We start from the raw sequence: 42,045 nt of genomic DNA on the forward strand, positions 1-42,045 counted from the left end.
AAGTCCGCTAGTTTAAAAAATAAAACATAACAAATTTATTATAGCATAAAAGGTCTATCTGTAAAATATAAAATTTATCTTTAGATAATAAAACATAAATATAGAGAAGTTTAATAAAATATTATATATATAAATAAAAATTATAGTATAATTAAAGGGTGGATAAATTTTATGGGAAAAGGAAGATATTAAAATGAAAATGGGGATATTAGATATTTGTAACAATGTTATGGATAAGTACAAAGAAATACGTGATGAATTAAGATTTGATGGAGAATATATAAATCATTTTGCATCATTAATCTTTGGTGGAGTAGATAAAAAACCTGATATAGATAAAATTAAAAAAATAAGAAAAGAGATTAAAAAAGAGACAAGCCAGTTATCAAGCTTTAGAGGAGATATATTATATATATTATCAATTCTTATAAGTAAAGAAGATAATTATAAGGTTTTTTCTGAAAACTTAATAAGAATAAATGAAGATATGCAGGATATGGGATTTAAAGAATCAGATTGTTTAGCCTTAGCATCATATGCTATTTGTAAGCATGGTGAAAAGGAAAATTATCCTAAAATATTTAATAATACAAAGCTTATATATGACTTGTTAAGAAAAGAATTTAAAGATATAACAGATGAAAATGATTACTTAATCTGTGCCCTTTTAGGAATAAAATGTGCAAAAGAAAATGAAGATATAAAAGAAACAGGTGAGTTTGTTGAATATATGTTTAATTATTTGCTAAACCTTAAAGAGTATTCAAGAAATCATCTTCAGCTTTTAGCTACAAGTGCTCTTTTGAATGAAAATATAAATGCACAGGTAAAAGTAAAAGAACTTATAAATTCCTTTAGAGAAAAAGATATGATAGTTGGAGAAGAATTTTTAGGAATTATTGGAATTGCTAATAAAGAAGAAAGTATATCTGATTATATTGAAAAAGTGAAAATAGCTATTGAATATCTTTATGAAGAAGATGGAACATATTCTTTTTATATGGATAAAACCTTTAGGGTAATGATTGGGATTATAATAGTGGAATACTATAATCTAAATAAAAATAAAAGTAACAATGAATATTTAGAAGAACTTTTAGCTTTTTCAATTGTTTCATTTTTAGGTAAAAAGAAACAAAGCATGTTAATAAGAAAAGAAGAAGAGAAAGTTTATATCTAAGCTTAAGGAGTAATATGGAAAAGGTTATTTTACATGTAGATATGGATGCTTTTTTTGCATCAGTAGAGCAAGTAGATAATAAAAGTTTAAGAGGGAAACCAGTAATTGTAGGTGGTGTTAGTGAGAGAGGTGTTGTTTCAACCTGCTCTTATGAAGCAAGAAAATATGGTGTTTCTTCAGCAATGCCAGCTTTTATAGCAAGGCAAAAATGTCCAAATGGAATATTTGTACCTGTGAGATATGGAAGGTATAAGGAAGTTTCAGAAAAGATTTTTAAGATTTTTAGAGAAGTAACTAATTTAATAGAACCTTTATCTATAGATGAGGCATATTTAGATGTAACAGAAACTTCTTTTAAAACAGGAATGGAAGCTGGATTATATATAAAGAGACGTGTATATAATGAACTTGGATTAACTTTATCAATAGGAATTTCATATAATAAATTTTTAGCAAAGCTTGCATCAGACTGGAATAAACCAAGCGGAATAAAAGAAATAAAAAAAGAAATGATTCCACAAATTTTATTCGATTTAAATATAAAAAGAATATATGGACTTGGGAAAAAATCTTGTGAAAAATTAAATAATATGGGAATATTTAAAATAAAAGATTTGTATGAAATGGAAAAAGAATTTTATGTAGACTATTTAGGAAAGCAAGGGTTAGAAATATATGATAGAATACGTGGCATTGATAAAAGAGAAGTAAAGGTAAGCCGTGATAGAAAATCTGTAGGGAAAGAAAGAACTCTAAAAAATAATACTAAAGATATTGAAGAACTTAAAACATATATTAGAAGCTTTTCAAAAGATATAAGTGAAATATTAAAATTGAAAAATAAAAAAGGAAGAACTATTACTTTAAAGTATAAAACAGGGGAATTTCAAAATCATACTAAAAGTAAAACTTTAGCTAAGTATATAAATGAAGAAAAGGAAATTTATGATATAGCATTAGAGCTACTTTTAGAAAAAGAAATAATGGAAGATTTAAGGCTTATAGGTCTTAGCATATCTTCATTTAATGAAGAAAAAGAAGTTCAAATGAAGCTTTTTTAAAACTAGATAAAAATTTATCTAGTTTTTTTCTTTTTCTAAGATAAAAGTATCCCTAAAACAAAGCATTAGAATATTAATATAATATAGAAAATTTTTAAGGAGGAAGGACTAAGAGTCTGAAAAAAAATATGAAAAATAAATTAAATTCTAATGAAATAATATTTTCTTTAAATTCAAATGAGAATGAGAGTGATAAGAATATTGATTTAATGGATATAGAAGAATTTAAAACTCCTTATAATAAAATAAAGCGAATTTTAAAAATAAAAAAAGAAAATTATAATCTTTATCTTGTTGATTCTTTTCTAAAGGAAAAAGTAGATATGTTAGTTTCTACTATAGAAAAAGAATATGAAAATTTAGAACCACCAAGTGATATTTGTTATGTGAGCATAGGAGGAAGAGAAAAGCCATTTCCAATTATGATAAGTAATGGAAGAGGAAATGGATTAAAAGAAGATATTAAAACATTAAAAGAAAGCTATAAAAATGCTATCTTAGACTTTAACAATGTAGAATATTCAGAAGAGAAAGATGGGCTTTTAGAAGACTTAAAAACTAATAGAAGCAAATATTTAAATCGATTAATTTCTTTAGCATCTGATGAAGGCTTTGAAATGAAGGCAACAGGAGAGGGATTTGTATTTATTCCTTTATCAGAAGGGAAAGAGATGGATGAAGAAACTTATGATAATTTAGAAGAAGAAGTAAAGGAAGAATTAGGTGAAAAAGCAGATAAGTTAAAAGAGGAATCAGAGGGAATTTTAGAGGCTTTAAAGGAAATTGAAATAAAAGCCTTAGATAAGCTTAAAGATATTTTAGTAGAATATTTTGATTTTTCATTAAAAGATTTAAAAGAAGATTTATTGCTTGAGTATATCCTAGATGATGATGTTTATAATTATTTAGAAAAATTTTACAAGAAAATTGAAGATGCATTAATAAATATCTATACTGTGGATATTGAAGAAAATGAAAAGGATATAGATAAGATATTAGAAGAATATGAAATTGAAGTTATAGTAGACAATTCAGAATATAATCATCCACGAGTAATATTTGAGGAAGACCCAAGTATAGGAAAGCTTTTAGGAACTATAGAATATGAAAGTCAAAATGGAAATTATACAACAGATCTTTCTTTAATAAATGCAGGGTCACTTTTAGAAGCAAATGAAGGTTGTATTATAGTTAGAATGAAGGATATTATAGTAAATAATTCATATCATTATTTAAAGAAAGCACTTCTAAGTAAAAAAATTTCTTTTGATTCAAATAAAAACTATCTAGAGGTTTTATCAATTAATGGATTAAAATTAGAACCAACATTTATAAATGTAAAAGTTATAATTATAGGAGACTATGAAAGCTTTAATATTTTATATAATAATGATGAAGATTTTAAAATATTATTTCCAGTTAAGGTTGAATTTAAAGAAGATATAAATTTAAATTGTAGAGAAGAATTTATACAAAGCTATATAAAAGAAGTGGGAGTAAACAAGTGTGAATTAGGAATATCAAAAAGTGCTATAAAAGCTATAGCTAAGTATTTAGTTAGAAAGGCAGAGAAAAGAGATAAAATAAATTTAAATTTAAAAGAAATAGAAAATATATTAGTTTTAGCAGAGCAAGAAGCTGTAGAAGAATCAAAAGAGATTATTAGTAAAGAAGATATTAATAAGATTATATATGAAAAAGACACTATAGAAGAAGAGTATATAGGTATGTATAAAGAAAACAAGATGCTTATAAAGCTTAAAGATAGATTAGTTGGTAATATAAATGGACTTGCAGTATTAGATACAGGAACTCACACCTTTGGAAAACCTATGAGAATAACTTGTAATATATTTAAAGGCGAAGGAAGCATAGTCGATATTCATAAGGATGCAAAGTTAAGTGGAAGAATTCATGAAAAATCTATAAGTATCTTAAAGAGTCTTTTATGGAGTAAACTAAATAGAAAAGAAAAAATGCCGATAAACATGCATGTAAGCTTTGAACAAAGTTATGGATTAATAGAAGGTGATAGTGCATCTATAGCTGAAATGATAAGTATTTTATCTGCAATAACAGAAAAAGGAGTAAAACAAAATATTGCTGTAACAGGCTCTTTAAATCAATTTGGTGAAGTTCAACCAATTGGTGGAGTAAATGAAAAAATTGAAGGATTTTTTAGAGTATGTAAGGACTTAAACTCCTTAGAAGGTGCAGGAGTTATAATACCAGATATAAATAAAAATGAACTTGTACTAAAAGATGAAGTTGAAGCTGAAATAAAGAAAGATAACTTTTCAATATATGCAGTTAAAAATATAGAAGAAGCTATTGAAATTCTACTATTAGAAGAAGATGAAAATATAGAAGAATTTTATGAACTTTTAAATAAGAAAGTTGAAGAATATAGAAAATAATAAAAAGCAATTTATCTAGTTATTAAAATAGATAGATTGCTTTAAAATGTAAAAAAATAACAAATAACTTGACCTTAGATAAAAATATATGTTAAAATATGGAAGAAAAGAAGGGTTAGGGAGGTGACAGACTCTAAAAATAGAGTTTATAGATATGTATATTAAATTTAATAATTACGATAATATATTAGAAGCTTCTTTAATAGGGGAATTAGACCATCATAATGCAAAAGAAGCTAGAGTTAAAATTGATGATAGAATTGAAAAAGAAAGAGTAAAAAAATTAGTTCTTAACTTTAATTCAGTAACATTTATGGATAGTTCAGGAATTGGAGTAGTTGTTGGAAGACAGAAAAAAATTAAAAAAAATGGCGGAGAACTTTACATAGTAGGAGTTAATAGAAGTATTAGTAGAGTTTTTGAGTTATCTGGACTATTCAAAATAATGAAAAATTATGAAACAATAGAAGAGGCGCTAAAGTATATTTAAATTGGAGGGGTTTAGATTGTACGATAATAAAATAAGTATAGAATTTTTAAGTAAATCACAAAATGAAGCATTTGCAAGGGTATCAATTTCAGCTTTTGTAGCACAACTTGATCCAACTATCGAAGAGATTACTGATATAAAAACAGCAGTATCTGAGGCAGTAACAAATGCAATAATACATGGATATGAAAATAGAGAAGATGGTAGAGTTAGAATTGATGCAGCACTTATAGAAAATGAAATAGAAATAATAATAAGTGACTTTGGTGTAGGAATAGAAAATATTGAAGAGGCAAGGGAAGCCTTATATACTTCAAGACCAGATTTAGAGCGTTCAGGAATGGGATTTACAGTTATGGAAAGCTTTATGGATTCTTTAGAGGTATACAGTGAAAAAAATAAAGGGACTAGGGTGGTTATAAGAAAAAAAATAGATGTAATAGGTCAGGTATAAAAAATGAGTATTGAGAATTATAATAGAGAGGAATATGATTACAATAATAATTCTAAATTATTGCCCTTAGCTAAAGCTGGTGATGAAAAAGCATTAGAAAAATTAATTGAAATGAATTTACCCCTAGTATCCTCAATTAGTAAGAAATTTTTAAATAGGGGATATGAATATGAAGATATTTATCAAATAGGTTCTATTGGACTTGTTAAAGCTATTAAAAACTTTGATGATTCTTTTAAGGTTAAGTTTTCAACTTATGCAGTACCTATGATAATAGGGGAAATAAAAAGATTTTTAAGAGATGATGGAATCATAAAGGTAAGTAGAAATGTAAAAACCTTAGGACGAAAAATTCATTACTATAAAGAAGAACTTGTGAAAGAGCTTCATAGAGAGCCGACTATTGATGAAATAGCAAAGCATTCAGATATACCAAAGGAAGAAATTCTAATGGCAATGGAGGCTTCAACAAGTCTACAATATCTATATGATACAATCCATCAAGATGATGGTTCACCAGTATTACTTATTGATAAATTAAGTGAAAAAGGTGAAGAGGATGCAAATTTTATAGATAGACTTGCATTAAAAGAAGCCATTCATTCTTTAGATAATAAATCGAGACAAATAATAATGCTTAGGTATTTTAAAGATAAAACACAGGTTCAAGTAGCTAAGTTGCTTGGAATAAGCCAAGTTCAGGTATCTAGGATTGAAAAAAAAGTATTAAAAAAAATGAAAGAAAAGTTAGAAGAGTAGCTTAAAATTTTAGGCTACTTTTTTTTATGTCTAGGAAAGTCTAAAATTTTATCTTCTATAAAAGCCTAGAGTTAGTGATTTTATTAAGATTTTTAAAATTTAAAAAAGCGATTTGTTTCGTGGAGTCTCTAGCCTCACTTTTTTCAGGTTTAATAATAAAAATAGGCTAACTTTGAAATAATAGAAATATAAAGGAAGTGTTAAAAATGAGGTTTAATAAAAAAGAAAAGAAAATAAGAAAAAAATTTAAAGTTCTAGCAAAGGAAAGTAAACCAGAATCTAAACTTTTAAGAAATTCAGTAAGAGCATTTTTTATTGGTGGTTTAATTTGCTTAATAGGTGAAATAATTGGAGACATAGTAATTTTAGTAGGTGGAAAGGAAGTGAATAAAGGAACTATTGTATCAATAATAATGATATTTTTAGGAGCACTTTTAACAGGGCTTGGAATTTATGATAAGTTAGCAAGCTTTGCAGGTGCAGGAACAGTAGTACCTATAACAGGATTTGCAAATGCAGTTGTTGCACCAGCAATTGAATATAAAAAAGAAGGCTTCGTATTTGGTGTAGCTGCTAAAATTTTTACAATAGCAGGGCCAGTTCTTGTTTATGGAATAGGAATTTCAGTAGTTATAGGAATAATACATTATATAACATTAATTATATAGAAGGGAGAAGTTATGAGCAGAAAAATAGGAGAAAGAACAGTAATATTAGAAAATGAGCCTAGAATTATAAATGCCTTTGCAACAGTTGGGCCAAGGGAAGGCGATGGACCTCTTTCAAAATATTTTGACCATATATTAAAAGATGAAATGTATGGAATGGAAAGTTATGAAAAAGCAGAAAGTGAGATGTTATACAAAACAATAAAGGCTGTAATAAAAAGGGCAGACTTAAAAGAAGATGAAATAGATTATTTATTTTCAGGAGATTTATTAAATCAAATAATAGCATCTTCCTTTGCAGCACGAGAACTTCAAATACCCTTCTTTGGTCTTTATGGAGCTTGTTCCACTATGACAGAGGGATTAAGCCTTGGAAGTATCTTAATTGATAGTCATATAGGAGATTACATAGTTTGTAGCACATCATCCCATTTTTGCGCAGCAGAAAGACAGTTTAGATTTCCTTTGGAGTATGGGAGTCAAAGAAGTAGAACGTCTCAATGGACTGTAACAGGCGCTGGAGCAGTTGTTTTAGGAAAAGAAGGGGATTATCCTAAGATAACGGCTATAACTACAGGAGTGGTAAAGGATTATGGAATAAAAGATGCAAATAATATGGGGGCGGCTATGGCACCAGCTGCAGTAGATACCTTATATAATCATTTTAAAGATACTAAAAGAAATCCAGAATATTATGATGTAATAGTAACAGGAGATTTGGGAAAAGTTGGTAAAAAAATAGTAGAAGAATTACTTTTAGAGTATGGGTATGATATAAGAAAAAATTATAAAGATTGTGGCGAAATGATTTTTAGTGATGAATATCAAAAAACAGAATCAGGAGGAAGTGGCTGTGGTTGTTCAGCTGTTGTATTTTCAGGGTATTTTTATAAAAAGTTAAAGAAAAAAGAAATAAAAAAGATGCTAATGATTTCAACAGGGGCATTAATGAGTCCTACATCATCTCTTCAAGGAGAAAGCATACCAGGAATTGCACATGCAGTAAGTATAGAAAGGTAGTGAGAATATGGATTACATAAAAACATTTATAGTAGGAGGAGGAATATGTGTAATTGCACAAATTTTAATGGAAAAAACAAAATTAACTCCAGGAAGAATACTTGTTTTATTTGTTATAACAGGAGCTATTTTAGGTTTTTTTGGAGTTTATGATAAATTAATCGATTTTGCAGGAGCAGGAGCAACTATACCTCTTCCAGGCTTTGGGAATGTTCTGTCTAAGTCAGTTGTAGAAGAAGTAAATAAGGTAGGGCTTTTAGGGGCTTTTACAGGAGGAATGAAAGGTGGAGCAGGTGGAATAACAGCAGCTATTGTTTTTGGATACTTAATGGCAGTAATATTTAATCCTAAAAGTAAATAGTAAAACTTTCAAGAATTTGTAAAATGTATTATAATATATGAAAATGGGTAAAGACAATAGGGGGAGAAAGTTTGGTAAGACCACATAATAATACAGGAATAGACGTAGTAAAGGAATTTCAGTCATCAAAGGAAAAGGGACTGACATTTATAGAAAGTGAAAAACGAAAAAAGAGATATGGAAGCAATAATATAAGCTTTGAAAAAGAAAACTTTAGAATACTAAAAAAAATAATTAAAAAAGAAAATATATTTATATTAATAAACTTAATTATAGGGATAACTTTATTTTATTATAAATGGTATCTAGAAGGAATAATTGTAGAAATAGTATTTTTAGTGAATATAGGTATTGAGTTATTAGAAATATATAAATACAATAAAAGGCTTAAATATATAGAAAAAATCAATGAAGCAAAGGTTAGCATAATAAGGGATGGAAAAGAAGTAATAGTTCAAAGTAGAGAAATTGTTATTGGTGATATAGTAAATTTTAAAAAGGGCTCACTTATTCCAGCAGATATAAGAATATTAGAGTGTGAAAATCTTAAAGTGTCTGAAAAAAATGTTACTGGAGAAGAGTTTATAAAAGAAAAATTTGACTATAAGCTAGATTCTAATACATTAACAATTGGAGAAATTAGCAACATGCTTTTTAAAGGAAGTATTGTTAAGGAAGGCTTTGGAATTGGAATAGTAGTTAAAACTGGAGATAAAACTTATTTAGGAAGTATATTAAACTCTTTTTATCAGCAAAAAGAAGAAAAAAGCTTTGTAGATGAATATGGAGGTATAGTATCTAAGTGGAGTTTATTAGCTTTTAGTATAAATCTAATAGTTTATATGTTCTTAGGTGAAAAGGAAATATTTTTAGTAAATAATTTTTTAGTTGGAGGTCTTAGTACCTTAAGCTTTATATATTTAAAGCTAAGACTTTTTAAAAGTTTCTTTGAAAAGAAAAATATTAAAATAAATAATATTGATATAGTAAAAAAGATAAAAGATATAGAAATTATATTTTTAGAGAAAAATGGTGGAATAACTAAAGAAGAAGTAAAGATAAAAAAGATATTTACAAATTTTAAAGTGTTAAAAAAAGAAGAAGTTAATTATAAAGAGTGGAATTTAAAGAAAATTATTGATATAGGAGTAATAGCTAACAAAGGTTATATAAATGAAAAAGAAATAAAAGGAACTGCAATAGAAAAAGAATACTTACGATTTGCTAAAGGGTTTGGAGTAGAAAAAGAAAGCTTTAAAAATAGAGAAATTTTCAATTTGGAAATGGAATCAGATAAAAGATTTTTTAGTGTATTAAGTAAAGGGAAAAAAGGTTATAGATTAACTAGTCGTGGAAACACAGACCATATATTAGATAGATGTACTCATATTTTAATAGAAGGAACAGTAAAAGAGTTAAATAATGAAAACAAAGAAATGATAAAGAAATATAACTATAATTTCTTTACAGAAGGTTTAGTAACAGAAGGAATAGCTTACAGAACTTTTAATTATAAGCCAAGTGAAAGAGAGAATGTAGAAAGTAATTTGATTTTTGTTGGAATTGTAGGATTTTTAAATGAATTATATGAAGATAGCAAAGAAAGAATTGAATTTTTAAAGAGTAATAATATAGTACCAATTTTATTTACTGAAGATACTAAAATTTCATCAACATTTTCAGGTATTAAAACAGGAATTATAAAAAGCAAGGATGAAGTTATAACAGGAGCTGAAATAGAAAGTTTAGATGAAGAGGAATTTATAAAGGTCTTAAAAAAAATCAAGGTATTTTCAAGGATATCATTAGTAAGTAAAAGAAGAATAATAGAAATGTTTAAAAAGGAAAATTATAAGATTATAAGTATAGGAGAAACTATTGGAGATGCAGGTATATTAAAGCTTTCTGATATAGGAATAGCAAAATCAAATGAAATGAAGCTAATAGAAGAAATATCAGATATCTCTATAGAAGAAAATTACTTAGAAGGATTTATTTCTTTTATGAAAATATCAAAAGAAGAAAAAGAAAAATTAGATAAAGGATTAAAAGATATAATAAAATACAGTAGTATGATTTTAGTTTTTTTATCAATAGTAATATTTGTATTTAACTTAGAAATTCACATTCTACTTAAAATAGGTATACTCATTTTTATGTATATAGGAGAATATTTCAAATATAGATATTAATATAAATATTAATTTATAAAAAATGTTATTAAGATTTATAAATTGGTTAAACTCTAGGATAGAGAGGTGCCCAAAATGAATTTTAGTAAATTAGAAAAGGTTAGATATCCAATTATATATATGAGTATTGGATTTATAATAAGTAGTATATTTTTTACATACTATGATTATAATTTTGGGCTAGTGGCTTTATTCACTAGTCTTTTTTTTATAGTAGTTACGTGTAGGGAAGGAAGAGAGTTTTTATTAATTATAGTTTTAATATTTTTAATAGGGTTAATAGTGAATAAAAGCTTTTATGAATATACTCCTAAATTAGAAAATGTACGTATTATAAAAAATTATGGGAATTATGCAATTGGAGAAGAAAAGGGAAGAGAATTTGAAATCTATGGTGAATTATCAAAAATAATAGAAGGAAGTAAAGTGTCTTTAAAAGGTGATTTTAAAAGAAAAATAAATAAGGAAAGAGGAAGAATTGGAAGTGTAAATAGCAGGGAATATAAAATAATTGAAAAAAGCATATTTACAAAGCTTGCAAATTTAAAAAATGATTATAAAAATATATTGAAAGAAAATATAGGTGTGAAAAATAGTTCCTTAGTTTCATCAATTTTATTTGGAAGAGATGAAAATCTAGATAAATATGATGAAAAGGATATGAGAGAGCTTGGGATAATTCATGCAATTAGTGTATCAGGACTTCATATAGGTCTTATATTTATACTTATTCAAAGGGTGAGTAACAAAAAGATAAGCTTAATTTTTACTTTTTTATATGTTGTTTTAAGTGGACTAAGCTTCTCAAGTTTAAGAGCATTTATAGGAATATTTTTTCTGCAAATAAGTTTTTTCTTTAAACGAACTCCAATGCCTTTAAGTGGGCTATTTGTAAGTATGATAATATTATTTTTTTGGAAGCCTTATTTTATATTTAGTGTAGGATTTCAACTTTCTTATGGTGCAACTATAGGAATAATTTTATTTAATAGGAAAATAGAAGATTTGTTATATAAAGTAAAAAATCCTTATAGAAGTGTAATTAGCTTATCTCTTTCAGCACAAATTTTAACTTTCCCTTTATTAGTAATATATTTTAATACAGCATCAATTTCATTTATATTAGGGAACTTGATAATAGTACCAATAATAAATGTGATTTTAGTACTAGGGCTTATAGGATTTGCAACATATAAAATAAGCTTTATATTCGGCTTTATAGTTTTTCTGCTTGAATATATTGTAGATTTCTTTTTCTCTCTTTTGAGAGGAATAGACTCATTAGGTTTTAGAGAGGTTTATTTAGGGGAGCAGGTTGGATATTTTTATATTTTTACTGGCGGATGTTTTTATATGTATAAGAAAGGCTTAAATTATATAAAATATGCACCTATTATATATATGGGATTTTTATTTATATTAAATTATAGCATCTTTCCAACTATAGAATACAGAAGAGAAGGAGCTATAGTTATTTCTTATAAAGGAGAAAAAGCTATAATGACAAATAGTAAAAATATAGATTTAAAGGAAGTTAAAAAGAAAACTGATAGTAAGTTTATAAATGAAGAGATTATTATAGGTGAAAATATAAAAATAGAAAGCTTTGGAAAGGACTATCTTTTAAATGTAGATGATAAAAAATACTTATTAAAAATGACAAAAGAAGAACTAGACTTTTTAGATTATGATATAATAAACTTTAAAGAAGGAAGAGGAAAAAAGCTAAAACTTATAGATGATAAAGTTTTAATTATAGAATAAAAGGTGATTTAATTTGGTAAATTTAGATTTTATATTAAAAGAATTAAAAAGTGGAAAAGAAAAAAATTCATATATTTTATGTGGACCTGATGAAGAATTAATAAAAGAAGGTATAGATAAAATAACAAAAAGATATGTGCAAACAGAAGAAGACTTGAATTTTACAAAATTTGATGGAAATAAATGCGAATTTGATGAAGTTAAAAATGCTTGTGAAACATTTCCTTTTATGGCTGAAAAAAAGGTAGTTGTAATTTATAGATGCACATTTTTAAAAGAAAAAACAGACTCTAACAGAAAAAGTTTTTATAAAGAAATGAAAGAATATTTAAAAGATGTACCGAGTACAACTATACTTCTTATGTATTATGTATTCAATGATAAAAGAGAAACAGTAAAGAAAAATAAAAATATTATGGGGCTTGATAAAATTACAACTGTTGTTCAGGTTGATAAGCTTAAAAGAGATGGTTTTTACAAAAGATTACAGGGGCTTTTTAAAGAGTATGGTGGAGAAATAAGCACAATAAATTTAAAATATTATGCAGAGAAAATTCCAATGAATATGGAAATAGCCAAAAAAGAAGTTTGTAAAATTGTAGATTATACAAATGGAAGAGAAATAAAAAGAGAAGATATAGATAAAATGGTTCTTAATAATAATGATGATGATGTATTTGATTTAGTAGATTTTATAGGCCAAAAGAAAACAGAAAAGGCTATAAAAATAGTAAATGAACTTTTATTTAAAGCAGATCAACATATGTTAATATTAATATCAATTCAAAATCAAATAAAAAAATTATATGATTATAAGCTTCTTTTAAAAGAAGGAAAGTCTGTTGAAAATATACAGGCATTAAATAGAATGCCAATGTTTGTTGTGGAAAAGATGGTAAATCAAAGTAAAAAGTTTTCATTTAATCAATTAAAAGAAAGTATGAAGCTTTGTGTAGAAACGGAAAAAATATTAAAAAGTACAAGTAAAGATAAAAAAATGGAATTAGAGCTTTTAATTTTAAATATGGCTTTAATTAAAAAATAAAAAAAACCTGCAAAAAATTGCAGGTTTTCTTATGTAACAAGAATATTGTTAAAAGTAAATAACCGACCAAAGGTCGGTTTATATACTATGCCATAGCATTTAACTTTGCAGCTAATCTTGACTTCTTTCTAGCAGTCATGTTTTTGTGAAGAACTCCTTTAGAAGCAGCCATATCTAAAGATTTAGTAGCAGCTACAAATAAAGTTTTAGCTTCTTCAGCGTTATTAGCTTCAACAGCAGCTTCAAACTTCTTTATAGCAGTTTTTAAAGCTGATTTAACCATTCTATTTCTTAAAGTCTTAGTTTCAGTAACTTTAATTCTTTTCTTTGCTGATTTAATGTTTGCCATTCATTTCACCCCCTTGAGATTTTATAGGGCATCGACGAAATTACATAGAATTTCTATCGAGGTTATATTAACAAACCATATTATAGCATTGAAGTATTAGATATTCAAGTATTAAATTTAAAAGAATAGGAAAAATAAGAATAAATACGTTAAATGAAAGGTGGTAAAAGTATGTTGAATATAAGGACAGACTTAGCTTTAGAGGGAAATGAAAATTATAAAAAAATAAATAAAAAAGAAGTGGATGGTGTAATTTTAGAGGAAAAAGAGATAGAAAACATAAAAATTACAAGAATAAAAATACTAAATGAAGAAGGAAGTATAAAAATAGGAAAGCCTATAGGAACCTATATAACTTTAGAAATTTCAGAAAATACTATTTATGATGGAGAGCTTATAGAGAATGCGAGTATAATAACAGGAAAAATTTTAAGAAAGCTTATAGGTGAAGACGAAGAACATATAGCCTTAGTAGTAGGCCTTGGGAATTGGAAAATAACTCCGGATTCATTAGGGCCAAAGGTTACAGAAAAAATAATGGTAACAAGGCATTTAAAAAAATTAATGCCAGAAGAATTTGATGAAGAAATAAATTCAGTATGTGCAATAGCACCAGGTGTTCTTGGTCTTACAGGAATAGAAAGTGTTGAGATAATAAAGGGGCTTGTGCAAAAGATAAAACCAACAGTAGTAATATGTGTAGATTCTTTAGCATCAAGAAAGATTGAAAGGATAAATAGAACGATTCAAATAAGTGATACAGGGATTTCGCCAGGGGCTGGAGTAAATAATAAAAGAATGAGAATAGATGAAGAAAGCCTTGGAGTAAAAGTTATTTCTATAGGAGTGCCAACTGTAGTAGATGCAGCCACTATTGTAAATGATAGTATGGACTTGATTATAGAAGAGCTTTCAAATGTTTCAGAAAGAGATAGTGATTTTTTTAATATGCTTTCATCAATAGATAAAGAAGAAAAAAGTAATCTTATAAAATCATTACTAAACCCTTACTTAGGAGAGCTTATAGTAACACCAAAAGAAGTAGATTTAGTTATAGATGGATTCTCAAAGGTAATATCAAAGGCTATAAATATAGGAATCCAACCTAATTTAGATTTAGAAGAAATAAAAAGGTTTATAAATTAAGATAAAAAGTATAATAATTATGTTAATCCTCTCATATATTTAAAAAGAGAACTAGGAGGGGATTAAAATGAACACAGAAACTGTAGGAGTAAAAAGAGATAATAAAAGAAAATTAAATATTGATTTTAGTCTTTTAGGTTTGTTAGTTATTATTATAATATTTTTTGGAAGATGCTTTAATATAATGACTAATAGCTTTGATAGGGGCGCACATCCTTATGTCCAAATGCTTAACTTTGGTTTGCCAGTGGTGGAAGATTTAGTATATGATGAGGATGATTTTGCAGAAAGTACTATGTCACTAGGTGCAGTAGCACTAGAAGCTATAGGAATAAGTGATGTAGGACCACATACAATAATGACTTCAGAGCTTCCGTATGTAAAGATGAATATGTTAGCAGATGGGAAAATAGAAGGATATGAAGATTTTAAGCTAGGAGATGATGCAGTAGCCAAGTATACAGAAGAAGAGTTTAAAGCTTATGATAAAGAGCTTAAAGAAGCATTGAAAGGAAAGAAGACTAAAATACTTATGGTAAACACTCATGGAACAGAAAATTATTCTGAATCAAAAGGATTTACTACAAATGAAAATCATAGTGTAAAAGGTGTAGCTGAAGTTATCAAAAAAGATTTAAAGGAAAAGTATGGAATAGAAATTGTTTATGATAAAACAGTACATGATGTATCTTACGATGATGCATATCTAAGAACACAAGAAACTTATAAAAAATATATTGATAAGTATGGAAATAACTTTGACTTAATAATAGATATTCATAGAGATGGAGTAAAAGGAACTAATAAAGCACCTTTTTATACAAAGGTAAATGGTGAGGGAGCAGCTAAAATAATGTTTGTAAACAGTGGAACCTCACCATATTTTAAAGAAAATGATAAAGTTGCAAGAGAATTTATAAAAATAACTGATGAACTGTATCCAACATTAAACAGAAAAAAAGAACCATTAACTTATTATCCAGGAAAGCATGGTTTAGCACAGCAAATAGGGAAAAATTCAATTTTAATTGAAGTTGGTGCAAATACAAATACCTCAAAAGAAGCTCAAAAGACAGGAGAGTGTATAGCAAGAGTTATAGCAGAGTATGTAAAAAATAAAAAATAAAATGAATTAAAATATGTGAATATGTCAATTCTTTTAAATAAGAGAATTTAGGAGGATTGACATATGAAAAAATATAAAAATTTAATCTTAAGTATTTATATAGGATTAGTAATTTGTGTAGGAGTTATAGGCTTAGTAGCTATAAATATAAAAAATACAAAAACATTGTCTCCAGTTGGAGTATCGGTAGAAGATAATTTTGAAATGGTAAGTGAAGAGTTTGGAAAAGAATTTGAAAAATTTATTCAAGATAAAGCAGCGGTGAAAATTTATAAAGAAGATGATGGAACTTTAATAAAAGTAAATGACGTAAACTTTAAAATAAAAAATGAGTCAGAAATGTTAAATGAGATAAAAGAAAAAGGTTTAGAAATAATTAACGGAATAAGTGAATTTTTTTAGAGAAAAAGCGAAAAATATAAAGAGCAGTTTAAGTTTAATATAAAATACTCACACTTTTTTAAAAAATTATGTTATAATTTAGCTTGATTTTAGAAAAAACGGGGGTGGAAAGAACTGCTTAGTACATAAAGAAGGGCAGTTTTAATATATATGAAAAATGATAGACAAAAATTTATAAGAAATTTTTCGATTGTAGCACATATAGATCATGGTAAATCAACCCTAGCTGATAGGCTATTAGAGATAACGGGAACTCTAACAAAAAGAGAAATGGAAGAACAAGTTTTAGATAATATGGAGATTGAAAGAGAGAGAGGAATAACAATAAAGTCACAAGCGGCTAGACTTATATATAGACGTGAAAATGGTGAAGAATATATTCTAAATCTTATAGATACTCCAGGGCATGTAGACTTTACATATGAAGTTTCAAGAAGCTTAGCTGCCTGTGAAGGAGCAGTTTTAGTAGTTGATGCAACACAAGGAATACAAGCACAAACTTTAGCAAACTGTTATTTAGCATTAGACAATGATTTAGAAATAACACCAGTTATAAATAAAGTGGATTTACCATCTTCAAGAGCAGAAGAGGTAAAAGAAGAAATTGAAGATGTAATAGGAATTATAGCAGAAGATGCACCTATGATATCTGCAAAAACTGGATTAAATGTAGAGCAAGTTTTAGAAGCTGTAATACGTGATATACCAGCACCAACTGGTGATGAAGAAGCACCGCTTAAAGCTTTAGTATTTGATTCATACTATGATACATACAAAGGTGTTGTTTCATATGTAAGAGTTAAAGACGGAGTTGTAAAGCAAGGAACAAAAATAAAGTTTATGTCAAACGGTAAAGTTTATGATGTAACAGAAGTTGGTGTGTTTACTCCAGGATTATTCCCAACAACTGAATTAAGAGCAGGTGATGTTGGATATATAACAGCATCTGTTAAAAATGTAAAAGATGCAAGGGTTGGAGATACTATAACTGAAAAAGGAAGAGAAACAGAAGAAGCACTTCCAGGATATAAGCCAGCTATACCAATGGTGTATTCAGGAATATATCCAGTTGATGGAGCAAAGTATGAAGAGCTTAAAGAAGCATTAGAAAAGCTTCAGATAAATGATGCTGCATTAAACTTTGAACCAGAAACATCAGTTGCATTAGGGTTTGGATTTAGATGTGGATTCTTAGGACTTTTACACATGGAAATTATTCAAGAAAGAGTTGAAAGAGAATTCAATCTTGATATAATTACAACAGCACCATCAGTTATATACAAAATTAAAAAGACTAATGGAGAAGAACTTGATATTACAAATCCAACAAATCTTCCACCTATGACAGAAATTGAATATATGGAGGAGCCAATAGTAAAAGCAGCTATAATAACACCAACAGAATATGTAGGGTCTGTCATGGAGTTCTGTCAAGAAAGAAGAGGAACTTATATAGATATGACATATATGGAGGAAACAAGAGCTGTAATAAATTATGAAATACCATTAAATGAAATAGTTTATGATTTCTTCGATACTTTAAAATCAAAAACTAGAGGATATGCTTCATTAGATTATGAATTTAAAGGTTATGTAAGAGCAAAACTTGTTAAACTTGATATATTATTAAATGGAGATGTAGTAGATGCACTTTCTATGATAGTTCCAGAAGAAAGAAGTTACCATAAAGGTCGTGGAATCGCTGAAAAGCTTAAAGAAATAATTCCAAGACAAATGTTTGAAGTTCCAATACAAGCAGCAGTAGGTTCAAAAATTATTGCAAGAGAAACGGTAAAAGCAATGAGAAAAGACGTACTTGCTAAATGTTATGGTGGAGATATTTCAAGAAAAAGAAAACTTTTAGAAAAGCAAAAAGAAGGAAAGAAGAGAATGAGACAGGTAGGTACAGTAGAAGTACCTCAAGAAGCATTCATGTCAATTTTAAAAGTAGATTAATATATTTTAAGAAAGTCTTTAAAAGACTTTCTTATTTTTTATAGAAATATTAAAAAAAACAAAAATGTTACAAATATTGTAGGAAAGTATGTTAAAATAAAAAAGTAGTATAAGCACGAAAGAGAGGATATTTTATGTTTTTAAAAGAATTTAATAGTGATGAAAAGAGAGCTTTTGCAAATTTAATTTATAGTTTAGCAAAAATTGATAAGGTTATAGCAAGAAATGAAAAAAAGTTAATTAGAGAGTATTTAAAAGAACTAGAAGTGAAAGAAGAGAATATAAATAAAATGTCATATACAGAAATGATGTTTGTTCTTAAAAAATCAACTGATAGAATAAAGAAAATTACTTATTTTGAACTTTTAGGTCTAGCACTTGTAGATGGTAATTATGAAGAAAAAGAAATTGATTACTTAGATAAAATTGCAGAAGAGTTAAATATAACTAGAGACAAGAAAATAGCATTTGCAAATTTCTTCTATAAATTTAAAAATAAACATAACGTTCCAATCATAAAAACAGAAGGAAAAGAAATAAATTTAGAACAAGAAGTTGAAAAATTATTTTAATATATAAAAAGGCGAATAGAGTTTCTATTTGCCTTTTTTTTATATAAGAAAGTATAAATTATATTTATTGAGGATACAATTTTAGAAAAGAGGCGATAATATGAAAAAAGAAAAATTATTATATATACATATTCCATTTTGCAAACAAAAGTGTTTTTATTGCGATTTTCCATCATTTTCACATATTGACCATTTAAGAAAAGAATATTTAGAAATGTTAAAAAAAGAAAGTGAAATAAGATGTGATGGTGAATATAAATCTTTATTTATAGGTGGTGGAACTCCTAGTTATTTAAATGTTGAAGAGTTAGATATTTTAGGAGGAATTTTAAAGAAGATTAAATTTAGTAAAGATGCAGAAAAAACAATGGAATGTAATCCAGGAACTATTGATAAAGAAAAGCTAGAAAAAATAAAAGAGATTGGAATAAATAGGATAAGCTTTGGTTTACAAACAACAAATAATAGCTTATTAAAAGAAATAGGTCGTATTCATACAATAGAAGAGTTCAAAGAAAACTTCAATTTAGCTAGAGAAGTTGGATTTGAAAATATAAATATAGATTTAATGTTTGGACTTCCAAATCAAAAGGTTAATGATGTTTGTGAAACTTTAAAAGAAATTATAAGCTTAAATCCAGAGCACATATCTTTTTATAGTTTAATAATAGAAGAAGATACTGCATTTTATAAAATGTATGATAAAGGAGTGTTAAACTTACCTAGTGAAGAAGAAGAAAGAGAAATGTACTCTAAAGGGAAAAAACTTCTAGAAGAGAATGGGTACAATCAATATGAATTTTCTAACTACAGTAAAGAAGGATTCAGGTGTTTTCATAATGTAGGTTATTGGAAACTAAAAGAGTATCTTGGGATAGGTTCTTCAGCAAGTTCATTTTTAGAGGATAAAAGAATAAAAAATAAGTCTAATGTGAAAGAGTATATAGAGAATATGAAGAATAGAGGAGATGCTATAGAAGAAATAATAGAAAATGAGAAAAAAGAAAATATTGAAGAATATGTATTTTTAGGATTAAGAATGCTAGAGGGAATAGATAAAGAGGAATTTAAAGAAAAGTTTGGTATTGATATAAAAGATGTTTATAAAGAAGAAATAATTTCTAACATAAAAAAAGAATTACTGAGAGAAACTAAGGACAAGATATTTCTAACAGAAGAAGGAGTAGAGGTATCAAATTATGTATTAAGTGATTTTATAAAATAGAGAAAAAGTTAGTAAAAGATAGAAAATAAGAGATAATTTAAATTAATGAATATTAAAGGGCATAAAAGAAAGTTAAAAGTATTGACAAAAAACTCAAACAGGAATATATTTTAAATATAGTCATTAGCACTCGAAGTTAATGAGTGCTAACAAAAGAGGTGATGTTATGATTATTGATGATAGGAAGATAAAAATATTAGAAGCTATTATCAGTGATTACATTAATACAGGAGAACCTGTTGGCTCAAGAACAATCGCTAAAAAATACGACTTAGGAGTTGGTCCTGCTACAATTAGAAATGAAATGTCTGATTTAGAAGAAATGGGATTATTAGAACAGCCACATACTTCAGCAGGGAGGATACCTTCTAGCAAAGGATACAGAATGTATGTAGATAGCTTGATGGGTAACTCAATTTTAAGTAAGGAAGAAGAACTTAGAATAAAGGAGTATGTAATTGATTCGGCAATGCTAGAGGTTAGTAAAGTAGTTAAAAATGCAAGCGCGTTGCTTTCAGAATTAACGAATTTAACATGTGTTGTAAAAACTCCATCAATGAATATGAGTAGAGTAAAATCTATAAAATTAATGAGTGTTGATGAAGAAAATTTACTTTTTGTAGTCATTACTAATAGTGAAATAATAAAAAATCATTTGATTAAGGTTAATAAAATGCCAACAAATGGTGATATAGAAGTTTTTACAAGACTTTTAAATGAAAGGCTTAGAGGACTTACTATTGAAGAAATAAACTTAGAGGTAATAAATAATTTGAAGAATGATCTAAAAGAACATGAAGAATTATTTAATGCAATATTACAAGCGTTATATGCTTGCCTGAAAGAAGAGTCAAAAGAAGTATTCATGGAAGGAACAACTAATTTGTTTAATTATCCTGAGTACAATGATATTCAAAAGGTTAAAGAAATAATATCACTTCTTCATGATGAAGAATGTGTTCTTGAACTTATTGAACCGCAAAGCGATATAACTATAAAAATTGGTGAAGAGAATTTTATTCCAGAAGCTAAGGAATGTAGTATTATATCAGCTGAGTATTCATTTGGGGATGGAGCAAAAGGAACTATAGGTCTTATAGGTCCGAGAAGAATTAACTATTCAAAAGTTGTTGCCATTATGGCACAAGTTATGAAAGAGTTAAATAAAACATTGCGAGGACATTTAGATAAATAGAAAAAGAGGTGTTAGTACGTAAATGAGTAAAGAAAAAGATAAGTTAGAGAAAGATTCAGTAGAAGAAATCAATGAAGAAGTAGTTGAAGAAGAAGTTTCTTCAGAGGCTTCAGAAGAAAGTGAAAGTGATGAACTTTCTTTAGTAAAAAAATATAAAGAAGAAAATGAAAAGTTATCTAATGAATTAGAAACTTTAAAAGAACGTCTTTTAAGAATAACTGCTGAATATGAAAATTACAGAAAAAGAACAGCAAAAGAAAAAGAAGGAATATATGCAGATGCATATGTAGATGTCTTAAAGGAAATAGTGCCTAGCATAGATAATATTGAAAGAGCACTAGCATCAGAAGGTGATTTAGAAGCATTAAAGCAAGGTGTTGAAATGACATTAAAAGGATTTACTACATCTTTAGAAAAATTAGGTGTAACAGAAATTGATACAGCTAATGGCTTTGATCCAAACTTTCATAATGCAATAATGCATGTAGAAGATCCAGAATTTGGACCTAATGCAGTTGCAGAGGTGTTTATGAAGGGTTACCAAAAAGGTGATAAAATAATAAGACATTCAATGGTAAAAACAGCAAACTAAAATAAATTTAAAAAGAATATACAAAACAGAAATTCTGTTTTTGAGGAGGAATATATTATGGCTAAAATTATAGGAATTGACTTAGGAACAACAAATTCATGTGTTGCAGTAATGGAAGGTGGAGAACCAGTAGTTATAACTAACTCAGAAGGAGCTAGAACTACACCATCAGTAGTATCTTTCCAAGCAAATGGAGAAAGATTAGTTGGGCAAGTTGCTAAAAGACAAGCAATTACAAACCCAGATAAAACAATAATCTCAATTAAAAGACATATGGGAACTGACTACAAAGTTAAAATAGATGATAAAGATTATACACCACAAGAAATATCAGCAATGGTACTTCAAAAATTAAAAGCAGATGCAGAAAGTTATTTAGGAGAAACTGTAACTCAAGCAGTTATAACAGTTCCAGCTTACTTTAATGATGCTGAAAGACAAGCAACTAAAGATGCAGGAAGAATAGCAGGATTAGAAGTTTTAAGAATAATAAATGAACCAACAGCAGCATCACTTGCTTATGGATTAGACAAAACAGAACAAGATGAAAAAGTTTTAGTTTATGACTTAGGTGGAGGAACATTTGACGTATCTATCTTAGAACTTGGAGATGGCGTATTCGAAGTATTATCAACAAACGGAGATACTAAACTTGGAGGAGATGACTTTGATAATAAAGTTATGGACTTCATAGCAGATACATTCAAGGCTGAAAATGGAATAGACTTAAGAAATGATAAAATGGCTCTTCAAAGATTAAAAGAAGCAGCAGAAAAAGCTAAAATTGAGTTATCATCATCAACTCAAACAAACATCAACTTACCATTTATTACAGCTGATGCTACAGGACCAAAACATATTGACTTAAACTTAACAAGAGCTAAATTTAACGAATTAACTCATGACTTAGTTCAAAGATCAATTGAGCCAATGAAAAAAGCATTAAGTGATGCAGGACTTTCAATAAATGAAGTTGATAAAGTAATATTAGTTGGTGGATCTACAAGAATACCAGCAGTACAAGAAGCAGTTAAGAGCTTTACAGGACAAGAGCCTTCAAAAGGAGTTAATCCAGATGAGTGTGTTGCAATCGGAGCAGCAGTTCAAGCAGGAGTTTTAACAGGAGAAGTTAAAGATGTACTATTATTAGATGTTACTCCTTTAACACTTGGAATTGAAACTTTAGGTGGAGTTGCAACAGCTTTAATAGAAAGAAATACAACAATCCCAGCTAAAAAAAGTCAAACATTCTCAACAGCAGCAGATAACCAAACTTCAGTTGAAATTCACATAGTTCAAGGTGAAAGACAAATGGCAGCTGACAATAAAACATTAGGAAGATTTACTCTTTCAGGAATAGCACCAGCACCAAGAGGAATTCCTCAAATTGAAGTAACTTTTGATATAGATGCTAACGGAATAGTAAAAGTATCAGCTATGGATAAAGGAACTGGAAAAGAAGCTAATGTAACTATTACAGCATCAACTAACTTAAGTGATGATGAAATAGATAAGGCTGTAAAAGAAGCAGAAAAATTTGCTGAAGAAGATAAGAAAAGAAAAGAGTCAATAGAAGTTAAAAATAATGCAGAACAATTAGTTTACCAAACAGAAAAAGCATTAACTGACCTTGGAGATAAAATATCTGCTGAAGATAAAGCTAAAATCGAAGCTAAAGTTAGTGACTTAAAAGCTGTTAAAGATGGTGAAGATTTAGAAGGAATCAAAAAAGCGATTGATGAATTAAATGCAGAGTTCCACGCAATATCTTCTAAATTATATGGTCAAAATGGAGCACCAGGAGCTGAAGGATTTGATCCAAACAACATGGGTGGAGCTAATCCAGGAGCGGAGCAAAGTGCACCACATGACGATAACGTTGTAGATGCAGACTTTAAAGTAGAAGACGATAAATAATTCTTGTAACAAATAGAAGAGTTCTTATATAATACTAAAAGGGAAGATAAAAAATCGTCTTCCCTTTTATAAGGTTTAAATAAAAAATTTGGTGGTGAAATAAATAAATGGCAAATAGAGATTACTATGAAGTGTTAGGTGTAGAAAAAGGTGCATCAGACGCTGAGATAAAAAAAGCATTTAGAAAGTTAGCTATAAAATACCATCCTGATAAAAATCAAGGGAATGAAGAAGCACAACAAAAATTTCAGGAAATAAATGAGGCGTATCAGGTTCTTTCTGATCCGGAAAAGAAAGCTAGATATGATCAATATGGAACAGCAGATTTTGATGGTTCAGGATTTGGTGGAGGAGCAGGCGGATTCAGTGGTGGATTTGGTGGCTTTGACATGGGAGATATTTTTGATAGTTTCTTTGGTGGAGGATTTGGTGGTTCTTCATCAGGTGCAAGAAGAAATGGTCCAAGAAGAGGAGCAGATCTTGAGTACACTATTAAGCTAACATTTGAAGAAGCAATTCGTGGTGTAGAAAAAGAAATTTCTGTAACAAGAACAGAAAATTGTAGTACATGTAATGGAAGTGGTGCAAAGGCTGGAACAGCACCAAAAACTTGTCCTAACTGTGGAGGTGCAGGTCAAGTAAGAGTTCAAAGACAAACTCCACTTGGAAGCTTTGTTACAAACTCTGAATGTGACAGATGTCATGGAACTGGAAAAATAGTAGAAGAACCATGTACAGACTGTAAAGGTAAAGGAAGAGTAAGAAAAAATAGAAAAATAAAAGTTAATATTCCAGCAGGAGTTGATACAGGAAATGTAATGCCACTTAGAGGGCAAGGTGAGCAAGGTGTAAACGGAGGACCAACAGGTGATTTATATGTAAAAATTATGGTTACTCCATCAAAAGTATTCACAAGAAAAGGTTCAGATGTTCACTTAGAAACACACATAAGTATGGCAAAAGCAGCTCTTGGAACAGAGATAACTGTTGAAACTATAGATGGAAATGTAAAATATACTATTCCAGAAGGAACACAATCAGGAACAGTATTTAGATTAAAAGGAAAAGGAATTCCAAAGGTTCAAGGAAGTGGACGTGGAGATCAATATGTAAAAGTTATAGTTGATATTCCTAAAAACTTAAATGAAAAAGCTAAAAGTGCTTTAGCAGAGTTTATGGATGCAATTGGTGAAGAATACGATTTAGAGCATCATAAGAAAAAAGGATTCTTTTCTAGATAGTTAAAAAGGTAGCATCTCTTGCTACCTTTTCTTTGTTTTAATGGATAACTAGACAGAAAGTATACATAAGTGTAAAATAAAGTATTAGTAAATCATACGATGAAAGGAATGAAAGACATGGAAGGAACATGGACTGAAATAAAAATAAAAACAACAAGTGAGGCTATAGAGCCTATATCAGGTATATTTTATGGATTAGACTGTAAAGGGGTGTCTGTAGAGGACCCAAATGACATATTAGGAAGAGAACAAGGACCACTAACTTGGGACTTTGCTGACATAAATGTATTAGAACATAAAGGTGAGTTTGCAGTAGTAAAAGGATATTTTTCAGAAGAGGACAATTTAGAAGATATTTTAGCTTTTATAAAAGAAAAAGTAGAAGAATTAAAAGAGTTTGGTATAGATGTTGGACTTGGAGAAGTTCTTATGGAAAAAACTCATGAAGAAGACTGGGCAAATAACTGGAAAAAATATTATAAGCCATCTAAAATAACTGATAAGTTGGTAGTAAAGCCTATATGGGAAGAGTATGAAGTGAAAAATGATGAGTTAGTTATAGAATTAGATCCAGGAATGGCATTTGGAACAGGGGATCATGAAACAACAAGCATGTGTTTAAAAGCATTAGATAAGTATGTAGAAAAAGATAGTATTGTATTTGATGTTGGATGTGGTTCAGGAATTTTAGCTATAGGAGCTGCTAAGCTTGGAGCAAAAAAAGCAGTAGGTGTAGATTTAGACCCAGTAGCAGTAGAATCAGCAAAAGAAAATGTTGGTTACAATAATTTAGAAAATATCGAGATTCTTTATGGAAATTTAGTTGAAGTTATAGAAGGTAAAGCTGATATTGTTGTAGCTAATATTTTAGCAGAGATTATTTGTGTATTAATTGATGATGTAAAGAGAGTTTTAAAAGAAAATGGACTATTTATTACATCAGGAATTATTCATGAAAGAGTTAAAATGGTAACTGATAAGTTAGAAGAAGAGGGATTTGAAATTGTTGAAGTAAACACAGATGGAGAATGGAACTGTATAGTTGCTAAATTAAAATAAGGGGAGAGAAAGCTTATGCATAAATTTTTTACATCACCAGATTTAATAATTGATGATTATGCAAAAATAATTGGTGAGGATGTAAAGCATATTTATAAAGTCCTTAGATTAGATGAAGGCGAAACGGTAAGATTAAATGATTCAAATGGTAATGAATATTTAGCAGATATAAAAAATATATCTAAAACAGAAGTAGAGCTTACTATTTTGGAGAAATTAGAGATAAATAATGAAAGTCCAGTAGAAATAACACTTTTTCAAGGACTTCCAAAAGCTCAAAAAATGGATTTGATAGTACAAAAAGGAACAGAACTTGGATTAAAAGCTTTTGTTCCAGTACTAACAAAAAGAGTTGATGTTAAGCTAAAGGGTGATTTTAAAAAATTAGATAGATTAAATAGAATAGCCTTAGAGGCGGCAAAACAAAGTAAGAGAAGTATTGTACCAAAAGTATTAGAGCCAATAGAATTTAAAAGCCTTTTAGAAGAATTAAAAGGATATGACTTAGTAATAGTTCCATATGAAAATAAAGAAGAGTTTGGAATAAAAAAATTAGTAAGTGAAATAGATAAAGAAAAGATAAAAACTATTGCAATAATGGTTGGTCCAGAAGGTGGATTTGAAGAAGAAGAAATAAAAGAATTAGAAAATGTAAATGGAAGAATAATCACATTAGGAAATAGAATACTTAGAACAGAAACAGCAGGGTTTACAGCAACTTCGCTAATTCAGTATGAGTTTGGTGATTTAGGAGGAAAATAAATGAAAGTAGCATTTCAAACATTAGGATGCAGAGTTAATGTATATGAGTCAGAAGCAATGACTGAAAAATTCATAAGAGAAGGATACGAAGTAGTAGACTTTTCAGAAAAGGCAGATGTATATGTTATAAATACATGTTCTGTAACTAATATGGGAGATAAAAAATCAAGACAAATAATAGGAAGAGCAAGAAGACAAAATGAAGATGCCATCGTTGCAGCAGTTGGATGTTATTCACAAATAGCACCTAAAGAAGTTGCTGGAATTGAAGGGGTAGATGTGGTACTTGGAACAAGAAATAAAGGTGATATTGTATATTACGTAAACAAAGCTAGAGACGAGAAAAAGCCTCAAATAGAAGTTTCAGGTGTTTTAAAAAATAAAAAGTTTGAAAACTTAAAAATAGAAGATTATAGAGATAAAACTAGAGCATTTTTAAAAATTCAAGATGGATGTAACAGATTCTGTACGTACTGTTTAATTCCATATACAAGAGGTGCAGTTTGTTCAAAAGATTTTAATGTAGTGTTAGAAGAAGTGAAAAGCTTAGCAGAACATGGATTTAAGGAAATAATACTTTCAGGAATACATACAGCGTCTTATGGTTTAGATTTAGAGGGGAAAGTAGATTTAGTAGCATTATTAGAGGAAATAGAAAAAATAGATGGGATAGAGAGAGTTAGAATAGGGTCTATAGAGCCAGCTTTCTTTACACCAGAAGTTGTAGAAAAGATAAAGGGAATGAAGAAACTTTGTCCACAATTCCACCTATCACTTCAAAGTGGATGTACAGAAACCCTTAAGAGAATGAATAGAAGATACACAGCAAAAGAATATGAAGATATAGTGAAAATATTAAGAGAAAATTTAGAAGATGTTTCAATAACTACAGATGTAATAGTAGGATTCCCAGGTGAAACAGAAGAGGAATTTGACCAAACATATGATTTCTTAAAAAGAAATAAACTTACAAAAACTCATGTGTTTAAATTTAGTCCTAGAACAGGAACAAAAGCTTATGATATGGAAAATCAAGTAGATGGAAACATAAAAGAAGAGAGAAGTAAAAAATTAATCTCGTTAAATGACATAAATGAAGCCGATTTTTCTAAGTCTTTAGAAGGAAGAGAGATGGGTGTCTTAATTGAGAGAAAAGTAAAGAATACTGAGGATTTATATGAAGGATACACTAAAAACTATGTTAAAGTTCATGTGAATGGTGCATGTGATGATAATATAGGAAAAATAATAAATGTAGAAATTTTAAAATCTAATGGTGACTATTGTATAGGAAATGTGATAGAATAAGGTTAGTGTTAATTCAAGGAGGTGAAATGGAATGGATTGTATATTTTGCAAGATAATAAATGGTGAAATACCATCAAATAAAATATATGAGGATGAATTAGTTTATGCATTTCATGATATAAACAAGGAAGCCCCAGTTCACTTTCTAGTAATACCTAAAAAACACATAGAAAGCGCTAATTTTATAGATGCAGAAAATTCTAAATATATATCACATATATTTGAAGTTATAAATAAAATAACTAATGAATTAAATATAGCAGATGATGGATATAGAATTGTTAATAACTGCGGTAAAGATGGTGGGCAAACAGTAAATCACTTACATTTTCATGTTTTAGGTGGAAGAAATTTAGCTTGGCCACCAGGTTAAAAAAATAAGTTTAATCTTATTGTTGACATACGGTAGGTAACTGTTGTATAATTTAGCGTGTGTTATTAAGCCCGTAGCTGAGTTGAATTTATTAATTTAAGCTAGCGGAGGGAGGGATAATGAATGTCAGAAATAAAAGTTGGAGAAAACGAAACTCTTGAGAGTGCATTAAGAAGATTTAAAAGAAAATGCGCTAGAGCTGGAGTTCTTACTGAAGTAAGAAAAAGAGAACACTACGAAAAGCCAAGTGTAAAAAAGAAAAAGAAATCAGAAGCTGCTAGAAAGAGAAAATTCAAATAGGATTTCTTTTTGAAAGAAGGTATGAAATAGATGCCAGAAATAAAGATCAGACTTCAAGATGATTGGAAAAATGCTTTAAAAGCAAAAGAGAAATTTAAAGCTAATGTTTTAAGCACTGCAAAAGCAGCTATATTATTAGTTGAAAAAACTGATGGAACTGTAGTTGATGATGCAAAAGCTATCGAAATTTTAGCAAGAGAAGTCAAGCAAAGACGTGAGTCAGTGCTTGAGTTTGAAAAAGGTAATAGACAAGATTTAGTTGATTCAACTAATGAAGAAATTAAAATCTTGCTAAATTACCTTCCTCAGCAATTAAGCGAAACAGAAATATTACAAATAGTCAAAGACTCAGCAGATGAAGCGGGTGCAAATTGCATAAAAGACATGGGTAAGTTAATGGCATTAGTTAGACCTAAGACATTAGGGAAAGCTGATGGCAAACTTGTGAGTCAAATAGTAAAAGATTATTTAAGTAATAAGTAGCAAGTGAAGGTTCTTTGAACCTTCTTTGTTATCTAAGGATGCCTTTTAAAAAGGCATCCTTTTTCTTTTGGAAAAATTCATAATTTGGAAGTTTAAAACATAAATTACTATGATAGAACTTATAGAGGGAGAAATTATGGAAAAGAAAATTATAAATAAAAAAAATGAAATTTTGAAAAAAATAAACATGCCAAGAGAAATGCTTACTGGGGAACCAAAGATAATAATAACAGGAAAAGAAGAAGTAAAAATAGAAAATCATAAAGGTATACGAGTGTTTGATAATGAAAAAGTTGTATTCAATACAAGTATAGGGATATTGACGATAAAAGGAATTGATTTTGAACTTTTATATATAGAAGAAGAAACAATAATAGTTAGTGGCAAATTTACTAGTATATATTATGGAGAAAATTATGATGGGGAATAATATAAAATATATAATTAGAGTTGAAGTAAATACATTAAAAGGGGAAGAGGTTTTAAATACATGTATACAAAATAAAATACATGTAAGCAAGGTAAGACGTGTAAATAAAGCTTTACTATCATTTGAAACATATTATGAGGATTACAAAGATTTAGTTAAAATAACAAAGAGATATGGTGGGAAAATAAAAGTTATTGAGGAAAAGGGGAACATAATAAAAATTAAACGAATAAAAAATCGCATTGGACTTTTAATTGGGGGTGTTTTATTTGTAATAATGTTATTTACTTTATCAAGATTTGTTTGGGCCATTGATATAGAGACAGAAAAAAAGTTATCACCCTTTGAAGTAAGGGAAGTACTTTTGAATATAGGAGTAGAACAGGGAATGTTAAAGTCTGAGATAGATGTATATGAAATAGAAAAGGCTATTGAAGACAAGTGCAATGATGTTTTATGGACTAGAGTTCGTATAGAGGGATCCACTTTGAATATTGTAGTGAAGGAAAAAATAAATCCACCAGCAAATTTAGAGGAAAATGAAGGGGATGTTTATGCGAAAATTGGTGGAGAAGTAAAAAGGATTTATGCTCAAAAGGGAACTGCTATAGTAAAGCCAGGAGATATAGTTAAAGAAGGGGATGTGCTTATAGAAGGATATATGGAAGGGAATGGTGAAATAATAGAAAGTAAGGCCATTGGAAAAGTAGTTGCAAATACTTTTTATACAAAAGAGGTAGAGATTGACTTAGATGGTGGAGAAGAAGTAAGAGGAGAAAAAAGTGAAAATGAGTATTATTTAAATATTTTTGGAAAGAAAATTTATTTGAAAAAATTCTCTAATTCATTTGAAAAATATGATAAAATAGAAGAAGAAAATGGATTTTTCAATAAAAATATTTATTATGAGAAAAAAACTGAGACTATAAAAAAAGATAGGAATGAAATAGAGAAGGATGTAGTTAAGGAATTAAAAGAACTATTAGAGAAAGAACTTCCAATAGACACAAAGATAATAAATCAAAAGGTAGATACATTTGAATTAGGGGGCGGAAAAATAAAAATAATAGTAGAATTTACTGTTGAGCAAAATATTGCCAATAGGTAGTTTTAGCATTATGATGAGAAGGTGGGAACTTGAAAAAAAAATTAAAATTAAATATAGATATAAAAAAGAATAAGATAAGGTTTTTAATGTACATTGTAAGCTTTATAGTTATCTATGCAGTTTTGATAACAGCTATTGCACCAAAGGAATATGATCTAAAAGAAGGTGATATAGCTAGGGTTACCATTAAAGCACCAAGGGATACAATAGACCAAATGGCTACAAAGAAAAAAGAAGAGGAAGCTGCCAAGGGTGTAGATAAGCAATATACATTAAAAAGTGAAATTGAGCCACAGGTTGAAGAAAGTATTTTGTCTATTTTAAATAAAGTTCAAGATGTAAGTAAGAATGTAGAGGGAACTGAAAATCAGTTAAAAGAATTAGATGGAATAAAAGATTCAAATTTAACAGATGCTAATTATAAAACATTACTTAATCTATCAGAACAAGAATTAAATGATCTGAAATTTGATGTAAAAAACATAGTAGAAGCTACTTATGCAACTAATATTGCAAAAGGTAATCCAACAAGTTTAGACAATGCAATTGAAATTGCAGAGGAAAAAATAAATGAATTAGATGAAAGCAGCAATGTGAAAAATGTATTAAGACAAATGATAATCCCTAAAATAGAACCTAACTTTTTTTATGATGAAGAAAAAACAAATGAAGCAATACAAGAAGCAGAAAAGTCTGTACAGAAGGTTATAATAAAGAAGAATCAAACAATTGTTACAGAAGGAGAACCAATAACAGAGGAACAAATTGCAGTTTTAAAAGATTTAGGACTTATAGATCAAAGTGGTGGTTGGAGTATATTTATACTGTATGGGGTGCTAGCCCTATTTGTAATTAGCGTAATATTTATAAAGCATTTTTATATTTACAAAAATCATAAAAAAGAATTTAAGAGTACTAAAATTTTAATATTGATTAATACTATAAGTGTTTTAACAATTATAATTGCAAGGGTAGTAAGCGTTATTTCGCCTTTTGCAATACCGTTAGCGTGTGCACCAATTCTTATTACATTATTAGTTGATTATAGAATCTCTATTGTGATATCAAGCTTAGATGTAATATTAATTGCAGGAGTTGTAGGTTTTGATCCACAAATAATTATGCTTGGAATTTTAAATGGGATAATAGGGGCAACATCATTAAGAAGGATGCAGCAAAGAAATGATATTTTATATTCAAGTGCAGGCTTGATTGTAATGAGTGTGATATTAACATTTTCAACAGGATTTTTACTATCAAACAATTTAAGTGAAATTCTTATACTAAGTTTAGCAGCAGGAATTGGAGTTGTTTTTTCTGCAATATTAGCTATTGGTGTTTTACCATTTTTTGAATCAGGGTTTGATATAGTAACAAATTTAAAGTTATTAGAATTATCTAATCCTAATAGTCCATTGTTAAAGAAAATACTAATGGAGGCACCAGGAACATATCATCATAGTATGTTGGTTGCTAATTTAGCAGAAATGGCAGCAGAAGATATAAATGCAAATCCAGTAGTTGCAAGAGTGGGGGCATATTATCATGATGTAGGAAAAACTGTTAGACCATATTTCTTTAAAGAAAATCAAATAGGTCGAGAAAATCCTCATGATAAAATAAGTCCAAATTTAAGTACATTGATTATAACTTCACATGTGAAGGATGGTTTAGAGCTTGCAAAAGAACATAACTTACCAGAAGTTATACAAGATATGATAGTGCAACATCATGGAACTACATTAGTAAAATATTTTTATTACACAATGAAAAATGAAGCTGAAAATCCAGAGGATGTAAAGGAAGAAGATTTTAGATATCCAGGTCCAATACCAAGCAGTAAGGAAGCGGGTATTTTAATGCTTGCTGATAGTGTAGAGGCAGCGGTAAGATCTATTGGAGAGCCGAGTAAAGGGAAAATCGAAGAAATGGTTAATAACATAATAAAAGATAAACTTTACTCAGGACAGCTTGATAATTGTGATTTAACATTAAGAGATTTAGAAAAAATAAGAAAATCATTCCTAAAAGCTTTAAATGGGATATATCATCAAAGAATTGAGTATCCAACAGAAAAAGTTAAAAAATAAAAAAGGGGAGAGGTTTTAAACCCTCCCCTTTAACATATATATAATAAGGAGATAAATAAATGATATATTTAGACAACAGACAAGAAATAATAGAAGTAACAGATGAATTTGTAAAGGATATGGAAAAAGTTATTTTATTTGCATTAAAAGAAGAAGAAGTAGATAAAAAATGTGAAATATCATTAGTTTTAGTAGACAATGAAGAAATTAGAGAAATAAATAATGAAACTAGAAATATTGATAAAGCAACAGATGTACTATCTTTTCCAATGCTTGATTATGAAGATAAAAAAGTATTTAAAGAAGTTTATACAGGAAAAGAATTTGATGAAATATATTTAGATGGTGAAGAACTAGTTTTAGGTGATATTGTTTTATCCTTAGAAAGGGCATTAGAGCAATCTAAAGAATATAACCATTCATTTGAAAGAGAAAGTTTTTATTTAATAGTACATTCAGTTCTTCATTTATTAGGATATGATCATATGATTGAGGAAGATAAAAAAATAATGAGGAAAAGAGAAGAGGAAATTTTAAGTAAATTAAATATTAATAGATAAGGTTAGGTGAAATAGACATGAAATTAAAAAAAGTTTTAGATAGTTTTAATTATGCAATAGACGGAATTATTTATACGGTCCGAACTCAAAGAAATATGAGGATTCATATGGTAGCTACTTTAATAGTTTTGGTTTTATGTCTATTTTTTGATGTATCTAAAACTGAAATATTAATTTTAGCAATAACTATAGTAATGGTTATTGGAGCAGAGCTTTTCAATACTGCAATTGAAGCTATCGTTGATATGAATACAAATTATTATCATCCCTTAGCCAAAATAGCTAAGAATGTAGCAGCAGGAGCAGTTGTTATAACAGCTTTAAATGCAGTATTAGTTGGATATATAATCTTTGGAGATAAATTAAGTCACTTATCATATGCTGTTTTAGATAAAATAAAAAATTCAGAGCCACATATGATATTTATACTTTTAGCTATAGTATCAATAGCTACTATAATTGCAAAAGCTATATTTGGAGAAGGAACACCTCTTAAGGGAGGAATGCCAAGTGGGCATAGTGCATTAGCATTTTCTATTGCAACAGCTATATCATTTATAACAGAAGAGCCAATTTGTATATTTTTAAGCTTTTTAATGGCACTTATAACAGCTCAAAGCAGAGTAGATGCAGAAGTACATTCCTTGTTTGAAGTTATAGTAGGAGCACTTTTTGGGATGCTTATAACAACTCTTATTTTCACAATTTTAAGATAATTAAAGAAAAACTATATAATAAGTGTTGTTTAATTATATAATAATGATATAATATTATGCACAATAAGCAAAATAGTTTATACTTAAGAATAAGGGAGGGTTTTTCAAATGGAGAAAAAACTTATAAAGGAAGCAATTAAAGCTAGGGAAAATGCATATTGCCCATATTCAAATTTTAAAGTAGGGGCAGCAGTATTATTTGAAGATGGAAATATATATACAGGAAGCAATGTTGAAAATGCATCTTATGGTGCAACTATGTGTGCTGAAAGAGTAGCGATTTTCAATGGAGTAGCTAAAGGAAATAAATCTATTAAAGCACTTGCATTAATTGGAGATGTAAATAATTATACGTACCCATGTGGAATGTGTAGACAGGTAATAAGTGAATTTGCACATACAGAAGATGTTAAGATTTATATAGTAAAAAACGAGGAAGATTATTTAGTAAAAACTTTTGGGGAAATAATGCCAGGAAGTTTTACTAAAAGAGATCTTGAGTAGGAGGAAAAAATGTTTAAATCAGGATTTGTATCAATAGTAGGAAGACCAAATGTAGGAAAATCAACATTAATGAACTATATAATGGGGGAAAAACTATCTATTGTATCTAATAAACCACAGACGACAAGAAACAATATACAAACAATAAAAACTACAGATGACTATCAAATGGTCTTTGTAGATACACCAGGTATCCATAAACCAAAGCATAAATTAGGAGAGTATATGGTAAACTCTGCAAAGGATTCAACAAAAGATGTAGATTTAATTCTTTTTGTAACTAATCCAGATGGAGAGCTTGGAAAAGGAGACAACTTTATTTTAGAGAATTTAAAAGGTAAAAAATGTCCTGTATTCTTAGTTTTAAATAAAATTGATGAATTTACTCAAGATAAGGTTGCAGAAACTTTAATGAAATATTCAGAAGCATTCCCATTTGCAGAAATAATTCCTATTTCAGCATCTAAAGGGAAAAATGTAGATAAATTACTTAACTTAATGGCTGAAAAGTTACCTGAGGGACCTAAGTATTATCCGGAAGATATGATAACAGATGTTCAAGAAAGATTTGTAGTATCAGAAATAATAAGAGAAAAAGCATTAAGATGTTTAAGAGATGAAGTTCCACATGGAATTGCAGTAGATATAATAAGAATGAAAAAAAGTGAAAAAGGAACATATCATATTGAATCAGATATTATATGTGAAAAAGATTCTCATAAGGGAATTATAATTGGTAAAAATGGAGTTGTACTTAAAAAAATAGGTGAAACTGCAAGATATGAATTAGAAAGATTTTTAGGAACAAAAGTTATGTTGAAGCTTTGGGTTAAAGTAAGAAAAGAATGGAGAGACAACAATAATTTACTTAAAGAGCTTGGATATAAAAATGTAAAGTAATATAGGTGATAAGATGTCTCTAGTTAAAACAAGTGGTGTAATTATAAAATCTACAGATTATAAGGAAAATGATAAAATAGTCTGGATATACACAAAGGATTTTGGGAAAATAACAGCTATAGCAAAAGGTGCTAAAAAAAGTAAAAGCAAATTATTTTCAGTAACAGGAAGTCTTTGTTATAGTGATTATATGCTTTTTAAAGGTAAAAATATGTATACCCTTCAAGAAGGAAAAATAATAAATTCCTTTAAAGGCTTAATGAACAACTTAGATAAATTAACCTATGCATCATATATTTCTGAGTTAATTGATATTTGCATAAATGATGGTGAAAAAAATGATCTTTTATATTTAGAATTCGTAAAAACACTATATTTATTAGATACAGATGCAATTGATTATGAACTTTTGATTAGGTCATTTGAACTTAAATTATTAAAAGAAACTGGATATGGTATAAATTTAGATAATTGTGCCATATGCAGAAAAAAAATTAGAAGTTCAAAATACATTCATATGCAGACTTTTAGTGGTGTATGTGAAGAGTGTGGAAGAAATAATACACTATATATATCAAAAGAAGCATATGCAGCTCTTAAATTTTTAAATAAAATAGATGCAAGTAGAATATATATGATGAAATTAAATGAGGATGTAAAAAAAGAAATAGAAAAAATAAATTTATATTTTATATCTTCAAATTATTCTAGAAAACCTAAAAGTTTAGAAATGTTAAATTATATTAAGGAGTGATAGTTTATGAAAGAAATTACATTAGAAAAAGTTGATCAAATAAGAGAAAGAGCAAATGTTAGCTATGAAGAAGCTAAAAGAATTTTAATCGAAGCAGATGGAGATGTTTTAGAAGCGTTAATAAACCTTGAAAAAGATGGGGTAAAGGGAATAAATAACGTAGTTGAAGAGGAAGATATATTATCAAAAACTGCATACAATACAGAAGATTTTAAGCTTTGGCTAAAAGAAATTATAGAAAAAGGTAACGTAAGTAGAATAAAAATTAAAAAAGAGGAAACAGTAATAGCAGACCTTCCTGTTAATGCAGGTATCTCTGCAATGGTCATAGCAATAGTTTTACCAGCAGTTTTAGCCTTTGGAGTAATAGCAGCAGTTGCAACAAAAGTAACTATAGAAATCACAAAATGTGATGGAAGCGTAGAAGTTGTTAACAAATATGTGAAAAAAGTTACTGATGAAGTAAAAGAAAAAGCAAGTGTAGTTGCAAGCGAAGTTAGAGAGAAAGCAAGCAGAAAAGCTGAAGATGTAAAAGAAAAGCTAAATGACGTAAAAAATGATATGAAGAATAAAAGTGAAAATAAAAGCAAAGTATATACAGGAGATGATACTGTTTACACATATACTGTGAAATTTGACGACGAAGAATAGGAAAATACAGTAAATGGAAGAAAAAAGAATGTATAAAGAGAAGAATTCTTCTAAAAAGAAAATTTGGAAGAATATGGACTTAAATCAGGTTATTTGAATATAGAAAAAAAAGGAATAAATGGTATAATTATAATGTACTAAAGATTCTAATAAATCTGAATTGTCTGAAAATTTTATTCTCGAATCAAGAAAGAGGGATAAACTTGAAGTTATCAGAAAGGCAAGAAGAGATAATAAGATTAGTTAAAGAAAGACAGCCAGTTACAAGTGAAGCCTTAGCAGATAGCTTAGGAGTAACGAGAGCTGCATTAAGAGCCGACTTAGCGATTTTAACTATGATAGGAGCATTAGATGCTAGACCAAAGGTTGGATATGTATATTCAGATAAACCTAAAAGCAGTCTTGTAAATGAGTATATAAATGAAATCAAAGCTCATGAGATAATGTCAAAGCCTTCAGTGGTAAGTGAAGAAACAACAGTATATGATGCAATTGTATACTTATTCTTAAATGATGTAGGAACATTATTTGTAGAAAGTAATGGTTTCTTAACCGGTGCTGTTTCAAGAAAAGATTTCTTGAAAATTGCAATTGGAGGAACAGATATCCATAAGGTACCTGTTGGAGTTATTATGACAAGAATGCCGAATATTGTATGTGCATCAACAGAAGATTCAGCATATGCAGTAGGAACAAAAATAATAGAGCATGAAATTGATAGCATACCTATTGTTGAAAAAGTTATGGTTTATGAGAAAGAACAATATAAGATTTTAGGAAAAGTTTCTAAAACTAATATTACAAAATTATTCGTTAAGCTTGGGAAAAACAAATAAATTTGGTATATGCGAGGACAAAAACTTGTCCTCGACAATATATATATTAACTTAAGTATTGAACGGAGGAGTATTGAGATGGAGAAAAAGTACGTATACCCTTTTAAAGAGGGGAATGCATCAATGAAAAATCTTCTAGGAGGAAAGGGTGCAAATCTTTCTGTAATGACACAACTTGGAATACCAGTTCCACAAGGATTTACAGTAACAACAGAGGCATGTAATAAATATTATGAAGATGGAAGAGTAATAGCACCATCAATAATAGAAGAAATTGAAAATTGTATGAAAGAACTTGAAAAAGAAACAGGTAAAGAGTTTGGAAGTACAAATAATCCTTTACTTGTATCAGTAAGATCAGGGGCAAGAGTTTCAATGCCAGGAATGATGGATACAATATTAAACTTAGGTTTAAATGATGAAGCAGCAGAAGCAATGGCAGAGCTTACAAATAATCCAAGGTTTGCATATGATTCATATAGAAGATTTATTCAAATGTTCTCAGATGTAGTTATGGGAGTTGAAAAGAGATTATTTGAAGATAAAATTGATGAAATGAAAGAAAAAAGAGGAGTTAAAGATGATACAGATTTAACTGCTGATGATTTAAAAGAATTAGTAAACGAGTACAAAGAAGTATATAAAAAAGAAAAGGGAGAAAATTTCCCACAAGATCCAAAAAGCCAATTAATAGAATCAGTTACAGCTGTATTCAGATCATGGGATAACCCAAGAGCTAGAGTATATAGAAGATTAAATGATATACCAGGTGAGTGGGGAACTGCTGTAAACGTTCAACAAATGGTGTTTGGTAATAAAGGTGAAACTTCAGGAACAGGAGTTGTATTCTCAAGAAACCCTGCAAATGGTGATAATGAAATATATGGAGAATACTTAATGAATGCACAAGGTGAAGACGTTGTAGCAGGTATAAGAACACCACTTCCAATATCAAAATTAGAAGAACAAAATCCAGAAATTTATAAGCAATTTATTGATATAGTAAATACATTAGAAAATCATTATAAAGACATGCAAGATATGGAGATGACTATTGAAGAAGGAAAATTATACTTCTTACAAACTAGAAATGGTAAAAGAACAGCTCCAGCAGCACTTAAAATAGCAGTAGATTTAGTTGAATCAAAAATGTTAACTAAAGAAGAAGCTATCTTAAAGGTTGAACCAAAACAATTAGATACATTATTACATCCAGCGTTCTATGATGAAGACTTAAAGAAAGCAACACCAATTGCTAAAGGGCTTCCAGCATCACCAGGAGCAGCTTGTGGTAAAATAGCATTCACTGCTGAAGAAGCTAAAGAAAGAGCAGCTAATGGAGAAGCGGTAGTACTTGCAAGACTTGAAACTTCACCAGAGGATATTGAAGGAATGATTGCAGCAGAAGGTATCTTAACTGTAAGAGGAGGAATGACTTCTCACGCAGCAGTTGTTGCTAGAGGAATGGGAACTTGTTGTGTAGCAGGATGTGGAGAAATCAAAATAAATGAAGAAAAGAAAACTTTAGAAGTAGGTGGAAAAACTTATACTGGAGAAGATTTTATTTCAATAGATGGAACATCAGGAAATATTTATGGAGAAAAAATAAAAACAGTAACTCCAGAAATAACAGGGCATTTTGCAACATTCATGGCATGGGTTGATGAAATTAGAAAATTAAAAGTTAGAACTAATGCAGATACACCAAGAGATGCAAAGCAAGCAGTTGAATTTGGAGCAGAAGGAATAGGTCTTTGTAGAACAGAGCATATGTTCTTTGCAGAAGATAGAATTCTAGCTGTTAGAGAAATGATTATAGCTAAGACTGAAGAAGATAGAAGAAAAGCATTAGATAAAATACTTCCAATGCAAAGAGCTGACTTTACTGCTATCTACGAAGCGTTAAAAGGAATGCCAGCTACAATAAGACTTCTTGATCCACCATTACATGAGTTCTTACCTCATACTGAAGAGGATAAAATAGCATTAGCTAAAGAATTAGATGTAGATGTAGAAGAAATCAAAAATGCAGTAGAAGATAAGCATGAATTTAACCCAATGATGGGACACAGAGGTTGTAGACTTGCGGTAACTTACCCAGAAATAGCTGAAATGCAAACAAGAGCTATTATAGAAGCAGCAATTGCAGTAAGCGTTGAAAGAGGATATGACGTAGTTCCAGAAATTATGATACCATTAATTGGAGAAGTTAAAGAACTTAAATTCGTTAAAGATGTTGTAGTTAGAACAGCAGAAGCGGTTATGGCTGAAAAAGGAACTAAATTAGAGTATAAAGTTGGTACAATGATTGAAATCCCAAGAGCGGCATTAACAGCTGACGAAATTGCTAAAGAAGCAGAATTCTTCTCATTTGGAACAAATGACTTAACTCAAATGACATTTGGTTTCTCAAGAGATGATGCAGCTAAGTTCTTAACATCATACTATGATGAAAAGATATACGAGCAAGATCCATTTGCTAAGTTAGACCAAACAGGAGTTGGGCAATTAGTTAAGATGGCAGCTGAAAAAGGAAGAGCAACAAGAAGTGATATTAAACTTGGAATCTGTGGAGAGCATGGAGGAGATCCATCATCAGTTGAGTTCTGTCACAATATAGGATTAGACTATGTATCTTGTTCGCCATTTAGAGTGCCACTTGCAAGACTTGCAGCAGCACAAGCACAAGTAAATAATAAAAGATAATTAAAAGAAAACCACCCATGTTTGGGTGGTTTTTATAGTTTTATATCATATTCATTTTCAATTCTAGATAAGATTGTTTTTACAAAGGTTAAATGAGCATGAGATTTTTCGGTACCTTTAATAAGCATATCTGTAGCAACAGATTTATTAATTTTTAATTTATTTCTAAAAAAGTCTCTAGAAATTTTCCAATATTTTTGTGGGAAAGAAATATATGCAAGAAGATATCTAAAGTCATCAACAGTTATTGTATTACCTTTATTATATTCTCTTAAAAGTCTCATAGTAAATTCAACGTTCCAAGAAATGCTATCACGTCTTAAAAGTCTTCTTAAAAAATATCCCAAGTCTTGCATAGAGGAGTCAATTTTACATTTATCAAGGTCAATAAGCCAAATATTATCAAGTTTATCAAAAAGTAAATTTTTACTTACATAATCTCCATGACACAAGGAGGTTGAAAGATTAGAATTTTGAACACGACTAGAGATTTCAAGAGAAAATTTAGAAATTTCTAAATAGATATCAAAAAATTCTAAAAAGATTTCAGAAAATAAACTTTTATCTTTTATTGCGGCATTATAAGAAAGTAAAATATGGTTAAAGTGTTTTAAGGTTGTTATGTAGATATCAGACAAACCTTCTCTATTAGAACTTCCTTCAATAGGGATAAAATTTTTAGAACATTTGTGAACGTAGGAAAGTTGGCGTACAGCAGTAATAATATGAGATGTTTCATTAGAGTTACATTTACTGCCATCAATCCATAAAGTTAATATAAAAAGCATACCATTTAGATTAACATATTTATTTCCAGAAAGGGTATTTAATAATTTAGGTGTATTAATATTATTTTTAAATAGCCATTCTAAGGCTGAATAAACAAAAAGTAAATCAGCTTCATTGTAATAGACTTTCTTTAAACAGTAAGATCTATTCTTATAAGTAATTTTATACACAATTCTTTGTTTGTCAGTATTCTTTAGTTTAATAACAGATATTTTAGAATTTTCTAATCCATAATGGGATAAAACTTGAAATCGAATAGTTTCTTCAGAAAAAGGATTAGAGGAATTATCTAATATTTTTTTCATTATGCAAATCTCCTAAATAATATTATTACTATATTCTATGTTGTAACTTAGTATAAGTAGAATTATAAATTTAAAATAATAAAAAATAATATTTTGCAAATACTAAATACTAGTAATAATTAAAGGAATTAAGAGATAAATATAGAATAAAAGAAATAGAAGAATAGAAAATAAAAAATTTCCTTTAAAATATATAAAAAGAAAATTTGACATTTAGAAGAATTACTAAAATTTTATAGAGATAAAGTAAAAAATAGGAATAAAATAGTTAAAATAAGG

Annotated in this window: 41 protein-coding genes; 39 read left to right on the forward strand and 2 right to left on the reverse strand. The window is 28.6% G+C overall.

Annotation, left to right across the window (positions count from 1 at the left end):
- Positions 1-193: 193 nt before the first annotated feature.
- The 12 genes from ACRC28_RS01980 (at position 194) to holA (ending at position 13,411) form a co-directional block, all read left to right on the forward strand.
- Positions 194-1,180, forward strand: a complete 987-nt coding sequence (locus ACRC28_RS01980; protein WP_438541779.1) for a DUF4003 family protein — start codon at positions 194-196, stop codon at positions 1,178-1,180.
- A gap of 14 nt (positions 1,181-1,194) precedes the next feature.
- Positions 1,195-2,241: a DNA polymerase IV gene (locus ACRC28_RS01985; protein WP_438541780.1), complete on the forward strand. Its 1,047-nt coding sequence runs from the start codon at positions 1,195-1,197 to the stop codon at positions 2,239-2,241.
- A 128-nt stretch (positions 2,242-2,369) separates the two neighbouring features.
- The gene (locus tag ACRC28_RS01990) at positions 2,370-4,658 is read left to right on the forward strand and encodes an AAA family ATPase (RefSeq protein WP_438541781.1); all 2,289 of its coding nucleotides are present in this window, start codon (positions 2,370-2,372) and stop codon (positions 4,656-4,658) included.
- Positions 4,659-4,812: 154 nt separating this feature from the next.
- Positions 4,813-5,148, forward strand: coding sequence for an anti-sigma F factor antagonist (spoIIAA, locus tag ACRC28_RS01995; protein ID WP_438541782.1), 336 nt, complete (start codon positions 4,813-4,815; stop codon positions 5,146-5,148).
- A gap of 16 nt (positions 5,149-5,164) precedes the next feature.
- Positions 5,165-5,602 (forward strand): anti-sigma F factor, encoded by a 438-nt coding sequence (spoIIAB, locus tag ACRC28_RS02000; protein ID WP_438541783.1) that lies wholly within the window; start codon positions 5,165-5,167, stop codon positions 5,600-5,602.
- A gap of 3 nt (positions 5,603-5,605) precedes the next feature.
- A complete protein-coding gene (gene sigF / locus ACRC28_RS02005; RefSeq protein WP_438541784.1) occupies positions 5,606-6,361 on the forward strand; it encodes an RNA polymerase sporulation sigma factor SigF in 756 nt (251 codons plus the stop codon).
- A 206-nt stretch (positions 6,362-6,567) separates the two neighbouring features.
- Positions 6,568-7,029 (forward strand): stage V sporulation protein AC, encoded by a 462-nt coding sequence (gene spoVAC / locus ACRC28_RS02010; protein ID WP_438541785.1) that lies wholly within the window; start codon positions 6,568-6,570, stop codon positions 7,027-7,029.
- Positions 7,030-7,041: 12 nt separating this feature from the next.
- Positions 7,042-8,049, forward strand: a complete 1,008-nt coding sequence (gene spoVAD, locus ACRC28_RS02015; protein ID WP_438541786.1) for a stage V sporulation protein AD — start codon at positions 7,042-7,044, stop codon at positions 8,047-8,049.
- 7 nt (positions 8,050-8,056) lie between these two features.
- On the forward strand, positions 8,057-8,410 hold the full coding sequence (spoVAE, locus tag ACRC28_RS02020) for a stage V sporulation protein AE (protein WP_438541787.1): 354 nt from the start codon (positions 8,057-8,059) through the stop codon (positions 8,408-8,410).
- A 71-nt stretch (positions 8,411-8,481) separates the two neighbouring features.
- The gene (locus ACRC28_RS02025) at positions 8,482-10,602 is read left to right on the forward strand and encodes a P-type ATPase (protein WP_438541788.1); all 2,121 of its coding nucleotides are present in this window, start codon (positions 8,482-8,484) and stop codon (positions 10,600-10,602) included.
- A 75-nt stretch (positions 10,603-10,677) separates the two neighbouring features.
- Complete coding sequence (locus ACRC28_RS02030; RefSeq protein WP_438541789.1) at positions 10,678-12,366, forward strand: ComEC/Rec2 family competence protein; 1,689 nt, start codon at positions 10,678-10,680, stop codon at positions 12,364-12,366.
- Between the two features lie 13 nt (positions 12,367-12,379).
- Positions 12,380-13,411: a DNA polymerase III subunit delta gene (holA, locus tag ACRC28_RS02035; RefSeq protein WP_438541790.1), complete on the forward strand. Its 1,032-nt coding sequence runs from the start codon at positions 12,380-12,382 to the stop codon at positions 13,409-13,411.
- A gap of 85 nt (positions 13,412-13,496) precedes the next feature.
- Here holA and rpsT read toward each other — a convergent pair whose 3' ends face one another.
- Complete coding sequence (gene rpsT, locus ACRC28_RS02040; protein ID WP_438541791.1) at positions 13,497-13,760, reverse strand: 30S ribosomal protein S20; 264 nt, start codon at positions 13,758-13,760, stop codon at positions 13,497-13,499.
- Positions 13,761-13,931: 171 nt separating this feature from the next.
- Here rpsT and gpr point away from each other — a divergent pair, with 171 nt between their 5' ends.
- From gpr to ppdK, 27 genes are all read left to right on the forward strand, one after another.
- Complete coding sequence (gene gpr / locus ACRC28_RS02045; protein WP_438541792.1) at positions 13,932-14,906, forward strand: GPR endopeptidase; 975 nt, start codon at positions 13,932-13,934, stop codon at positions 14,904-14,906.
- Between the two features lie 67 nt (positions 14,907-14,973).
- Entirely contained in the window at positions 14,974-16,032 is a 1,059-nt protein-coding gene (gene spoIIP, locus ACRC28_RS02050) for a stage II sporulation protein P (RefSeq protein WP_438541793.1), read from the forward strand.
- Positions 16,033-16,095: 63 nt separating this feature from the next.
- Positions 16,096-16,434, forward strand: a complete 339-nt coding sequence (locus ACRC28_RS02055; protein ID WP_438541794.1) for a hypothetical protein — start codon at positions 16,096-16,098, stop codon at positions 16,432-16,434.
- A 150-nt stretch (positions 16,435-16,584) separates the two neighbouring features.
- Positions 16,585-18,390 carry a translation elongation factor 4 gene (gene lepA / locus ACRC28_RS02060; RefSeq protein ID WP_438541795.1) on the forward strand — a complete coding sequence of 602 codons (1,806 nt, stop codon included), beginning with the start codon at positions 16,585-16,587 and terminating at the stop codon, positions 18,388-18,390.
- Between the two features lie 134 nt (positions 18,391-18,524).
- A complete protein-coding gene (locus ACRC28_RS02065; protein ID WP_438541796.1) occupies positions 18,525-18,962 on the forward strand; it encodes a hypothetical protein in 438 nt (145 codons plus the stop codon).
- Positions 18,963-19,062: 100 nt separating this feature from the next.
- Positions 19,063-20,187 carry a radical SAM family heme chaperone HemW gene (gene hemW / locus ACRC28_RS02070; protein ID WP_438541797.1) on the forward strand — a complete coding sequence of 375 codons (1,125 nt, stop codon included), beginning with the start codon at positions 19,063-19,065 and terminating at the stop codon, positions 20,185-20,187.
- A gap of 166 nt (positions 20,188-20,353) precedes the next feature.
- Positions 20,354-21,382, forward strand: a complete 1,029-nt coding sequence (gene hrcA, locus ACRC28_RS02075) for a heat-inducible transcriptional repressor HrcA (RefSeq protein ID WP_438541798.1) — start codon at positions 20,354-20,356, stop codon at positions 21,380-21,382.
- A gap of 22 nt (positions 21,383-21,404) precedes the next feature.
- On the forward strand, positions 21,405-21,974 hold the full coding sequence (gene grpE / locus ACRC28_RS02080) for a nucleotide exchange factor GrpE (RefSeq protein ID WP_438541799.1): 570 nt from the start codon (positions 21,405-21,407) through the stop codon (positions 21,972-21,974).
- 57 nt (positions 21,975-22,031) lie between these two features.
- Complete coding sequence (gene dnaK / locus ACRC28_RS02085) at positions 22,032-23,891, forward strand: molecular chaperone DnaK (protein ID WP_438541800.1); 1,860 nt, start codon at positions 22,032-22,034, stop codon at positions 23,889-23,891.
- 107 nt (positions 23,892-23,998) lie between these two features.
- The gene (gene dnaJ, locus ACRC28_RS02090) at positions 23,999-25,132 is read left to right on the forward strand and encodes a molecular chaperone DnaJ (RefSeq protein WP_438541801.1); all 1,134 of its coding nucleotides are present in this window, start codon (positions 23,999-24,001) and stop codon (positions 25,130-25,132) included.
- A gap of 117 nt (positions 25,133-25,249) precedes the next feature.
- Positions 25,250-26,191: a 50S ribosomal protein L11 methyltransferase gene (prmA, locus tag ACRC28_RS02095; protein WP_438541817.1), complete on the forward strand. Its 942-nt coding sequence runs from the start codon at positions 25,250-25,252 to the stop codon at positions 26,189-26,191.
- Positions 26,192-26,206: 15 nt separating this feature from the next.
- On the forward strand, positions 26,207-26,953 hold the full coding sequence (locus ACRC28_RS02100) for an RsmE family RNA methyltransferase (protein WP_438541802.1): 747 nt from the start codon (positions 26,207-26,209) through the stop codon (positions 26,951-26,953).
- Positions 26,954-28,261 (forward strand): tRNA (N(6)-L-threonylcarbamoyladenosine(37)-C(2))-methylthiotransferase MtaB, encoded by a 1,308-nt coding sequence (gene mtaB / locus ACRC28_RS02105; RefSeq protein WP_438541803.1) that lies wholly within the window; start codon positions 26,954-26,956, stop codon positions 28,259-28,261.
- A 31-nt stretch (positions 28,262-28,292) separates the two neighbouring features.
- Complete coding sequence (locus ACRC28_RS02110; protein ID WP_438541804.1) at positions 28,293-28,634, forward strand: histidine triad nucleotide-binding protein; 342 nt, start codon at positions 28,293-28,295, stop codon at positions 28,632-28,634.
- A gap of 123 nt (positions 28,635-28,757) precedes the next feature.
- The gene (rpsU, locus tag ACRC28_RS02115) at positions 28,758-28,934 is read left to right on the forward strand and encodes a 30S ribosomal protein S21 (RefSeq protein WP_002597939.1); all 177 of its coding nucleotides are present in this window, start codon (positions 28,758-28,760) and stop codon (positions 28,932-28,934) included.
- A 30-nt stretch (positions 28,935-28,964) separates the two neighbouring features.
- Entirely contained in the window at positions 28,965-29,417 is a 453-nt protein-coding gene (locus ACRC28_RS02120) for a GatB/YqeY domain-containing protein (RefSeq protein WP_438541805.1), read from the forward strand.
- A gap of 136 nt (positions 29,418-29,553) precedes the next feature.
- Positions 29,554-29,847 (forward strand): sporulation protein YqfC, encoded by a 294-nt coding sequence (gene yqfC, locus ACRC28_RS02125; protein ID WP_438541806.1) that lies wholly within the window; start codon positions 29,554-29,556, stop codon positions 29,845-29,847.
- The gene (gene yqfD, locus ACRC28_RS02130; RefSeq protein WP_438541807.1) at positions 29,837-30,955 is read left to right on the forward strand and encodes a sporulation protein YqfD; all 1,119 of its coding nucleotides are present in this window, start codon (positions 29,837-29,839) and stop codon (positions 30,953-30,955) included. The genes yqfC and yqfD overlap by 11 nt, the downstream gene beginning before the upstream one ends.
- Positions 30,956-31,041: 86 nt before the next feature.
- Positions 31,042-33,045, forward strand: coding sequence for an HD family phosphohydrolase (locus ACRC28_RS02135; protein WP_438541818.1), 2,004 nt, complete (start codon positions 31,042-31,044; stop codon positions 33,043-33,045).
- A gap of 59 nt (positions 33,046-33,104) precedes the next feature.
- A complete protein-coding gene (ybeY, locus tag ACRC28_RS02140) occupies positions 33,105-33,605 on the forward strand; it encodes an rRNA maturation RNase YbeY (protein WP_438541808.1) in 501 nt (166 codons plus the stop codon).
- A 17-nt stretch (positions 33,606-33,622) separates the two neighbouring features.
- Positions 33,623-34,321 carry a diacylglycerol kinase gene (locus tag ACRC28_RS02145; protein WP_438541809.1) on the forward strand — a complete coding sequence of 233 codons (699 nt, stop codon included), beginning with the start codon at positions 33,623-33,625 and terminating at the stop codon, positions 34,319-34,321.
- A gap of 108 nt (positions 34,322-34,429) precedes the next feature.
- Positions 34,430-34,825, forward strand: coding sequence for a cytidine deaminase (locus ACRC28_RS02150; RefSeq protein WP_438541810.1), 396 nt, complete (start codon positions 34,430-34,432; stop codon positions 34,823-34,825).
- Positions 34,826-34,834: 9 nt separating this feature from the next.
- On the forward strand, positions 34,835-35,725 hold the full coding sequence (gene era, locus ACRC28_RS02155; RefSeq protein WP_438541811.1) for a GTPase Era: 891 nt from the start codon (positions 34,835-34,837) through the stop codon (positions 35,723-35,725).
- A 13-nt stretch (positions 35,726-35,738) separates the two neighbouring features.
- Positions 35,739-36,479, forward strand: a complete 741-nt coding sequence (gene recO / locus ACRC28_RS02160; protein WP_438541812.1) for a DNA repair protein RecO — start codon at positions 35,739-35,741, stop codon at positions 36,477-36,479.
- 6 nt (positions 36,480-36,485) lie between these two features.
- A complete protein-coding gene (locus ACRC28_RS02165; protein ID WP_438541813.1) occupies positions 36,486-37,130 on the forward strand; it encodes a DUF4342 domain-containing protein in 645 nt (214 codons plus the stop codon).
- A 203-nt stretch (positions 37,131-37,333) separates the two neighbouring features.
- A complete protein-coding gene (locus ACRC28_RS02170) occupies positions 37,334-37,966 on the forward strand; it encodes a helix-turn-helix transcriptional regulator (RefSeq protein WP_438541814.1) in 633 nt (210 codons plus the stop codon).
- Positions 37,967-38,044: 78 nt separating this feature from the next.
- A complete protein-coding gene (ppdK, locus tag ACRC28_RS02175) occupies positions 38,045-40,672 on the forward strand; it encodes a pyruvate, phosphate dikinase (RefSeq protein WP_438541815.1) in 2,628 nt (875 codons plus the stop codon).
- Positions 40,673-40,704: 32 nt separating this feature from the next.
- On the opposite strand, the gene ACRC28_RS02180 is transcribed toward ppdK, so the two are convergent.
- Positions 40,705-41,766 carry a CotS family spore coat protein gene (locus ACRC28_RS02180; protein ID WP_438541816.1) on the reverse strand — a complete coding sequence of 354 codons (1,062 nt, stop codon included), beginning with the start codon at positions 41,764-41,766 and terminating at the stop codon, positions 40,705-40,707.
- Between the last annotated feature and the right edge of the window lie 279 nt (positions 41,767-42,045).

Origin of the sequence: Clostridium sp., from assembly GCF_051650885.1 — a bacterium.
GTDB lineage: Bacteria > Bacillota > Clostridia > Clostridiales > Clostridiaceae > Clostridium.

Excerpts from the sequence above, each read along its gene's own strand:
- ACRC28_RS01980 (WP_438541779.1), top strand. The coding sequence starts at position 194 with ATGAAAATGGGGATATTAGATATTTGTAACAATGTTATGGATAAGTAC.
- ACRC28_RS01985 (WP_438541780.1), top strand. The coding sequence starts at position 1,195 with ATGGAAAAGGTTATTTTACATGTAGATATGGATGCTTTTTTTGCATCA.
- ACRC28_RS01990 (WP_438541781.1), top strand. The coding sequence starts at position 2,370 with ATGAAAAATAAATTAAATTCTAATGAAATAATATTTTCTTTAAATTCA.
- spoIIAA (WP_438541782.1), top strand. The coding sequence starts at position 4,813 with ATGTATATTAAATTTAATAATTACGATAATATATTAGAAGCTTCTTTA.
- sigF (WP_438541784.1), top strand. The coding sequence starts at position 5,606 with ATGAGTATTGAGAATTATAATAGAGAGGAATATGATTACAATAATAAT.
- spoVAC (WP_438541785.1), top strand. The coding sequence starts at position 6,568 with ATGAGGTTTAATAAAAAAGAAAAGAAAATAAGAAAAAAATTTAAAGTT.
- spoVAD (WP_438541786.1), top strand. The coding sequence starts at position 7,042 with ATGAGCAGAAAAATAGGAGAAAGAACAGTAATATTAGAAAATGAGCCT.
- spoVAE (WP_438541787.1), top strand. The coding sequence starts at position 8,057 with ATGGATTACATAAAAACATTTATAGTAGGAGGAGGAATATGTGTAATT.
- ACRC28_RS02030 (WP_438541789.1), top strand. The coding sequence starts at position 10,678 with ATGAATTTTAGTAAATTAGAAAAGGTTAGATATCCAATTATATATATG.
- rpsT (WP_438541791.1), bottom strand. The coding sequence starts at position 13,760 with ATGGCAAACATTAAATCAGCAAAGAAAAGAATTAAAGTTACTGAAACT.
- gpr (WP_438541792.1), top strand. The coding sequence starts at position 13,932 with ATGTTGAATATAAGGACAGACTTAGCTTTAGAGGGAAATGAAAATTAT.
- spoIIP (WP_438541793.1), top strand. The coding sequence starts at position 14,974 with ATGAACACAGAAACTGTAGGAGTAAAAAGAGATAATAAAAGAAAATTA.
- ACRC28_RS02055 (WP_438541794.1), top strand. The coding sequence starts at position 16,096 with ATGAAAAAATATAAAAATTTAATCTTAAGTATTTATATAGGATTAGTA.
- lepA (WP_438541795.1), top strand. The coding sequence starts at position 16,585 with ATGAAAAATGATAGACAAAAATTTATAAGAAATTTTTCGATTGTAGCA.
- ACRC28_RS02065 (WP_438541796.1), top strand. The coding sequence starts at position 18,525 with ATGTTTTTAAAAGAATTTAATAGTGATGAAAAGAGAGCTTTTGCAAAT.
- hemW (WP_438541797.1), top strand. The coding sequence starts at position 19,063 with ATGAAAAAAGAAAAATTATTATATATACATATTCCATTTTGCAAACAA.
- hrcA (WP_438541798.1), top strand. The coding sequence starts at position 20,354 with ATGATTATTGATGATAGGAAGATAAAAATATTAGAAGCTATTATCAGT.
- grpE (WP_438541799.1), top strand. The coding sequence starts at position 21,405 with ATGAGTAAAGAAAAAGATAAGTTAGAGAAAGATTCAGTAGAAGAAATC.
- dnaK (WP_438541800.1), top strand. The coding sequence starts at position 22,032 with ATGGCTAAAATTATAGGAATTGACTTAGGAACAACAAATTCATGTGTT.
- dnaJ (WP_438541801.1), top strand. The coding sequence starts at position 23,999 with ATGGCAAATAGAGATTACTATGAAGTGTTAGGTGTAGAAAAAGGTGCA.
- prmA (WP_438541817.1), top strand. The coding sequence starts at position 25,250 with ATGGAAGGAACATGGACTGAAATAAAAATAAAAACAACAAGTGAGGCT.
- ACRC28_RS02100 (WP_438541802.1), top strand. The coding sequence starts at position 26,207 with ATGCATAAATTTTTTACATCACCAGATTTAATAATTGATGATTATGCA.
- mtaB (WP_438541803.1), top strand. The coding sequence starts at position 26,954 with ATGAAAGTAGCATTTCAAACATTAGGATGCAGAGTTAATGTATATGAG.
- ACRC28_RS02110 (WP_438541804.1), top strand. The coding sequence starts at position 28,293 with ATGGATTGTATATTTTGCAAGATAATAAATGGTGAAATACCATCAAAT.
- rpsU (WP_002597939.1), top strand. The coding sequence starts at position 28,758 with ATGTCAGAAATAAAAGTTGGAGAAAACGAAACTCTTGAGAGTGCATTA.
- ACRC28_RS02120 (WP_438541805.1), top strand. The coding sequence starts at position 28,965 with ATGCCAGAAATAAAGATCAGACTTCAAGATGATTGGAAAAATGCTTTA.
- yqfC (WP_438541806.1), top strand. The coding sequence starts at position 29,554 with ATGGAAAAGAAAATTATAAATAAAAAAAATGAAATTTTGAAAAAAATA.
- yqfD (WP_438541807.1), top strand. The coding sequence starts at position 29,837 with ATGGGGAATAATATAAAATATATAATTAGAGTTGAAGTAAATACATTA.
- ACRC28_RS02135 (WP_438541818.1), top strand. The coding sequence starts at position 31,042 with ATGTACATTGTAAGCTTTATAGTTATCTATGCAGTTTTGATAACAGCT.
- ybeY (WP_438541808.1), top strand. The coding sequence starts at position 33,105 with ATGATATATTTAGACAACAGACAAGAAATAATAGAAGTAACAGATGAA.
- ACRC28_RS02145 (WP_438541809.1), top strand. The coding sequence starts at position 33,623 with ATGAAATTAAAAAAAGTTTTAGATAGTTTTAATTATGCAATAGACGGA.
- ACRC28_RS02150 (WP_438541810.1), top strand. The coding sequence starts at position 34,430 with ATGGAGAAAAAACTTATAAAGGAAGCAATTAAAGCTAGGGAAAATGCA.
- era (WP_438541811.1), top strand. The coding sequence starts at position 34,835 with ATGTTTAAATCAGGATTTGTATCAATAGTAGGAAGACCAAATGTAGGA.
- recO (WP_438541812.1), top strand. The coding sequence starts at position 35,739 with ATGTCTCTAGTTAAAACAAGTGGTGTAATTATAAAATCTACAGATTAT.
- ACRC28_RS02165 (WP_438541813.1), top strand. The coding sequence starts at position 36,486 with ATGAAAGAAATTACATTAGAAAAAGTTGATCAAATAAGAGAAAGAGCA.
- ppdK (WP_438541815.1), top strand. The coding sequence starts at position 38,045 with ATGGAGAAAAAGTACGTATACCCTTTTAAAGAGGGGAATGCATCAATG.
- ACRC28_RS02180 (WP_438541816.1), bottom strand. The coding sequence starts at position 41,766 with ATGAAAAAAATATTAGATAATTCCTCTAATCCTTTTTCTGAAGAAACT.